General features: G+C 52.4%; 39 protein-coding genes, 2 tRNA genes and 2 CRISPR repeat arrays. Of the genes, 11 read left to right on the top strand and 30 right to left on the bottom strand.

The features are described from left to right. Positions 1 to 632: 632 nt before the first annotated feature. The 4 genes from ACTCIA_RS07175 to ACTCIA_RS07160 all read right to left on the bottom strand — a co-directional run bounded on the left by ACTCIA_RS07175 (position 633) and on the right by ACTCIA_RS07160 (position 5,649). Positions 633 to 2,777, bottom strand: a complete 2,145-nt coding sequence (locus ACTCIA_RS07175) for a hypothetical protein (RefSeq protein ID WP_463001122.1) — start codon at positions 2,775 to 2,777, stop codon at positions 633 to 635. A 16-nt stretch (positions 2,778 to 2,793) separates the two neighbouring features. After that, the gene (locus tag ACTCIA_RS07170) at positions 2,794 to 3,969 is read right to left on the bottom strand and encodes a hypothetical protein (RefSeq protein WP_463001121.1); all 1,176 of its coding nucleotides are present in this window, start codon (positions 3,967 to 3,969) and stop codon (positions 2,794 to 2,796) included. 45 nt (positions 3,970 to 4,014) lie between these two features. Further along, positions 4,015 to 5,136: a sigma-70 RNA polymerase sigma factor region 4 domain-containing protein gene (locus tag ACTCIA_RS07165; RefSeq protein WP_463001120.1), complete on the bottom strand. Its 1,122-nt coding sequence runs from the start codon at positions 5,134 to 5,136 to the stop codon at positions 4,015 to 4,017. A 66-nt stretch (positions 5,137 to 5,202) separates the two neighbouring features. Then, positions 5,203 to 5,649, bottom strand: a complete 447-nt coding sequence (locus ACTCIA_RS07160; protein ID WP_463001119.1) for a hypothetical protein — start codon at positions 5,647 to 5,649, stop codon at positions 5,203 to 5,205. A 227-nt stretch (positions 5,650 to 5,876) separates the two neighbouring features. Between ACTCIA_RS07160 and ACTCIA_RS07155 the strand changes: the two genes are divergently transcribed. Both ACTCIA_RS07155 and ACTCIA_RS07150 read left to right on the top strand, forming a co-directional pair. Then, complete coding sequence (locus ACTCIA_RS07155; protein ID WP_463001118.1) at positions 5,877 to 6,359, top strand: GreA/GreB family elongation factor; 483 nt, start codon at positions 5,877 to 5,879, stop codon at positions 6,357 to 6,359. Between the two features lie 119 nt (positions 6,360 to 6,478). Continuing rightward, positions 6,479 to 6,820, top strand: a complete 342-nt coding sequence (locus ACTCIA_RS07150; protein ID WP_463001117.1) for a YkvA family protein — start codon at positions 6,479 to 6,481, stop codon at positions 6,818 to 6,820. Between the two features lie 268 nt (positions 6,821 to 7,088). Beyond that, a CRISPR array of direct repeats spans positions 7,089 to 9,139; the repeat unit is 36 nt; unit sequence GTCTCAATCCCCTCTAATCGGGGCCTTCCTTCTGAC. Between the two features lie 247 nt (positions 9,140 to 9,386). Here ACTCIA_RS07150 and ACTCIA_RS07145 read toward each other — a convergent pair. After that, positions 9,387 to 9,539: a CRISPR-associated endonuclease Cas2 gene (locus ACTCIA_RS07145; RefSeq protein ID WP_463001123.1), complete on the bottom strand. Its 153-nt coding sequence runs from the start codon at positions 9,537 to 9,539 to the stop codon at positions 9,387 to 9,389. On the opposite strand from ACTCIA_RS07145, the gene ACTCIA_RS07140 reads away from it, so the two are divergent. The 9 genes from ACTCIA_RS07140 (at position 9,498) to cmr6 (ending at position 18,958) form a co-directional block, all read left to right on the top strand. Further along, positions 9,498 to 9,635 (top strand): hypothetical protein, encoded by a 138-nt coding sequence (locus ACTCIA_RS07140; RefSeq protein WP_463001116.1) that lies wholly within the window; start codon positions 9,498 to 9,500, stop codon positions 9,633 to 9,635. The genes ACTCIA_RS07145 and ACTCIA_RS07140 overlap by 42 nt on opposite strands. A 485-nt stretch (positions 9,636 to 10,120) precedes the next feature. Further along, the gene (locus ACTCIA_RS07135; RefSeq protein WP_463001115.1) at positions 10,121 to 10,354 is read left to right on the top strand and encodes a hypothetical protein; all 234 of its coding nucleotides are present in this window, start codon (positions 10,121 to 10,123) and stop codon (positions 10,352 to 10,354) included. Further along, a complete protein-coding gene (locus ACTCIA_RS07130) occupies positions 10,332 to 11,744 on the top strand; it encodes a TM1812 family CRISPR-associated protein (RefSeq protein ID WP_463001114.1) in 1,413 nt (470 codons plus the stop codon). Before ACTCIA_RS07135 ends, ACTCIA_RS07130 begins: the two co-directional genes overlap by 23 nt. A gap of 9 nt (positions 11,745 to 11,753) precedes the next feature. Continuing rightward, positions 11,754 to 12,824, top strand: coding sequence for an RAMP superfamily CRISPR-associated protein (locus ACTCIA_RS07125; RefSeq protein ID WP_463001113.1), 1,071 nt, complete (start codon positions 11,754 to 11,756; stop codon positions 12,822 to 12,824). After that, positions 12,821 to 15,541 (top strand): type III-B CRISPR-associated protein Cas10/Cmr2, encoded by a 2,721-nt coding sequence (cas10, locus tag ACTCIA_RS07120; protein ID WP_463001112.1) that lies wholly within the window; start codon positions 12,821 to 12,823, stop codon positions 15,539 to 15,541. Before ACTCIA_RS07125 ends, cas10 begins: the two co-directional genes overlap by 4 nt. Beyond that, positions 15,538 to 16,491 (top strand): type III-B CRISPR module-associated Cmr3 family protein, encoded by a 954-nt coding sequence (locus tag ACTCIA_RS07115; RefSeq protein WP_463001111.1) that lies wholly within the window; start codon positions 15,538 to 15,540, stop codon positions 16,489 to 16,491. Before cas10 ends, ACTCIA_RS07115 begins: the two co-directional genes overlap by 4 nt. 44 nt (positions 16,492 to 16,535) lie before the next feature. Continuing rightward, positions 16,536 to 17,411, top strand: coding sequence for a type III-B CRISPR module RAMP protein Cmr4 (gene cmr4 / locus ACTCIA_RS07110; protein WP_463001110.1), 876 nt, complete (start codon positions 16,536 to 16,538; stop codon positions 17,409 to 17,411). Then, on the top strand, positions 17,401 to 17,808 hold the full coding sequence (cmr5, locus tag ACTCIA_RS07105; protein WP_463001109.1) for a type III-B CRISPR module-associated protein Cmr5: 408 nt from the start codon (positions 17,401 to 17,403) through the stop codon (positions 17,806 to 17,808). The genes cmr4 and cmr5 overlap by 11 nt, the downstream gene beginning before the upstream one ends. Beyond that, entirely contained in the window at positions 17,792 to 18,958 is a 1,167-nt protein-coding gene (gene cmr6, locus ACTCIA_RS07100; protein WP_463001108.1) for a type III-B CRISPR module RAMP protein Cmr6, read from the top strand. The genes cmr5 and cmr6 overlap by 17 nt, the downstream gene beginning before the upstream one ends. A gap of 28 nt (positions 18,959 to 18,986) precedes the next feature. Here the strand turns inward: cmr6 and ACTCIA_RS07095 are convergent, their stop codons facing one another. From ACTCIA_RS07095 to yedF, 25 genes are all read right to left on the bottom strand, one after another. Then, on the bottom strand, positions 18,987 to 20,909 hold the full coding sequence (locus tag ACTCIA_RS07095) for a GNAT family N-acetyltransferase (protein WP_463001107.1): 1,923 nt from the start codon (positions 20,907 to 20,909) through the stop codon (positions 18,987 to 18,989). Then, positions 20,906 to 22,165 (bottom strand): aminotransferase class I/II-fold pyridoxal phosphate-dependent enzyme, encoded by a 1,260-nt coding sequence (locus tag ACTCIA_RS07090; RefSeq protein WP_463001106.1) that lies wholly within the window; start codon positions 22,163 to 22,165, stop codon positions 20,906 to 20,908. The genes ACTCIA_RS07095 and ACTCIA_RS07090 overlap by 4 nt, the downstream gene beginning before the upstream one ends. 54 nt (positions 22,166 to 22,219) lie before the next feature. Beyond that, on the bottom strand, positions 22,220 to 22,684 hold the full coding sequence (locus ACTCIA_RS07085; RefSeq protein ID WP_463001105.1) for a GreA/GreB family elongation factor: 465 nt from the start codon (positions 22,682 to 22,684) through the stop codon (positions 22,220 to 22,222). 203 nt (positions 22,685 to 22,887) lie between these two features. Further along, positions 22,888 to 24,140: direct repeats of the CRISPR family, unit length 36 nt; unit sequence GTCTCAATCCCCTCTAATCGGGGCCGTTCTTCTGAC. Between the two features lie 248 nt (positions 24,141 to 24,388). Further along, on the bottom strand, positions 24,389 to 24,670 hold the full coding sequence (gene cas2 / locus ACTCIA_RS07080; RefSeq protein ID WP_463001104.1) for a CRISPR-associated endonuclease Cas2: 282 nt from the start codon (positions 24,668 to 24,670) through the stop codon (positions 24,389 to 24,391). Positions 24,671 to 24,676: 6 nt separating this feature from the next. After that, on the bottom strand, positions 24,677 to 25,741 hold the full coding sequence (gene cas1, locus ACTCIA_RS07075; RefSeq protein ID WP_463001103.1) for a CRISPR-associated endonuclease Cas1: 1,065 nt from the start codon (positions 25,739 to 25,741) through the stop codon (positions 24,677 to 24,679). A 5-nt stretch (positions 25,742 to 25,746) separates the two neighbouring features. Continuing rightward, complete coding sequence (locus ACTCIA_RS07070; RefSeq protein WP_463001102.1) at positions 25,747 to 27,411, bottom strand: CRISPR-associated primase-polymerase type A1; 1,665 nt, start codon at positions 27,409 to 27,411, stop codon at positions 25,747 to 25,749. Between the two features lie 43 nt (positions 27,412 to 27,454). Next, positions 27,455 to 28,813, bottom strand: coding sequence for a tetratricopeptide repeat protein (locus tag ACTCIA_RS07065; protein WP_463001101.1), 1,359 nt, complete (start codon positions 28,811 to 28,813; stop codon positions 27,455 to 27,457). A gap of 957 nt (positions 28,814 to 29,770) precedes the next feature. Continuing rightward, entirely contained in the window at positions 29,771 to 30,079 is a 309-nt protein-coding gene (locus ACTCIA_RS07060; RefSeq protein WP_463001100.1) for a type II toxin-antitoxin system RelE/ParE family toxin, read from the bottom strand. Continuing rightward, positions 30,076 to 30,282 (bottom strand): addiction module protein, encoded by a 207-nt coding sequence (locus tag ACTCIA_RS07055; protein WP_463001099.1) that lies wholly within the window; start codon positions 30,280 to 30,282, stop codon positions 30,076 to 30,078. The genes ACTCIA_RS07060 and ACTCIA_RS07055 overlap by 4 nt, the downstream gene beginning before the upstream one ends. 372 nt (positions 30,283 to 30,654) lie before the next feature. Beyond that, positions 30,655 to 30,730 (bottom strand) — tRNA-Ile (locus ACTCIA_RS07050). 91 nt (positions 30,731 to 30,821) lie between these two features. Continuing rightward, positions 30,822 to 32,594, bottom strand: coding sequence for an RNA polymerase sigma factor RpoD (rpoD, locus tag ACTCIA_RS07045; protein WP_463001098.1), 1,773 nt, complete (start codon positions 32,592 to 32,594; stop codon positions 30,822 to 30,824). Positions 32,595 to 32,652: 58 nt separating this feature from the next. Beyond that, positions 32,653 to 34,470, bottom strand: a complete 1,818-nt coding sequence (gene dnaG, locus ACTCIA_RS07040) for a DNA primase (RefSeq protein ID WP_463001097.1) — start codon at positions 34,468 to 34,470, stop codon at positions 32,653 to 32,655. A 157-nt stretch (positions 34,471 to 34,627) separates the two neighbouring features. Next, entirely contained in the window at positions 34,628 to 35,359 is a 732-nt protein-coding gene (gene hisA, locus ACTCIA_RS07035; protein ID WP_463001096.1) for a 1-(5-phosphoribosyl)-5-[(5-phosphoribosylamino)methylideneamino]imidazole-4-carboxamide isomerase, read from the bottom strand. 33 nt (positions 35,360 to 35,392) lie between these two features. Then, entirely contained in the window at positions 35,393 to 35,980 is a 588-nt protein-coding gene (gene hisB / locus ACTCIA_RS07030; RefSeq protein WP_463001095.1) for an imidazoleglycerol-phosphate dehydratase HisB, read from the bottom strand. A gap of 157 nt (positions 35,981 to 36,137) precedes the next feature. Further along, a tRNA-Ala gene (locus ACTCIA_RS07025) sits at positions 36,138 to 36,213 on the bottom strand. A gap of 65 nt (positions 36,214 to 36,278) precedes the next feature. After that, positions 36,279 to 37,031: a TIGR02757 family protein gene (locus ACTCIA_RS07020; protein WP_463001094.1), complete on the bottom strand. Its 753-nt coding sequence runs from the start codon at positions 37,029 to 37,031 to the stop codon at positions 36,279 to 36,281. Positions 37,032 to 37,033: 2 nt separating this feature from the next. Further along, positions 37,034 to 39,559, bottom strand: a complete 2,526-nt coding sequence (locus ACTCIA_RS07015; RefSeq protein WP_463001093.1) for a heavy metal translocating P-type ATPase — start codon at positions 39,557 to 39,559, stop codon at positions 37,034 to 37,036. A gap of 30 nt (positions 39,560 to 39,589) precedes the next feature. Next, complete coding sequence (locus ACTCIA_RS07010; protein ID WP_463001092.1) at positions 39,590 to 39,793, bottom strand: heavy-metal-associated domain-containing protein; 204 nt, start codon at positions 39,791 to 39,793, stop codon at positions 39,590 to 39,592. Positions 39,794 to 39,807: 14 nt separating this feature from the next. Next, on the bottom strand, positions 39,808 to 40,710 hold the full coding sequence (locus ACTCIA_RS07005) for a TIGR01777 family oxidoreductase (protein WP_463001091.1): 903 nt from the start codon (positions 40,708 to 40,710) through the stop codon (positions 39,808 to 39,810). A gap of 28 nt (positions 40,711 to 40,738) precedes the next feature. After that, positions 40,739 to 41,209, bottom strand: a complete 471-nt coding sequence (locus tag ACTCIA_RS07000) for a universal stress protein (RefSeq protein WP_463001090.1) — start codon at positions 41,207 to 41,209, stop codon at positions 40,739 to 40,741. 97 nt (positions 41,210 to 41,306) lie between these two features. Further along, positions 41,307 to 42,161 (bottom strand): 2-oxoacid:ferredoxin oxidoreductase subunit beta, encoded by an 855-nt coding sequence (locus ACTCIA_RS06995; protein ID WP_463001089.1) that lies wholly within the window; start codon positions 42,159 to 42,161, stop codon positions 41,307 to 41,309. Then, positions 42,154 to 43,866, bottom strand: coding sequence for a 2-oxoacid:acceptor oxidoreductase subunit alpha (locus tag ACTCIA_RS06990; RefSeq protein ID WP_463001088.1), 1,713 nt, complete (start codon positions 43,864 to 43,866; stop codon positions 42,154 to 42,156). The genes ACTCIA_RS06995 and ACTCIA_RS06990 overlap by 8 nt, the downstream gene beginning before the upstream one ends. A gap of 30 nt (positions 43,867 to 43,896) precedes the next feature. Beyond that, positions 43,897 to 44,511 (bottom strand): thiol peroxidase, encoded by a 615-nt coding sequence (gene tpx / locus ACTCIA_RS06985; RefSeq protein ID WP_463001087.1) that lies wholly within the window; start codon positions 44,509 to 44,511, stop codon positions 43,897 to 43,899. Positions 44,512 to 44,609: 98 nt separating this feature from the next. Then, positions 44,610 to 46,277, bottom strand: coding sequence for a CoA-disulfide reductase (locus ACTCIA_RS06980; RefSeq protein WP_463001086.1), 1,668 nt, complete (start codon positions 46,275 to 46,277; stop codon positions 44,610 to 44,612). Positions 46,278 to 47,097: 820 nt separating this feature from the next. Continuing rightward, positions 47,098 to 47,718 (bottom strand): sulfurtransferase-like selenium metabolism protein YedF, encoded by a 621-nt coding sequence (yedF, locus tag ACTCIA_RS06975; protein ID WP_463001085.1) that lies wholly within the window; start codon positions 47,716 to 47,718, stop codon positions 47,098 to 47,100. Positions 47,719 to 47,911 lie beyond the last annotated feature (193 nt).

Here is a 47,911-nt window from a genome sequence, read left to right as displayed (position 1 = left end):
CTCTAATCGGGGCCTTCCTTCTGACACATTCTCCTGCCCATGCTCCAATCAGGATTTGCACAGTCTCAATCCCCTCTAATCGGGGCCTTCCTTCTGACAAAAACAAATCCTGCTTTCACAAAAAAGTTCCGCCGGTCTCAATCCCCTCTAATCGGGGCCTTTCTTCTGACCAAATACATTGTCCAAGCCCGATTCGACAAATATAAGTCTCAATCCCCTCTAATCGGGGCCTTTCTTCTGACCACTCCGGGCATCTGGAAAACAAGGAGCGCAAAGAGTCTCAATCCCCTCTAATCGGGGCCTTTCTTCTGACAAAAAATCAAAATAACCCCGGAGGGGGATGCAGTTTCGTCTCAATCCCCTCTAATCGGGGCCTTTCTTCTGACACAGGTGGTGGAAGATGCACTGTTTGTGGAAATATCGTCTCAATCCCCTCTAATCGGGGCCTTTCTTCTGACTCTGGATAGAAAATACATTAAAAATACACGCAGTTGCAAGCCATTTCCGGCTGACCTGCCTTTTTTTTGCGTTTGGGAATTTTTCCGGCGCCTGACTTTTCCTCATCAAAACTGACAACTTTTTAAAATAATTCAATATAATAACACAATCAAGCTCCCGCTATCCTCCCGTCGTTACCGGTAGGCAAACGGAAACACCAATGAAGCCTTCTCATACACGTACTCCAGGGCTTCCGGGAAGCTCAGCGCATCCAGGAAGGCAAAATGATCCCTGGAAAGTTCCATTGCTGCAGACCGGACAACCGTTTCGATATTCTCCCAATTTACGGAAAAGCCACATAGATGAAGGACTGACAATGGAAGCAGGGCCATGACGGAAACGGTAGGCCCGAATTTTTCCCCCATGCAAAAATCCAGGCTTTTACAAAAAAACGCTTCAGCCTGTTTAAAGTCCCCGGCATCCAGGAAAATCCGCCCCATGTTGAAATGCCAGAGCTGCCAGGGATGTTCCGGCCGAACAATTTCCCTGGCCGCATTCACCAGGTCTTTCACCAGCGGCATCCGGGGCACAGCGGTTTTTGTGTCAGCAATGAAACGGGCAAGGCAAGCATGGTCCCACATGATCAAATCAGGGACCATCTCCTGGATGGCATCCCAGGAATCCGCCTCCAGGTATGCCATCAGGCTTGATTCCGCCCTTGTAAAATCTTTTGCGTCCAGAAAGGCATACACCAGGTAATTGTACTGCCGCCTCCATGCGCCCCTGAGATCCGGTGCCCGGCCGCAGCCAAACGCCCTGCGCGCCAAACGCGAGCATTCAAGTGTCTTGTCAAGATATGCAGGTCCGCAAAAGGCGAAGTGCTGGGTCAATGTGCCGTAAAGCTCACCAAGGCGTCCGGAGCAGGCAGCAGGATTGTAATCAAGATCGCTTTGAAACCGGGTTTCAAGATGCTGAAGATGATTTTTAAAACCTTCCGGCAGCACAGGGCGGAATTCATACTGATTGTGGAGCATGCCGACCAGCTCGTTATTGTAGTAGTCCGCCATTTCCTTTAAGGCATCATCTGCGGCCATTGCACGCGGCTTCACCCGATCAGCCGCATCAGCCCAGCGCCTGGCCGAAGATATGTCGCCCCTGTGATTGCACAGGGCAAGATTGCGGGTGCACCAGGTAAACCAGCTTGCCGGTGCCGCTTCGGCCAGACTTCCGCCATCCGCCGGGTCTGTCAGCGCGGCCAGCAGTTGTGCTGTTTTAAAATCATACCGGCTGAGCGCAGACTCCAGATTTTTTAAAAGGGTATTCAACAGCCCGGGCGCGCTTTGGATCTGCTCCTTTAGAAAACAGCACGTTTCAGGCCCGAGGATGTAGGCAAGCCATTGCCCCGGCACGGAAAGGCAGTTGTCGGCAAACACCTGTGCATCCTTTTTCATTTTCATCAACAGGACCAGTTCGGCGGCATTGCCCGGATCAAACAGATTGGCTGCTACTTGCGCATCAGACAAGTTTTCCACAGCCATGGCCTCTGGATGCGGTTTTTCAAAAGTGCTGCAATTTTCGGCAGGATAGAGAAAAAGCGAAAATTTTTTTTCAAAGGCCAGGGTATGCTTTTCCCCTGCATTGGACACACTATAAATCCTGCCGGTGCTGTCCACGCAACCCGTGGCTGCCGCCCATTTCGGAAACTCCCGGCCTTCCAGGACCATCCGGAAACCCAGCGCCAGGGGCAGCCCCAAAGACGCCCCCTGTATCCGGCGTTCCCTGTTTGGCTCAGCCAGGGGAAAACAAAAAAACGGGGCATCACGCGACACCGCCTGGTTTTGTTCCATTGCCGCCTGCGCGGCTTGTTTCACCGCATCCGCCGCCTTTACATCCAGCAGGCAATCGGCCCATTGCGGCCACAACCGATGACTCCCCCCTGCACCCGCAGGTATTCCGGCAATGAAATATTGCAGGGCTTTTTGGCGGCCCAGCACCAGCATCACCGGCACGGCGGTCCATGATCCGTCCAGCAGCGCCTCTTGATCCATGCCCGGAAACATCCGGTTCCAGCCAGAGGCTTCGGACAAAAACGAGCGCACCCACCCGGGGGCATGCCGATGTCCGGCCAGGTATTCCCCCACCCGCCGGAGAAACCACAGATCCCGCATGCCGCCCTGACCGGAAAGACGGCTTTCGATCCGCCGGATGGCGGCTCTGTATTGTTCCTCGGATTCCGCACCAGTCCATGAAGCCGGCCATGGAGTCAGAAGCCGCGGGGTGAATACTTCGGGAAAATCCACCAGAAACTGCAAGTATCCGGTTGTAACAAAATCCTTCATATGGCGGTTTTTTCCATCAGAGGCCATTGACTGTTATCGTGGTGAAAAAGTCCCTGACAGGGCTTTTGCAGTCCGCAAATTCGGCAAGGAACCAACCGTTTTCAATATTCCACTCTGTTTTGGAAGGTCTCCGCAAACGGCCCTGTCCATCCCTGAGCATACAGAAAAGATGCATACCCGCCGCATCTTTGGGCAGGCCGCTGATTTTGCCGCTGATACGAACCATACCCGCGGATTCATCTTTTGCAGCCACCTGGCATTCTGCCGCAAGGACTTTTCGAACACGCCCGCCTTCCAGGTATATAATGTTGGCCGCAAGGGTTTCAGGCGCCCACCCGCCGGGTTCCTGCGGGGAGAAATCAGCGGCCGCAAGGGGCACTGCCTCAGGCGGAAGTTCCATGGTAAGCAGCATTTCTTCCGGAGTTCTGACGTCTTCTGCCCAGCGGATCCCTGGATGACAGGCCTGCAGGTCTGCTGCAAGGCTGTTGGTATTGTCATAGGCAAGCACGGGTGCCTCCTGCTCCAGTTTCTGCACCAGATCGGCGACAGCCGGGGCTGAAAAGGTATAGCCCACCTCAATTTCCATTTCCCGGAAATAGCTGCGGACATCCTGTTGTTCAAAAGGGGGGAGTGCCGGAGCCCATGAGGGGAGTTCATCGGGGTTTTCATCCATTTCCCGGACCGCCTGCACGACATCTTGGCCAACCGAGCCGACCTCCTGACCAAGGTCTGAAAGACGGAGGGTATAGATATTCCAGGGTTCCACAAACAAGCTGCCTTCAATTCCCTGTTTTTCAGCCAGCACCAGATCTCCCGGCCCGGCCAGAACAATATCATGGTAAACCTGTGCCACCAGTATGTCCTCGGAAACCTGCGGAGAAGCATCGATTACCATCACCATGGGCGGGGTGTAATAATACCCGCCGCGCCAGCGGCCGAGGGCTTTTTTCAGGTAATACAGCCGGCCGGCGGCAACATGGCCGGACGGGTGTTCGGAGAAAAACAAATCACCGATTGCCGTCGCAAGATCATTCCACGGCCCCAGACCTTCTTCCTGCAAATCCTGGCAATAGGGGCAGATTTGAATATGCCTTTCCAGTTCGTCTTTGTGTGCGGCATCCCCTGCCACCCCGGGCGGCGGGCACAGCCTGTACATCCTGGCCATGGAAAGCGCCTGCTTTCGATCCTCCATCATCGAAGTCCTTTAATCCGTCATTAATACCGTTTATTGATTTTCTTACGGCGCCAAACAGGCGTTTTTCAATTCTTGGTTGAGTTTTTCCATGAAATGGTAAAACGCCTCTTCATTCAGATCATCAAAACTCACCCACTGTTTGTCGGCAAGAAATGATCGTATTTTGTCCAATGCCCGCTCCGAGCGGTTATCAACGGTGTTTCGGGAAATATCCCCTCTGTTTTCGGCGATCTGGCGAGGGTTGAGATGCAGGACAAGTTTCTGGTGCAGCAGGCTTTGCTCCTCCCGGGTCAGCAAGGCTACGCACATTTTGGCCCAGCAGGCAACAGACTCCGGATCATACCACTGTTGGTCCGGGCTGCTGCTGTTATCCGGAAGCCTCTCTTCAAAAGAAACAGGATCACCATCGGGGTCCGGGTAAAAATGCCGGTTGTGCATGTCCGGGCCAATGGGCAGATTTGGGGGACGATTGGCCATGAGCCAGTCCAGAAAATCCTCGAGACTTACCCAGGAGCCGGGGGATTGCCTTCTTTCCCGGGCCTGGTCCAGAAACCAGCACAAAGCGTGAAAAAGGGCTTTGCGATTGCACAGAGCGTTTTTGCGGGCCCCGGAAAACACCTGCTGGCATTCCAGTGTAAATGGGATCTGCTGCTTGTCCTCGTCGCCTAAGGGGTCAAGCACCCCCCTGCACGGGCCTTTGCCGTATATGGTGGCATATCCTTTTCCAGCGCCCGTTCCTTCACTGGCGCTTGAAAGGGTTTCTGTCTCCCGGATAACGGCCAGGGCCGTCCGACGGAAGTATTTTCTGGGGCTGACGGAAATGCTGCGGGCTTTTTCGCGGCAGTGATTGTGAAAAGCTTTCAGCAGATATCCGCCGGACTTTTTATGTCCTGCAGCCATTACTTCCTGGATTTTCCTGTTTTCCGCCAGAAAAATAAACAGCTCGCTTTTCACGGCATCAACAGCTTCCCTGCCCGGGGACTCTCCGTGATACCCGGCTGCTGCAGATCCGCCCGCAGCCAGCCCTTCCCCGAGCAACCCGGTCAGAAGATTGTCCCTTTGCAGCCAATTCACCGCGATCCGGGCCAGCCGGTCCAGGAATGGGTCATTTTCCGGCTGCCCGAGCCATTCAATAATCCGACGGTTTTTCTCCTGATTTGTCATCCGAGCCTTCCTGTCTGGATATCCGCAGCATTGCTTTTTGGCCGGAAGCAGTCTCTCACGGCAAGTCTATCCGATGCATGAAAGGGGCACCTCTCCCCGAAAACGAAGTGTTTCTGCCAGTGAAACGGGTATGTTGAACCTGAACCGGTCCAGAATATAAGATGTTTTGTCAACTTCAAATCCGGTATGCAGGAGCCGGCACCCCTGGTGGATGAAATGGCAATGCGAAAACCTGTACGGTGTCCTGGAGGTGCAGGGCGCTACAGCAGAAAATCCCTGCTGAAAGGGTTTTAAAACAAACAGCGGCCGGGTTTTTCCTTCCAAGACTTTTGCGGGAAACGCTTTCTGGGTGCATTCGTGCAGGGTCTGGTCCAGTGCTCCGGTGAACCAGAAGTTTTTCCGCCAGAATCGCATGGGAAGATAAACCGTTGAACACAAAATCAAATCCAGGTCCCCGGGAGCTGTCACCGTTTTCCGGCCTTGTTTCCAGAAGGTCTTTCCGTCCATGTCCATGCCGGCCTCATCTTGATTGTCAGGCGGTTTGAATCCGATTTTCCGGTTTGGTTTTTTATCCGAATAGCGCGCGAAAAGCAAAAAATCAACCCGGAAACATCCCCCGGTATCTTCAGGCATAAAGTTTTACGGGCCAGTTTTTGCAAAATGCGCAAACCAGTCCGTTACACCAAAACAGGGAGAAACGCAGCCCGGCCGATTTTAAACCATCAAGACAGGAGGCGCACATGAACCGTTACTATTTTTTGGCCCAGGACTACCGATACTTCGAGCGGCGCCTTGATGAGATCGAACGAATGATCCGCGAGCTCAGCGAAAAAGACGGGGATACATCCCGGTCAACCGATGACCCATACTATGAGAACTTCCTCTACACGGAACACAGCCGGAGTCAGTTCAAATGGTGCAGGCGCCTGCTGGAGCTGCTCCATATCCGGGACAACGCAAAGATCATATCTCCGGAGGAGCCTGACAATCTTGTTCTTCCCGGAAAAAGGGCAACGTATCGCATGGGAAAAAACAAATCCCTCAGAAGTCTTCTTGTGGGCAGCTATCTTAATTTCACCCTGGAACAGGCTGTTGCGTGCAGCCATCCTGTTGCCCGAAAGCTGCTCGGCAAAAAACCGGGAGAAACCTGCACTGTAAAAATCCACGATGAAACGATTCGCCTGTTTATTGTGGGTGTGAAATCCGCATACCCGACAGTCTGAATTTACGAAAATTTTGGGTATGCGGCTGAAAAAAACCAAAACCGTGCCGCAATAATAGTGTGTGAGACAAAAATGAAACCGCTTTTACGGCAACCAGAACACCGAAAGGAGGTGAAATCATGGAAGCAGCAAATTACACCGGATATTACAGCAGAACCGGTTTTTGGAACAAGGTGCTCTACAGCGCCAAAAAAGCCGGTTGGCAGGTCATCGAAAAAGCCCTCTGGCTTTATTACGCCGCTGAGAAACCCGAAACGCCGGCCTGGGCCAAAGCAACGATCTATGCCGCGCTCGGATATCTCATCTGCCCCATGGACGCCATCCCGGACATGACACCCGTTATCGGTTACGTGGATGATCTTGGCGTTCTTACCGGCGCGGTCTTCACCGTGAGCCTCTACATCGACGATGCGGTCAAAGCCCGGGCGGCAAAGAAAATGAAGCAATGGTTTGGCGGCTGATCCGGACGATTGCGGGCAAAAGGGATGGTTTTTCCAAAAACCGTTCCTTTTGTCCGCAAGACTCCGCCATCTTCGCGCCAGCGCAACAATCAAACCGCAGAAATCCGCCCATAACAGAATAACCATTGCCCCCTCATAGGCTGCTGGGGCTCCCCTTCCCTGCAGACGAAGTTGTCATGACGGATTTCTGTTCCTTTCCTGAGTCTTTCTCCTCTTTTTTTCCGATTTGCCTGACCCACCTGAACCATAATGAATCCTTTGAAAACGAGTCGCGATCCCCTCTAATCGGGGCTTTCCTTCTGACAGATGAAGAGGCCGTGAAAAAATCCCTGACAGACGCGTCTCAATCCCCTCTAATCGGGGCCTTCCTTCTGACCAGAATGATTATTTCAAAAATTTCTCTTGCAGGCGGTCTCAATCCCCTCTAATCGGGGCCTTCCTTCTGACGAGTGGTTATCTGGTAAAGACTGTAGCCATCGGTGAGTCTCAATCCCCTCTAATCGGGGCCTTCCTTCTGACTATCGCTGGGGAGATGACAGCGAGAAAACGATCAACGTCTCAATCCCCTCTAATCGGGGCCTTCCTTCTGACGTGGCGACAACACCCCGCCGCCTCCGGAAGATGAGTCTCAATCCCCTCTAATCGGGGCCTTCCTTCTGACTCAATTTGGATGTTTGTACAGGATTTATTGCATAAGTCTCAATCCCCTCTAATCGGGGCCTTCCTTCTGACTAGATGGCTTTTCAAAAAAGAAGTGGGTGGGAATCAGTCTCAATCCCCTCTAATCGGGGCCTTCCTTCTGACTTACGCCACGGACGGGGGAGGGACATACCCGGTTCAGTCTCAATCCCCTCTAATCGGGGCCTTCCTTCTGACCTGGCCGCGGGCGCTGAATACAAAAACGAAATAACGTCTCAATCCCCTCTAATCGGGGCCTTCCTTCTGACTAAATTAAAGGGGGCACAATGAAACGCATTTATTGTGTCTCAATCCCCTCTAATCGGGGCCTTCCTTCTGACAGACTCGGGATGATGAGCAAAGGGTGGAGGAACAGAGTCTCAATCCCCTCTAATCGGGGCCTTCCTTCTGACAAAAAAGGTAAAATACAAAAAGATGATCCGGAAGTTAGGTCTCAATCCCCTCTAATCGGGGCCTTCCTTCTGACTGTTTATTGCTGTGGCCGTCCTTTGAATCTCCCTTTTGTCTCAATCCCCTCTAATCGGGGCCTTCCTTCTGACTTACATTGCTTCATGGTTTCGTAGTAGAGGACACCAGTCTCAATCCCCTCTAATCGGGGCCTTCCTTCTGACGCAAACCCTGACAGATAAAATAAAAGCCCTGGACAAGTCTCAATCCCCTCTAATCGGGGCCTTCCTTCTGACACACAAAAAGCTGTGGTTGTTTGCAAAAAAAAAAGTCTCAATCCCCTCTAATCGGGGCCTTCCTTCTGACTTAACAATTCGAGTCGGCAAAGAGCAGCTTAAACAACTCGTCTCAATCCCCTCTAATCGGGGCCTTCCTTCTGACTCATCGAGGCCGAGTAAAGAATGCTTCGATTCAATTGTCTCAATCCCCTCTAATCGGGGCCTTCCTTCTGACCGATGCTCAAGGTCAGCAAGTTTACGTGGGTGCCACGGTCTCAATCCCCTCTAATCGGGGCCTTCCTTCTGACAGATACTTTTCTGGAAGTCGCAGAAAACGGCACGCTGTCTCAATCCCCTCTAATCGGGGCCTTCCTTCTGACCCAGGTTGTGCCCTGTTTCTCCATAAAGTTGATCTTGTCTCAATCCCCTCTAATCGGGGCCTTCCTTCTGACCAGTTTCACGAGAAGAGAGACGAAATTGAATGGCTGGTCTCAATCCCCTCTAATCGGGGCCTTCCTTCTGACCAAAAAATTAAATGAAAAAATAACAAACAAAGAATATGTCTCAATCCCCTCTAATCGGGGCCTTCCTTCTGACTTAAAACTTTTAAAAGTCATGAAAAAAAACTGATAGAGTCTCAATCCCCTCTAATCGGGGCCTTCCTTCTGACTTTGACCCATTCGCCACAGAAACAGAAACGATGCGTCTCAATCCCCTCTAATCGGGGCCTTCCTTCTGACTGAAGATCGTGCGGAACAGGTGAAAGAAAAATACAAGTCTCAATCCCCTCTAATCGGGGCCTTCCTTCTGACCATTCAAGGAAGAACAGCGGGAAAAATATGGACAATGTCTCAATCCCCTCTAATCGGGGCCTTCCTTCTGACAAAGTAAGAGAAAACCAACAACTGAATCAATACAAGTCTCAATCCCCTCTAATCGGGGCCTTCCTTCTGACTCTGGGTAGAAAATATATCAAAAATACAGGCATTTGCAAGCCATTTCCGGCTGGCCTGCCTTTTTTTTGCGTTTGGGAATTTTTCAGGCACTGCAGCAGAGTCCTTCTTTTTGAATAACACATTAATAATACTAAACAAATTGTTTTACAAAATCCCCGGCTAATGTCCTTTGACCCGACTGTGTGAACGAAAATATCATGATTCTTTTAATTTTCCACAATTTCCGCACCATTTCAAGGAGATCCTTCAAATCACAACGGAAAAGTTTCGCTTTAGCGGCGGATCCCCAATTCCCGAGCATTCCACTCCGGCGATACATTTCCGGCATGCGGGATAAAACCGGACCGAGTCCTCTGAATGGTCAATGATATCATCGATGCGGTGCCGGAGTTTGACCAGTTTCTCATCGGTCAGGCTCGGGCATTCAAATACGGATTTCTGCTTTTCACGGACAAATCAAAATCAGATGTCATAGAAAAACGGTTTATCATTTGATACGGCACCTGGCGGCATATTTTCAAAGGCCTTCCAAGCCTCAGGGATATCTTGGGGCCACCGGACACAAAATTTCATCAAAACGGGGTTTTGGGGTGTTTTCAAAATTGCTTGCAATTCATCTATTGCCTATATATCATAGGCAAAACTTGAACAAGGCAAAAGTCATCCTGTTTTTTCCCTGGAAATCCTGAATTGATGAAATTTCTTTTCAAGCCTCATCCGGAGATTTGTCCTGGACAGAAAAAGAGTCATTGCCGGTAAAAAAGCCGTGCTCAGATACTTTATGGTCTCCCCGGATTTGAACCCGGAGCAGTATTGGCCTCAGTGGGCCGGATCTGTTCTGGACCAGGCAGGCGGCGAAGCAATCGCCTGTGCCGCGGCCGCCTCCGGAAAACATCTGCAAAACAGTCATGATGTAACCCTAAACGGCTCCTATTGTTTCCTTGTTGCCCGGACCACCCCGGCCCATTACCGGCACATCCATGGCCCTGCCCATTGCCCTGGGGCTGGTTAACCTTGTGCAGGGAAAGGATTATAGAGCTGATGCTGAAATCGCTTACGCCATATGGACTCCGGGATACAAGGAAATCACTTTTATTTTAACGATTCTGAACATATCCTGGCGCAGATCTGGTCAAATTCGGAAACATTTTTTCCTTTCAGCTACCGATGAAATTTTGAAAAAATTTTTAATTGCGCCGTCTGCAATTATATAATTGGGCTAAATGTGCTAAAAATTGGTCTTTGTCACACACTGCTTCCTTTGAAGGAGGAGAAAAACAAATGAAATTTATCAGTTTTATCGGAACAGGCCCCGACGGAGGCGGATATTCTGAGCTTTCCTATCAAATGGAAGGAGCTGAAGACAAAGTGTTTACAAAATTTGTTCAGCGGTCTGAAATTCAACTGTTGGGAAGAGAGCGGTTTGAAAAAATTTATATCTTATGCACCCGGGAATCTAAAAAATTTTTCCATGAATTGCACGATGAACTAAAAGATGAGCTGGGCATCCCCGGAGAGATTATAGAAGCGGTGGACATTGGAAAAATCGAACAAATCAAAAGTGCATGGGCCCTTTTTGAAAAGATCAGCAGCCTCATCAATAATGGCGATACACTTGTGTTTGACTTAACTCACGGGTTCAGATCCCTGTCGATAATCCTTTCTGCCGCACTGAATTACATACTAAAGGCGAAAAACCAAATCGTTTTGCGGCATGTATTTTACGGAGAAAAAAATGAAAACTCAGACAGGCGTGGAACCATCATTGACATGAAGGATTTCTATTCTGTCAATCAATGGGCCGATGGGGTGGCCCGGCTTACTGAAAACGCTGATGCATCAAAACTGGCCGATGTCGCCAAACATGAAAGCAGTGGTACTTTTTCAAACCTTAAAGACAGCGACCTTATCAGAGCCCTGGAAGAATTGACTGCCACACTGAGAAACATCGATGTCAACCGGGTGGCCAGAAACACGAAAAACGCCCTGGAAATCATCAGAACCTGCAAAGACAAAAGCACTGGAGCGGAACATGAGCTGCTTTGCCTGGTGGAAGAAAAGTTTGCACCCTTGGCCAAAGAGCTGTCCGGCCAATATGATGCGGATTATTTCATGCTCCAGCTGGATATCATCCGCATGTTAAATGAACACAGACTTTACATGCAGGCCTACACTGTCATTCTTGAAACCATTGGGTCCGTCGGAATGCTTGGCACCCCGTCAGAGCTGATCAAGGATATATGGGATCCAGCAACGGCTGAACTACGGTCACCTTATGCTGATCTATTTGTCAGAATGATGAATTTCAGTGATTTTAAAAGCCGATCAGACAAAGAAAACACTCGAGCAGAGCAGCTTAACACCACCATCTGCACCTGGATCAATAACCAGAGCATGCTGGAGGAATTAAAAACTATTACCAAGGAAACCAAAAAATACCGCAACGGCTTTGATCACGCCTGGACAGGCCACGGAGATAAAACCATGCAAAAAAAGATAAAGGATCAAGAAATTGAGACGCTGGCAAGTGACGCGGTCAATTTTCTTGAAAAATTGATCACCAGCTTGATTCAACAGAAAATCATTCATACCCGGCAGACCTGAGGAGATGTGATGAAAATCAATGTTTCGCGTTTGTCCAAAAGGAAAAAGGCAAAATTTTCAATCGAGGTCTTAACACCGATGTTTCTGGGAGACGCCAGCGGCGACGCAGAAGTCCGCACTCCTCCTTTTCGCAATGCCCTTCGCTACTGGTGGCGGATTACCCAGGGAGATATACCATGGGAACAACTCCTTGAAAGGGAACAAAAGTTATTTGGAGGCGTGACTGGAAAGGCATGCCGCAGCCTGGTGGATGTTATTGCTTCAGGCAAGGTAAAAACAGGCAATGTGAATGAAAAAGACAATATAGGACAAAAATTAAATACTGAAGCCAACAACAGAAACGTGCCTTTAAGCGCCTATCTTGGAATGGGGCCTGTTCATTTCACAGGCGCATACACCAAAACGCGAATACTGCCCGGAGAAATATTTCAACTGTCTGTATCCTTTCCGGAAAGCCATTTGCAGGAAATCTCAGATGCCCTTTCACTTTTTAAAGCATTCGGCGGGCTGGGGGCCCGCTCCAGAAACGGGTGGGGGAGCCTTGCACTGCATCCGGCTGATCCGGAAGAAATCAAGCTGCTTGGCATAACAGAACTTTTTTCAAAATTCGGCAAAGAGATCAACCAGATTTTCTCAACAGATAAAAAATATCCTTTCCGGCTGGGCATATCTGAAGGAAAGCCGTTATTGTGGGAAGCCGGCCGGGGAGCGACCTGGAAAGAAGCCATGGAAACAGCCGGGGAAAAATACATGGATCTGCGGCAGCAGGATGCACTGGCTTTTCCGAAAAATGGCAGCAAAAATATTGAAAAGCGACATATTCTCGGATACCCGGTCACCAATCACCCAATTCAGACCTGGGGCGGGAACAACGGCAGAATGCCGTCCCAGCTGCGAATCCTGGTACGTAAAGAAAGTAATCAATATGTCACTTTTTTCTTTCATCTGCCTCACAAAATCCCCAAAAAATGGGATGAAAAAAGGCTTGGAAACGAATTGGAGCTTTGGAAGCATATCCATAACTATCTTGATTCAAATTGCAAAAGGGTAACCGGAGACCTGGAAAGGACGATAAAATGAACCAGAGAGATGATGCATACTGGGAGCAGAAGATCCGCTTCTTTCTCCATGATCCGGTGGACAAGGCCCTGAAGATATCGGGACATGAGGAAAGGGCAAAAAAAATCGCCGGGGCATTCGGGGTCTCCACTCCTGACAAGACAGAGGTGGCGCTGGCCGATATTATCGCTTCGGGCCTGGACCGGGCCAACCTGCCGGGATACAGTTCTGATGCCTCAAAAAACGGAGCTGTGGATTTTGCCGAAAGCCCCCAAGTCACACATCCGATCTCAGGTGGCAACAGCCTGCAATTCAAAGGAAAAACAGATCCTGCAGCCCCGACGACAGATCAGATCGTCGATCTGATAAATAGCGACACAAACCGCCTGGACAGGATCTGGACCAAGCAGGAGTATTTCAACTACCTGTTTTTTGCTTTAAGAAAAAGGCTAATTGCAAACAATTGCGGCAATCTCGGATGGCTGTGGGAAAGGCTGCCTGCAGACAGCCGGATACCGGATCATTCCATCTGGAACCACTCTGCAATGGTTAGCGCCCTTGGATCCGCATTTGCAGACAGCCAAACAAAAACTGCAGCTCTGATGGTGTTTTCCATAAGCCCGGTTCAGTCGTTTATCAACAAGACCAGAAAACTGCGGGACCACTGGGCCGCTTCCGTCATCCTGTCCTGGCTTTGCTTTGAAGGCATCACTGTTGTAATCAACGAACTCGGCCCTGATCACATTGTTTATCCCTCCCTGCAGGATCAGCCCCTGGTGGAACAATACCTGGAAGATGTCTTTTTCGGTCTGTTCACGCCATGCGGGCAAAACGAAACACTCCAAAAAGACACCACGGTTGCCTCTTTTCCCAACAAGTTTGTGTTTATCGTCCCTGCAGAAAAGGAAGATGAGATTGCCGTCAAAATCCAGAAGCGAATCCAGGAAAAATGGCACGAAATCGCCGAAATTGTCCTTGATTTTATTGGTGCCCAAGGCAAAGCCGCAGAAAAAATCGCTCAACGGCAAATTGATTCCTGGTGGCGGTTTAACTGGAGTTCCGCCAATTTTGTGACACTCAATGATCAAAACGAAATTCAATTGCTTTTTGCTGACAAATTTTCAGATCTTTTTGCAGCCATTGACAAATTTTCCAGAAGCTTCTCATCGGCCAATTATGCATATCCGGTGACTCATCATCTGATCCAGGCGTCACTGGCCGCGTCCAAAACACGACCGACCAAAGCAAGAGCCCCGGAACCGGGTATGAAATGTCCGGTCTGCGGCGAGCTTGAAGTCCTGCACGACCATGACGGGCCTTCGCATTCAGCGGCATACAAAAAAGCAACAGATTCTTTCTGGGAGAGAATCAACGCCCGCTTTCAGGACAGCATTGTGCGGGAAAAAGAAAGACTCTGCACCGTGTGCTGCATCAAGCGGTTTGCACCTATGGCGGTCCAGAAGTCTTCCCATCCGCTCAAAAAAATATTTAAAAGCGACAAATTTCCATCCACTACGGAAATGGCCACATGGGAATACCGCAGCCGGCTGAAGGAATCCGGGCTTATAGATGACCCGGCAATCGAGCAGGAACTTATCGACCAGCTGCACGAAAATCCAGAACAGAGAAACAACACCGTAAAAACGCTTATCAAAAGAGCTGCCGAAAACAACGTGCTGCTTGACGAGCCTGATAATTACTTCGGCATTCTGATGATGGACGGAGACAAGATGGGCGACCTGGTCAACGGAACCAACATCGCGGCATGCTGGCGCGATGTGCTGCATCCGGATCTTGTCCTTCGTTACCAGGAAGGCGGATTGCCTGAAAAAAAGGCGCTGTGGGATGAATATCTCGAAAAGCAGCGCATCCTTTCTCCGGGCCTTCATGCCGCACTTTCAGAATCCCTGGGCGCATTTTCCCTTTATGCAATCCCCAGAATCATTGATTCCTGCAGCGGCCGGCTCATTTATGCCGGCGGAGATGATGTGGCGGCGGTGCTCCCGCTTTCAACGGCCGTTGATGCGGCTGAAAAGATCCGGATTACATATAACACCTGTTTCGGCTCCATCACGCAAGACGGGGTGGCAGTAGAAACCAATGATATGGATGGCACTCAGCCTGTATTCCTGCTGCCCGGAAACGGACAGGGGATTTCCATTTCCGGGGCTCTTCTGATCTGTCACCACAAACAACCTCTGCGCGGAGCCCTGGAAGAGGCCCACCGGCTTCTTGACAATTACGCAAAAAACAAAACAGGAAGAAATGCCTTTGCCATTCGTTTGAAAAAACGCTCCGGCCAGGCAAGAGACTTTGCAGCCAAATGGGGGGAGCAAAACATTTTTACCGAAAAAGGCTCTGTTCTCGAATCATTTAAAAAAGCGCAGGCTGCTTATCTTGAGGGTTTGCTCAGCGGTTCGCTGATTTATCGGATATCTGAGCTTGAAACAATGATCCGTAGTGTTTTGCCTGCTGACAATCAGATTTCCGAAAAACAAAAACAAAGTATCGTTCAAATAATCGCCTATGAAATCGAGCACTCCGGATCCCTGCAAAATATGTATCCGGGTCGGAAAAATCAAAAAAATCGGCTGATCATAGCCGAAAAACTGGCCTCGGATATTGCCGGCATCAGCATCCGCTGGGATGAAAATGCAGGCAAAAAAGGTGAATGGGCGTTTAACGGGGAAGTTCCGGTTATTGCCCGCTACCTGGCCAAAGGAGGAAAACAGCTATGAAATGGTACCAGTTCAGTCCATCGGACACACTTTTTTTCCGGGGAGCCGAGCCATTGGCAGCTGGAATGGATTATGAAGTCAGTCTCGCATTTCCGCCATCCACCTCGGTGATCTCAGGGGCCATCCGAAATGCGATACTGGCCCAAAAAAACATTTCCATAGAGGCATATAAAAACGGCCATGAGATAAGCGCACTGATCGGGGCCTATGGCGAGGAAGCACCTTTTAAAATTATAGGCCCCCTGCTCCGGTATGAAGGAGATGATTTGATCCCGGCGCCTTATACCTGGTTTTTTGAAAGTGATGCAAAAGGCAGCGATATCAACATTATCAAGCCATTGAAGATAGATATGCAAACCCGGGAAAAACTCGGCCTGAAAACCGCAGGCAAACTCGGGTGCTGGCCGGCAAGCAGCAATGCTGTCAAATCAATCGGTGGCAGCTGGATACTTCTTCAGTTTCTTTCCGGAAACAAGACACGATTCGGGGCCGGAAGATCCATTTTCATGCCGGCAAATGGCATGGATAAGCTCTATTCAGTAGAACCAAGGACCGGTATTGCAATGCATTCAAACAGAACCGTGATTGAAAGCCAGTTATACACCTCCCGGCACATCCGGCTCAACCGGCAGGTTTCCATGATCTGGGGGATAGATCAGGACTGCGGGCTTAACAAGCAAGGCGTTTTATCACTGGGCGGCGAGCAGCGATTCGGCGCATACCATGAACTGGACAAGCCGCCGGACTTTCCGGAAGGCGGAGAACAGTTCCTTTGCCTATCCCCAATTCCTGTAAACGATGCAAGCAGTGAGGCACTGATCGGATCCGGGGAAATCATCTACCGCGGCGGCTGGGACATGGCAAAGCAATGTCATAAGGATATGGTCGGGTATTATCCGGCAGGATCGGTTTTCAATAAGAATATCAATCATTGTTGCGTGGCATTTTAAAAGAAAGGAAAAACGACATGTATAAGCAGGAAAACTCGGAAATCATGGCATTGTATGCGGTTTCACCCGTTCACGCGGGCTCGGGAACATCAATGGGGGTGGTAGACCTTCCGATTCAGCGGGAACGTCATACCAACTGGCCGCATATACAGGCCAGCGGTGTAAAAGGTGCCATGCGGCATCATTTTGAAAAATTCAAATCTATCCTTTCAGGACCCAATGCAAAAGAAGCCACAGAGCAAATAACTGAAAAAATCTTCGGGACTGAAGACTACAATGAAGGGTCCCTTCCCGGGGCAATCTCTGTATCTGATGCCAAACTGCTGGCTTTTCCAATGCGATCTTCCAAGGCCCCGTTTGTGTGGATCACCTGCCCGGCCGTCTTAAATCGCCTTGAAAAGGATCTGAACATGACGGGTTCATCTGTCAGTCTTGATATCCCGCATGTTGGTGATGGAGAAGGGCTCGTAATTCACGGTGATATGAAGCCCGGTGAATTGGTTCTGCTGGAAGATTACGAAGTAAAAATCACAGAAGGGGCAATAGGCAGATTGTCGGGCACTGCAGCCAGACTGTTTAACAAAGCCGAAAGGCTGATTCTTGTAAATGATTTGACATTTCACTACGGAGTTTCACACTGCACTGAAATCCGCGCCCAGATTAAAATCGATGAAAAAACCGGCACAACGGTCAACGGGTCTCTGCGCTATGAAGAACTGCTTCCTGCAGATGTACTGATGTATGTTATTATGTTTTACGGGCCAAGCAAAGATGTCGGAAACTCCATCCAGGCTGAAACGCTTGTTTCCTATATGAAAGAAGAAGTCATTGCCGGCTGTCTTCAGATCGGCGGCAATGAAACACTGGGATGCGGACTTTTTCAGGTGGAGTGGCTCAAAGGAGGACAAAATGAACAGTAAAGAGCAATCAAGATCCAAATTTGCGCTCGACAGCATTGAAAACCTCACAAAAAAAACCGGTAAAGTTTCAGAAGATTTTGCAAATTTTATCGTAGGGACACCTACGATGATTCTGCAAAACGGACTCGGCCAGACCATGGCGTTTCTTTTGTCAAAGTGCAAGGGCGCTAAAGAATTCACAGACAAACATTATTTTACATACCAGGCCATTGCCAAATGGTGCAAAAGGCAAAACGAAAAAATATCCGATGAGCCACACAATTTTTTTTCCGGTATTTCCGAACTGCCGCAAAACGAATACCTGATGCTTCAGGAAGAGGCATTAAAGATGCTGCAATGGCTGAAACGTTATGCCAGGGCCTTTCAGGAGGTGACAGACAATGAGTCAGCAGAGTAAAACCATGCGTGATCCTGAAAATAAATTTTCGCCCCTGCCCGCCTATCTGGAAAACCAGCGGGATAAAATTGTTAATTTCGGGATGTTTTACCAGAAATTTGCAAAATATCAGTTATCTTCCGGATCAGAGATAAAGACCCAGCACTCCTGGGATAATCGCAAAAAGGGAAAAGAAAGAAAAAATGATGATCAAATTGCTCATTACAATAGCATCCGGAAAACTGCATCTGGTGCATTGGCCGCCAGACATCTGTTTCAGAATGGAATTCTGTCTTCATACAAAAGCATCGGCGCTGAAGTGATCGAACTGCAAGCCGTTAGCATTTCGCGAGTTCTGGCGGGAATCGGGGAACCCTCCCCGACAGAGGTGGGCATGGTGTTTGACCGTAACACCGGACTTCCGTTTATTCCCGCTTCTTCTTTCAAGGGCGTGGTGCGCCGGGCCTATTGCTTTAATTTTGTGCAAAATTATTCAGGCGAGATAGATAATGAAGAGATTGAGGAAAATAAGATTCCCGGCCTTGTTGAAATTTTCGGCTCACTTGACCCCAAAAGCGCCTGTCAGGGCGGGTTTGCTTTTATGGATATTTATCCGGAGCAAGTGCCGGACCTTGCCATTGATATCATGAACCCGCATTTCGGAAAATATTACCGGAACGAAGCTCCTCCAGAGGAAATCGAAGAACCTCTTCCAATAAAATTTCTGACTGTGGAAAAGAATCAAAAATTTATACTCCGTGGTTTTTTTCCGGAAACTCGGGCCAGGGCGTATTACAGCGAACTGATGGCAGCCATTGAGACAGCGTTTTGTGAACTTGGGCTCGGGGCAAAAACAGCGACAGGCTATGGCCGGTTCACCATCTCATCGAAAGCTGCGGAATCTAAAGCCACTGAACCGGATAAACAAAAGAAAAAAGAAGAACCCGAACCCTTAATCTGGGAAAACGCGGTATTGTCATATGACAAAGGAAAGAGTGAACTGAAAGCTTCACAGGGCAACGCAACGGCATTCAGCAAAGAAAAAAACATCATCCCAGAGGATCTTTTCAAAAAATTAACCGCAGCAAAAAAGAGAAAAAAGCCGGTCATCGCAAGTATAATGGTTCAGCCTGTTGGCAGAAATTTCCGAATACTAAAAATTATAGAATAGACCGCAAAAAGCCGGATCATCAGTTTTTTCATGCATCGTTGTCAAGAATGAAACGGGGCAGGGGGACCATCAGCGGCTCGATTCGGCCGGGGTAAGACCTGAGGACTTCAGCAAATTGAGCTGCCCGGCTGAATCTGCCTTCCACTTTCACCGTGGATAAATGTTTCATTAAGCCTATATTCACGGCAAGCTTTTCCTTCTGCCATACCTGTATCTCCCACTCAAGGAACATAAAAGGTTCAAATCCGAGGCGATCAAGAAAATGTCTTGCAAAGTCTGCTGACTTCTGACGAATCGGCCCGGTACTGTCAAGAAACCGGGTTCTGGTGATCAACCCTTCAGGGCCGGGGACATACTCATGATCCGTAAAGATCAGTTCCACCCTGGTTTCATGATGATAATCCCAGCCGATTTTCAGCACCCGCTCAAAGCGCTCCCAGCAAGATGACCTTTTTTGAGGCCAGTAATACTCTTCGTGGAATCGGGAAGCACCCACCTGGGAAAACTTTTGCTGCTGAAGGAATTTTGTAAACTCATCAGGATCATCCACGGCATAAAACATTTCCTGCCTTGCGGCCACGTAGATCTCTTTTTGAATCAGGGTCGGACTGGAATCCATATAGCGGGAAGCGTATCCGTTGATGATGCGGTCTCCGTCTTTCAGTATCCGGTCCAGATTTTCCGGATCATGAACTTTGAAACTGGATTTGCTCCGCACAAAGCAAGGATGATATCGCAGATCACTACTGAAAGTTCTGTCCCTAACTTCTCGACAGTGTGCGCATCCAAGGGCGCATGTGAGCTTCTGAACTTCGATTGCAAAGCGCGAATCTTCCTTCAGCTGGTACTGCCTTTTCCTGAGGCTGGTCTGCAAAGGGCCATGCGCAATGGGAGCCAACAGCTCACAGATCCCGTCTGCATCGTAGTACATCTCGTAATCCCGGGCGTTTTCCGGCAGCACTAGCAACTCGATAAATTTGATGGTTGAAGCCCCCATATCCCGTGCCATTTCAACCGCCTGGCAAACGCTCTGATGGTTTAGACCCTGCAGAACCACGTAATTGACTTTTACAATAAGACCGGATGCCGAGCATGCTGAAATGTTTTCACGAACTTTTTCAAAAATTCCGCCCCCGGCAGTGCGTGTTACCCTTTTGAAGGCCTCTTGATTTGGCGCGTGAAGTGAAAGGTGTATTTTTTTTCTTCCGGGATATGCCGCCAGCAGATCAATTGTCTGCCGGCCCAGAAGAGAGCCGTTGGTAACCAGGGTGAGCGCCGGCGGAGATGGAAGTTTTGCCAGCTGCCTGATGAGAAAATGCAACCGATCTTTTTCCAGCATGGGCTCGCCCCCGGTAAGGGTAAGATCGGTGTAGCCCAGGGATATTGCCTCCTTTAGCACTTTAAGCACATGTTCATCAGGTACTCGTTTGCGGCGCTCCCTTCCGAGCCCTTCATTATGGCAAAACAGGCAATTGAAATTACACTTTTCAGTCAGGGCATAGCGCAGTTCACGCCGCTGCTTTAACTCCCGACAAAGGATTATTTTAAGATCCTGCCTCCGTTCGCTGTAACTGCTGGATACAAGGCGGTAGCCTCTTTTGAAAAGCATGCTGAGCATGATATTCCAGCGATTGTATGTGCTCACCGATATTTTATGATACCCCATACCGGCCATTTCCTTTTCACCCTCATCAAGCAGAAAGGACCCAGCGCCCTGCAGCCGCTTTTCCGGTATTACCCCGGCCTGCCACAACTCCGCATCACTGCCTTTTCCCCGAAACAAGGCAAATCCTGCCGGGTCCTGGCCCGACTTTTTTATCAGGTAGGCATGGGTCCGCCAGCCCCGGGTTCTTTGCTCAAGGTCTGCAGCAGACAGGTCATCATCAAAAACTTTTTGATAAAGAGGCAGAAGAAGTTCGGGATTTTCCACTTTAAATAGCTGCCAGCTCAACGCAACTCCTCCAGACTTCTCAACACCTTGTCAAAAGCCTCAATATACTGATCCACAAGAGGCCATTGTTCCTTAAACGTAAATGTCGGCACTGACAAAATGCTGCCGGTATATGCTTCAGCGCCCGGAAATATCTGTTTTGAATTATCTGTTTTCTCAAACCGGCCAATGGGAAAGCGGCCGTGGTCAAACAGCGCCAGATGATGAAAGGGCATGGATCCGGGCACTGACACATCTGCACCTTCGGCCCTAAGGGCGTCCACGAAAAGTCTGCGGGAAATTCCCATCTCACTGAAATTGACCCGGGGCTTAAATCCGTAATGGGCTCCCATGGAAGTTACATATTTTTTTACTTCCATGGGCATCACCTCCCCGCAACCGCATGCTGCAAGACCTTTTGAAAAACGCCCAAGCGTTTCGCGCCGGGAGGCGATCCAGTCAAAACAGTAATTTCTAAGCACATGGCCAACCATGACAGCAGCCAAAGGATGCATACGAAATTTTAAGCCAAAACCAGTGCGAAGCAAATCCTGCCAGCCGGCGGTTTTGACACACTGGAATGAGCGCTTCAGTGAATGGCCAAGAAGCGTGGCTTTTTCATAGATATCCTGCGAATCGGTCAGGAGGACACCTCCTTCTCCCCCGCTTATGAGCTTGTTGCCCTGGAGGCTGAATACAGAAACTGCCGATTCCGTTCCAACGTAGCGTCCTTTATATGAAGAAAAATGGGCGTGAGAGCAGTCTTCCACCCAGGCAGCCCCGCAGCGGGAACAAATTGCTTTAACCGCGTCCACATCCACAGGATGGCCCCACATGTGATTGGTCACCACGGCCCGGGTTTTTTCAGAAACCAGCCCGGCAAGAGCCTGGGTATCGATATTTCCGGTGTCTTTCTCCACGTCGCAGAAAATCACCTTAACTCCCAGGTGCAGCAACGGGGAGGCAGTGGCATGAAAGGAGTAAACAGTTGATACGACCTCGTCGCCCGGCCCTAAATCCAGGGCAAAAAAGGCCGAGTAAAGGGCCATGGTGCCCGAGCTCATGACAATGGCATATCTGGGACCTAAAAGACTGGTGAAAAGATTCTCAACCTCTGTATAAATTCCTGACCGGCCGGCAATGGATAAAGGAGAATCACTTTCAATGTAATCAGAAACAGCCTTTGACAGTCCCGGGACATAGGGAGGCCATGCAAAATGTGGTTCGGGGGCTTTGATAACTGGTTTGCCCCCATTTATCGCAAGAGCAGAAGACATGACTTATATCCATAGGTTAAAGAAATATGAAAAATTATTTAAATGCCACGTTTGCTAGCAAATTTCAAGAATTTGGAACCTCCTTTTTGCACCGCAAATCTCTGCGTCGCAAAAATCCCCTTCTTTTTTGCCTATCAATGCCCTGGCAATCGGAGCGTCATATGAAACAGAAGAGGCATCGGAAAAGTTAAGATAACTGCCGATCTTAATGGTAGTTTCCATGTCGGTCTGATCATCGGAATAAGTCACTCTGCAGCCGAGCCGGACCCGGAGCGGGTTTTCATCAGGCTCAAAAAGGCGTGCCTGCTGCCGGATCTGCAGAAGCTCGTTTAACCTCTTGCTCCACATAAACTGCTGGCGCTCGCCGTCCTCATAGGCAAAATTGTCGTGAAAAGTTTCAGCCCCTTCATTACAGCTTTCTCCCATTTCTTTTCCTATGGCCCTTATCCGGCCGCGGATTTGCTTAATCTGCTTCTGAAGGGCTGCAAAATCTTCCGGCAGAAAATAGTAGCTGGTCATATCATTTCCCTCCTGCTGTTATTATGCACCGCATATTTAGTAATGATAAACGGCGGCAGGAGAAAAAATTTCAAATCCAGCCTAAAAAAGTCGGAAAACAGAAGGGATAGTTGTGAGTTTATAGAAAAGCAGGCCTAAGTCAATTTTATCGGGGCCTTCCATTTGACCTATCTCGAAGAAGAAGGATTCGTTTGCTATTCTCCGTCTCAATCCCCTCTAATCGGGGCCTTTCTTCTGACTCAAGCGACGAAGGCACGAGCTATTGCGGGGAGTGTGTCTCAATCCCCTCTAATCGGGGCCTTTCTTCTGACAGAAATGGACGAATTAGAAATAGAGTTTGCGAATAAGTCTCAATCCCCTCTAATCGGGGCCTTTCTTCTGACGACGAAGAGCCGGAACCTGTCGAAGTGGACACCTTGTCTCAATCCCCTCTAATCGGGGCCGTTCTTCTGACACAAAAACAAATTAAAAAGCCGGAAACCCCGGAAAAGTCTCAATCCCCTCTAATCGGGGCCGTTCTTCTGACCCGGCCCCAGGATTTGATGGCAGAGATTGACAGAGTCTCAATCCCCTCTAATCGGGGCCGTTCTTCTGACTCACTCTGAAGGAATGGCTCCTAAAGCTACCACAATGTCTCAATCCCCTCTAATCGGGGCCGTTCTTCTGACGAAGTAAGAGTAAACGCAATTAAAGCTCAAGGGCAGGTCTCAATCCCCTCTAATCGGGGCCGTTCTTCTGACAGAAGAAAGAATCCTGGCCCGCGGTTTTATTGATCAGTCTCAATCCCCTCTAATCGGGGCCGTTCTTCTGACCTGCGCAAAATCTAATTCAAAGGGCATGGGAGATTAGTCTCAATCCCCTCTAATCGGGGCCGTTCTTCTGACTGAGGCGTGGTTGACCGAATACGGTGTTGAGGTTAAGTCTCAATCCCCTCTAATCGGGGCCGTTCTTCTGACACAGGAAAAACGAAAAGGGCCGGGTTTGAATCGCAGGTCTCAATCCCCTCTAATCGGGGCCGTTCTTCTGACAGGCGCCGCTTCGCATCCAGGACTGGGGCCAGATCTGTCTCAATCCCCTCTAATCGGGGCCGTTCTTCTGACTTCGTGTTGTGAGCGGCGACGAGAAACGTGCTGCTGTCTCAATCCCCTCTAATCGGGGCCGTTCTTCTGACAGACACCATAGATGAGAGCCCGCTTCTCGTAGAGGAGTCTCAATCCCCTCTAATCGGGGCCGTTCTTCTGACTGTTGATTGTGGACCCATACTTGATTAATATGAACGTCTCAATCCCCTCTAATCGGGGCCGTTCTTCTGACAGATCACTTATCAGAATATCGAGTAATCCTCGCCAAGTCTCAATCCCCTCTAATCGGGGCCGTTCTTCTGACAGAGCCAGCGCCAGAATCATACCAAGAAAAGAAAGTCTCAATCCCCTCTAATCGGGGCCGTTCTTCTGACTCTGGGTAAAAAATATATTAAAAATACAGACGTTTGCAAGCCATTTCCGGCTGACCTGCCCTTTTTTTGCGTTTGGGAATTTTTCAGGCACTGCAGCAGAGACCTTCTTTTTGAATAACACATTAATAATACTAAACAAATTGTTTTACAAAATCCCCCGCTAATGTCCTTTGACCCGACTGTGTGAATGAAAAATATCATGATTCTTTTAATTTTCCACAATTTCGGCATCATTTCAAGGAGATCGTTCAAATCACAACGGAAAAATTCTGTTTTACCGGCGGATCCCCGATACCCGAGTATTCCATCCCGGCGATACATTTCCGGCATGCGGGATAAAACCGGACCGAGTCCTCTGAATGGTCAATGATGTCATCGATGCGGTGCCGGAGTTTGACCAGTTTCTCATCGGTCAGGCTCGGGCATTCAAACACGGATTTCTGCACCCGTACGCCAAAGCCCTTAAGCGCCTTGACAACCCTGTAACGCTTCCGGTCATCCACGATGTCAAAACAAACCAGGTAAAACATGAGACGCTATTTCTCCGGGCAAAAGTGTGTGTAGCCGCTTTCCGGATTGGAAAGAAACTCGGCAAACCGGCGCACCTGGTAATAAATCACCCGCCTGTTGGAGGTCTTTTGGCCCAGGGGGTCATAAGTCACCTGCCGGGCCATCATGTTCTCATAAGCGGCAATGAACGTACGGGACATTCCCGGCTTCATTTCCACTGGCCGGTTCTGCCGGAGTTCTTCTTCATCCACGGCGTTTTCCGGATTGGCCCTGACCTGCCGGACCACGAAATCATCAGCCCTGACCATCTTCCGGTTGATAAGGCCTAATACAAACCGATCCCCCAGGCGGCACCGGTGCTCCTCCACCAGGTCACAGGCAAGTGATGGACGGCCATAGGCAATTTCATGAAGACTTCCCATGTAAGGGTCCAGGCCGCAGACTTTTATGGCGGAAAGCACTTCGTTGGTCAGCATGGTATAGACAAACGACAGCAGGGCATTGACCGGGTCCCGGGGTGGCCTGCGGTTTCTGCCGTTGAAGGAAAACGCTTTGTTGCGGATCATGTCGCCAAAAACATGGTAGTAAGCGCGCGTAGCCGCCCCCTCGATGCCCCGGAGTTCATCGGCTGAAAACTCCGCCGGTTTTCGGCTTTCGAGTTTCCGCAGAAACACGCTCATGCCCGCGGCAGCCGACAAAATCCGGTCACTGTTGTGATCTTTTCCCCGCTTTTTTAACATGTCGATCATCTCCGATATTTTGCCAAAGACGATACGCTTGCTGACCTCATTGGAAAACACCGGGTCGGAAAGGCGCAGGTACTGGTCGCGCCGCATTGCCACGTGCTTGTGCTCATCGATCATCAGCCGCGCCCGGAACCGGCCTGTGGGTGTGATAAAAACCGTTTCCACCCGATTTTTGATCAGGTAATCGAGCACTGAACCGGAAAGCGATACATAACCCGCAAGAATCAGTTTTTTCAAATTGCCTGCGGGAATCCGATCGATGACATCACCCTTGCGCATGATCTGCAGGGCATTGCCATCTTTTCTGATGTAGCTTCCGGGGTGCAGGGCATACAAAGTTTCCATGGCAATTAGTCCGTTTGCTGGTTTAAAAACCGCTCCACCTGATCCATGGCCGCACGCATATTGTCCAGCGCATCAGAAAGGCTCCGGATTTTTTCCCCCGGTTTGGGCCGTTGATTATGATCGTAGGAATCCACATGCAGCAGCGGGTGCGCATAGCCGTCGGTCTTGTCAAAGCGGCAGTAATCTCCTGTGTAATCCAGCAGGGAATGGATTCGTTTGCACCCAAGGGGGGTGCCGCGCAGCCTGCTTATCTGGTAGTCGACCTGGTGCGGATTGTAGTCCGGGTCAAAGCCGAGCAGATAGTGCAGCAGCGTCTTGTGACGGTTCAAAAAACCGATGGTCTGGTAGACGATTTTTTCTTCCCGCGCCGTGAGACTCTGCCGGTCCCGGCACGCTGCGACGATTCGCCCCATTGGCGGGCAGCGGGTTTCAAGCTGATGAAGCTCCGGGTATTGCTCCGCCCACTTCCGGTAACCCGGATGCACCCGCACCTTTTCGGCCTCGGATTTTTCCCGGGCACGGTCCAGGTCAACAATCCCGGCCTGTTTAACCTTTTTGAGATACAGGAGCTGGGCCTCCACGCTCCTGTCCGTGCAGGCCGGAAAAAAGGAACGCTTTCCGGTTGACCGGTGAACCCCCAGGGGAAGCTTGACCAGGTTGCCAAACCCCTTGCCCGTAAGCCGATCCTGCTTTGGAAACGCCTCCAGGGAAAAAAAACTCAGGTCCTGACCGATATCTCCGATAACCGAGCCGGCCAATTGCCGGGCCTGAGCCGCAGGAATGGGCGTTTCAAAGAAAATCCAGAAATGAAAGCCCTTTGCGCCGGAAAACTCGACCAGGGGTTCAGTTGCCGCTTTTTCCCGGGATGCATCCGCAATGCGGCGGAAAAGGTAGGCACGCTCCTGTTTCACCTGGCGCGCCTGGTCCCTGGACAGGCCGCCTTTCCGAAACCCGGTTTTCAAATCTGCGTCGATCACGGCCAAAGAGGCACGTCCGCCGGAATCCAGCAGGTATATGCCGTATGTGCGCCTGCCTTCGAGGTGATCGGCAACGTCTGCCGGTTCCATGGGGCGCCGGACCGGAACATAGCCCTGCCGGTCATTGCTCCTGTCCGCCCACTGCCGGGCAAAGGCATCCTCCCGGCCGGAAAACAGCATCATAAAGCGCTCAATTCCTTCCTGGCGCTGGCGCATTTGGACAAATGGCCCGGCAGCCGCGCTTTCAATGTCCGATTCCTTTGCATCACCGGTCCGGCCGGGCTCTTCCGGGGTCACATTTCGCCAGTATTCATATCGCGATGACGGCAGGTGCTGTCTGGCTCTGGCCAACACGCGGGCGGAATCCTCGGTGCGATTGAGGATAAATAGAAGTTCCAGGTGCAGTTCCCAGGCCTCCGCATCGTTCGGGTTTGCTGCGTGCAGTTGCTCAAAGACCCGGATCGTAACATCGAAAAGGCCCGCCATTTGGGCCAGCTCAGCCCATCGGATCATCTGCTCCCGGTTCATGTGCCGCCAAAGACTTTGGTCCTGCAGTTTCCGGCTGCAGGCTTTTTCATCCCGGCCTTCGATTAGGGCCTTCTCAAGGCGGTCGAGTACCAGGGAACAGTCCGCCCGGGCCTGACAGCCTGCAGGGGATCCGGGGGATGGAGCCGATGGGGGGTCTGCCGGCATTTTGCGCGGATTTTCCGTTAAAACCATTTTTTCCACCATTGGATTATGAATTGTCCCCACGGATCGTTTTGCCAAGCTGTGAAAGCTTCGGGTAGTATGGCGCATGGGCCTCAAGGGTTTTTAAAAGTTCCCCGGCCCGGGCCTGGCGGCCGGCCCGGCGAGCAGACAATGCCCCCCAGAAAAGTGCCTCCAGACATGGATTTTTCCATTTTTCACGGAAAAAACGGTCCGCTGCATCACAGTGGCCCAGGGCTGCTTCAAAATTGCTCCGGAGATATTCTATCCGGGCGAGTTTTACCAGGGCTTTATGTTTTGAACGATTGTCCCGCTCCTGGCTTTTGACAAGCACCTCACAGGCTTTGTCCAAATTACCAAGAGCAGCGTGCACGTCCGCCTCGGTCCACCGGTAATACGGCCGACGACGGCGTTCCGGTTCCTGGTTCACGGCATCCATGGCCCGCCGGGGAGAACCCATGCCCAGATATGTCCGGGCCAGCAGCTCATAAACATAATCGATGCCCTGCTTGCCGGAACGTCCGCTTTGTGCGGCAAACATTAGCGCATCACGGGCCTGGGAGAAGTTGCCGCCGGAGAACTGGATTTTTCCCAGGGCAAAATATTTATGGACCAGGGAAACGTGGTTGCTGGTTTCATCGGCAGCAAGGCACTCGCGGATAGCTTCCAGGGCACCACCCGGATCATCAGCCTCCATGCGACAGCCAGCCAGCTGATAGAGGGCCTTGATGTAATTTTTGCGTTCCTGATGCCTGGTTTCCCGCTCCTCGTTGGAAAGGGCATGCCAGTTTTCCACGGCCTTTTGAAACAGGGGGGCCGCCGGATCGGTTTTTCCTTGAATCTGCCGAAAGAGCATGCCCTGCCGGTAATAGTTCGTCACGCCGTCCGGCCGGAGCGCCTGGGCCTTTTGAAAATTTTCGTGCGCCAGATCAATCCGGGCCGCCTTTTGTTCCGGGCTCATGACAATCTCCCGGTTTTTCAGGGCATACAAAGACTCATAAGCGCTGTATGCAAGGGCGCTTCGTGTCAGAAACCGCTCCGGATCGGCCTTTATGCAGATTTCCAACTCCCGGATGGCATCATCGTAGCGCTTGAGACGTCCCAGCACAAAGGCCATTTTTTCCCGTACTTCCCTGTCCAGGCCATAGCCGGCCAGCTCGGGCAGCTTTTCATCCACCGGGTAGTACAGGGACACAGCGTCCGGCCAGCGGTTTTCCCGGATCAGTTCCTCGATATCCGCCAATACCCGCCGGACACGCTTGGCTGCCACATCGCGGTTTACGGTGACGAGATCTTCGCTTTTGAGAAACTCGTCTTCAAACAACCCCTTTTTGTTGGCGTGCTGCTCACCTGTTTCGATGATTTTCGCGGTGTTTTCCGGTTTCATGGCTTACTCCTTTTCCCTGTTTTGGAGCGAACAAGCGCTTTGCGTCATTTTAGCCCGCCTCTATCTTTTATTGACGGCACGAGGATTTGTTTTTCCAAAGCAACGCAACATAATCGACAATGAAACCACTTCATTCATTAGTGGGACGCCTATTAAATATGTAACCTGGTTCTGACATCCCCCGGTATTCACAAAAACGATGCCTTATAGGCACAAGGATAGTCGTGGTAAAGTAAACTCTCAGTCGCAAAAATTCTTTGATTTTGTGTAAGTATGGTAATTCGTCCAGCTTGAAATAGAACTGAATCGCCCACTTGGGGTGAAATCCGAATCACAAAAGCGTTTTTGGTAACCGAAATGTCTGAATAAAGGAATAGGATGTGAGTGGCACATAGGGTAAGTGAATTTGATTCGACCTGGGAAATGGATAGGCCCGAAAAATAAGGTGAAAGCCCATATTTAAACAGACGGATTGGCTGACAACTGAGAAGCACAAGGGAACGCAGCGGATCCCGGAGGGAAAAACAGATTCATTGACCGTCCTGTCCGAAGCCCTGGAGCAATTCCGTACGGCCATCCGGCAAAGCCCGGCCAACAAACCCTTCAAAGAAATTTAAGGGCGTGATTTCCCCAATGCCCGGCCACACCCAAATGGTTCCGCTTTGGCTTTAAACATACTTTCCACACCCCTTTTTGCCGGTCAGTGAATAATTTTTCTCAGATCTGCCAGGCCGGGATTTTCCTGGTTGTCATACCAGAACACGATCCGGTATTTTTCCTTGTCAGATATGCCCTGGAGAAAATTCTGTTGTCTCTTTTTTATCCATTTTCCAGCCGGACAACTGGGTCGTTTGACTGGATCATCGACTGGGTCGTTGTGGCCTATTTTTCGGCTGTTTTTCCGGCACAGGAGTAGTTCTCTTCCGGCTTCCATCCATGATCGGGGGTGCCCGTATTCTATCGTCTTTTTTTTAAGCGCCTTGAAATCCATGCGGGATCTCTTCGCATGGGCAAAACAGCGGCAACGTAGGCGATATCCCCGACGATGTCATAGTAAATGGCATAAGGGAAACGCTTGGCAAACATTTGATACAGCCCGTGCTTCTTGCGATGGATCCCGGCATATATTATAAGTGATTCTATATCCGCGATCAGGCAATCCCAGAAATAGTTGCCAACGCCTGATTCCTGACGGTCATAAAAAGCCCAGCCTTCTTCCAGATCCGCAACCGCTTCCTTCAGTATATAGACATCTTTTACTTTCATCGCCTGCGGCTTGCCTTGAGCTCGGAAAGAGAAACAAACCTGGCGCTGCCGTCTGCAATGGTCTTTTTTCTTTCTTCGAGCACTTCTTCATGCCATTTGGGCGTCCCGATTTCCTGATTTTCATACAGCAGTGAATCCCAGAGCGCTTCCATGGCCTGGAGGCGCTCGGCCCTGCTCATTTTTTTTACATCGTTAATGTTCATTTATACCTCCTTTTGGCTTGTTTCTAGAGTTTCCCGTTTATTAAGAGCGCCACACCAGCGATCGGATCTGACAAATCCTGTAAATACAGTTTGTTATGATTGAGAATGCCCCTTGTGGTGTGATTTTCTCAACCCCAAAAACCCATAAAACAAAAAAAAGCCTACATCCCTATCTTACCTGACATTCTGACAAAACTCAAAAATGAATTTCCCCTGTCCCAAAGCGGATCAAAGGATCAATTTCCATTATGCCCTCAAAAATACCCTCAGCGCTCAATGGATTTTGCTGGACGACAAGACACAAAAAAGCCCCGGAAACATCTTTGTTTCCAGGGCTTTTCGTATTGTAAAAAATTTCTTTGGAATGTTGTTTGGTGGGCCCACCAGGATTCGAACCTGGGACCGACCGGTTATGAGCCGGTGGCTCTTCCAGCTGAGCTATGGGCCCGTTTTTCTTTATTTGCTCCCAAAAAAGCTTTGTTTACCTACCGGCTCACCTGTTTTTTGTCAAGGCCTTATTGAGCACCGGCGGTTTTGCCCTAGGACTCGATAAAATACTTGAGCTTGCGGCTCCGGGTGGGATGCCGCAGTTTGCGCAGGGCTTTGGCCTCGATCTGCCGGATGCGCTCCCGGGTCACGTCAAAGTCGTTGCCCACCTCTTCCAGGGTATGGTCTGATTTTTCACCAATGCCAAACCGCATGCGCAGAACCTTTTCCTCCCGCGGGGTCAGGGTGGCCAGCACCTTTCGGGTCTGCTCGGACAAATTGAGGTTAATGGCCGCCTCTGAAGGCGACATGAAGGTCTTGTCCTCGATAAAATCACCCAGATGACTGTCGTCTTCCTCGCCAATGGGCGTTTCCAGGGAAATGGGCTCCCTTGCGATGCGCAGCACCTTGCGCACCTTGTCAATGGGCACTTCCATTTTCTCGGCGATTTCCTCGGGCGAGGGCTCCCGGCCCATTTCCTGGACCAGGTATCGGGAAGTGCGAATCAGCTTGTTGATGGTCTCGATCATGTGCACCGGAATCCGGATGGTGCGGGCCTGGTCGGCAATGGCCCGGGTAATGGCCTGGCGGATCCACCATGTGGCATAGGTGGAAAACTTGTAGCCCCGCCGGTATTCAAACTTGTCCACCGCCTTCATCAGCCCGATGTTGCCCTCCTGGATCAGGTCCAGAAACTGCAGACCGCGGTTGGTGTATTTTTTGGCAATGCTGACCACCAACCGCAGATTGGCCTGGACCAGCTCGCCTTTGGCGTCCTTTGCCCGCTGGTGGCCATCTTCGATCCGGGCCATGATCCGTTTCAGGCTCCGGGCCGAGGCCTTGATCTCGCGTTCGCGCATTTCGGTCTGGGTGTGAAGCTTTTTCAAGTCCTCAAACAGCTGGGCCACTTCCCCGCTGGCATAGACCGAGCAGGTGCACCCCCACTTGACAAACCCCTTTTCCTTTTCCAGGCGCTGACGCACCTCGGAAATAGGGGCGTCAAAGGCGGCGGCACACTCGCAGAACACCTTGTGAGTGGTGTCAAACCATTCCACCTGCTCGTAAATCTTGCGCTCGACTTCCTCGATCACATCACTTTCAAGGCGCCAGTCCTTAAACAAATCAAAAATCTTGCGGTTTCGGCGGCGGATGGAGCGCATGACCCGGCGCTGCTCGTCGGCATCCATGGATTCATGAAAAATCCGGTCCCGCAGCTGCTGATTTTCCGCATCAATGCTTTTGATCTGATCAATGGTTTCGAGAAATTTCTCGATCTGAAGCGATTCATCCACGATGGTATCGCCCTCGTCGATATCGCGCAGCACGTGCTTGGGCCGCAACGTGCCCGCAGCAATCTGATCGCCGAGGTTGATGATGCTGTCAACGCCCAGGGTGGTTTCGAGCATGGCCTTTAGCACTTCCTGCTCGCCGGCCTCAATCTTTTTGGCGATTTCGATTTCACCTTCCCGGGACAGCAGGGTCACCATGCCCATTTCCCGAAGATACATCTTCACCGGATCGTTGACCGACCGGAATTTGGCTGTTTCATCCACTTCCTCGGTGTCGGCAACGGTTTCTTCGCCTTCTTTTTTGGTCTCCGATGACAGACGCTGCTTTTTTTTCTCCACCACCTCGATATCCAGGTCATCAAACCACATCAGTGTTTCATCGATCTGCTCCGGGGACATCATTTCCTCGGGAAGCACCTCGCTGATCTGTTCATAGGTCAGATAACCCTGCTCCTTTCCCTTGGAAATCAGCTGATTGACTTTTTCCTTCTGGACTTCTTTGGATTCGCCCCCTTTTTTTGCGGACCGTTTTGCCATAAATCCCAAGCCTCCTGGTATTTTAATCATTATAACAAGACCCTGCGGCAGACGTTGGTTAATGCCGGCCGGCGGCCTGTTTCTGTTTTTCACTCAACAGCTTGAGCAGCAGCTGCTGATCATTGTTTTGCTCAGCGGCCCGGATGCGGTCAAGCAGATCATTTTTCCGCCGCTGCTTGCAATTGGTAATCTGGGACAAAAGCAGCCGGCAGCTCTGCTCCGCCCAGCAGGCCTCTTCCATCATCATGGAAGTCACCATCTGCCGCTGTTGTTCATCACCGAGATGTCCGAGCAGATCCGAGGCCTCTTTTCCGTCCCGGCCCATCACCCGGCAGACCTGCCGGCCCAGCTCCTGCATCCGGGAATCCTCAAACTGCTCCAGAATCCGGTTTTGCTCCACTTCGGCAATCATCTCCGGATGCTGGATCATCATGGCCACCACCTTCATTTCCAGACGGTCGGTCGGCTGCCTGCGGGCTTCAGTTACCGCGTCTGCGGGACTGCCGGAATTCGAAGCCGGAGCGGACTGTTGCCCTGAACCGCCTCGGGCGCGATTGCGCAAAGACGGCTGCTGCTGGCGCACTTTTTCGAGCACCGCGGCCTCATCCACACCGATGGTTTCAGCCAGGTGCTGGATATAAACCGACCGGGCCACTGCATCCTGAATTTCGGCAAGCACCGGGGCAATTGCCGCGATGATTTTCACCTTTCCCTCTAAATCCAGCCCGTGGGCAGAGACCGCGTTTTCGATCAAAAATCCAAACAGGGTCGGAGCGTTTTGCGCCAGCCGGTCAAAGGCTTCCGCCCCCTGATCAAACAAAAAGGAATCCGGGTCATGACCCGGAGGCAGCAAAATTACGGCCGCTTCCATGCCTTCCTCAAGAAAGGCGCCGATGGTGCGCTTGGCGGCATTTACCCCGGCGGCATCCGAATCAAACACCAGATAGGCTTTCTTGTCCCCGGACCCGGCAGCCCGGCTGAGCCTGCGAATATGGTCCCGGGTCAAAGACGTGCCCAGGGTGGCAACGGAATTGGTCAGGCCGTGCTGATGCATGGCCAGCAGATCAAAATAGCCTTCAACGATGTAAACCCGGCCCCGGCTTCTGCAGGCGGACCTGGCCGCGTGCAGGCCGTAAAGGGTGCTGCGCTTATGATATACCGGGCTTTCCGGGGAGTTTAAATACTTGGGCAGGGCCTCATCCATAACCCGCCCCCCAAACGCCACCACCTGGCCGGTCACGTCCCAAATGGGAAAAATCACCCGGTTTCTGAACCGGTCATAATACCCGTTCTGCTGTTTTCTGGGCACGATCAGTCCGGCTTTTTCCGCAAGTGAAAGGGAAAAGCGGTTTTTGCGCAAAAAACCGATAAGGTTGTCCCAGCCCGGGGGTGCAAAGCCGATTCCAAACTGCCTGAGAATCTCCGGATCCATCCCCCGCTTTTCAAGGTAGCTTCTGGCATCCCTGCCCCGGGGGTTTTTCAGGAGCATCTCCTGGTAAAATTCCATGACCCTGCGGTTTAATCCCAGCAGCTGCTCTCTTTGGGATGCCTCCTGCCGCTGTTTATCCGACATGTCCGGGGCGGGCAGGCTTACGCCGTATTGACGGGCCACGGATTCCACGGCTTCGGGGAAGCTGATGCCGTCGTATTTCATCAGAAAAGTAAACACATCTCCCCCGGCCCCGCAGCCGAAGCAGTGAAAAATCTGCTTTTCCGGGCTGACGGTAAACGACGGGGTCTTTTCCGCGTGAAACGGGCACAGGCCGGCATAATCCTTTCCGGCCTTTTTCAGAAACACCCGTGCGGATATCACATCCACGATTTCCCCGGCGTTGCGGATTTCGGCAAGCTTTTCATCTGATATATACAACGCCAACCGAGGCTACCTCCGATACAGGCTGTATGCCAAAGACATATTCGGGCAGGATTGGGCATGTGCCCAAATTTTAATGAAAATAAGGATTTGACACGGGATTGTCAAATTGATTTTCAACCCGGGCACCGGGCGAAGCCCGCGCTGCCGGACATGTTTGTTACAGGGCATCGAGAAACGCCACAGCCTCGTGCAAATCCAGCCGGCCGTCATATAAGGCGCGGCCCGTGATAATGCCCGAGACTCCGTCCTTTGCCAGTTTGGAAAGGTTTCGGATGTCATCCATGCAGGAAACCCCGCCCGAAGCCACCACGGGTATGCCCACAGCCCTGGCAAACTCCCGGATCGCCTCAATATTGGGACCGGTCTGCATGCCATCGCGTTCAATATCGGTAAAATTGATGGCCGCCACGCCGGAATCCTCAAACTGCCGTCCCAGTTCAATGGCTGAAACCTCGGTGGTCTGTGTCCAGCCCTCAATGGCCACCTTGCCGTTTCTGGCATCAATGCCCACCACGATCCGGCCCGGGAAATCCCGGCAGGCCTGTCTGACCAGATCCGGGTCATAAATGGCCGCACTGCCGATTACCACCCGGTCCACGCCCTGGTCCAGATACATGCCAATGGTCTCCAGATCCCGGATGCCGCCGCCCACCTGGATGGGCACGGACCCTGCCGCTGATACGATCTGCTCGATAGCCGCAAGATTTTTGGGGCTTTTTTCAATGGCCCCGTCAAGATCCACAACGTGAATGAGCCGGGCGCCCTGGTCAATCCAGCGTACCGCCATGGCCGGGGGATCGTCTGAAAACACGGTTTCCCGGTCCATACGCCCCTGCAGCAGACGCACGCACCGCCCGCCCTTAATATCAATTGCCGGTATAACAATCATTTTATATAGCTCCTCAAATCCCAAACAGCGGGACTATAACGTTCCCTTGGTGGACTGGACGCCGGCGATTCGCGGATCATAGCCGGTGGCCTGATCCATGGCCCGGCCCACGGATTTGAAAACCGATTCAGTGATATGGTGGTTGTTTTCCCCGTAGGGCACGCGGATATGGAGATTCATGCCCACGGCATTGACCAGTGCCCGGAAAAATTCCTTTGCCAGCTGGGGAGAGAAATCCGAGTCCGGATAAAGACCTGCGGGCAGGTCATAAACCAGATAGGGCCGGCCCGAGAGATCCACCACTGCCTGGCAAAGGGCATCATCCATGGGTGTTGCGGCAAATCCGTAGCGCACAATGCCCTTTTTCTCCCCAAGGGCCCGGCAAATCACATCGCCGAGCACAATGCCGGCATCCTCCACGGTGTGATGAAAATCCACATCAATGTCGCCCCTGGCGCGGACATGGAGATCAAACAGGCCGTGGACGGCAAACAGGGTCAGCATATGGTCAAAAAAAGCAATGCCGGTATCAATGTCGTGTTTGCCGCTTCCGTCAATGTCAATTTTGGCAGAAATCCGGGTTTCTTTGGTGCTGCGCTCAGCTTCCGCGGTTCGGGCCATGATTTGCTTGTCCTTTGTGCAATCCGTTTTCCGGTATCACCACTGGCTGCCTGCCGCAGCACCGGGTTTGCAGGGCCGGGAACAGAAAAGTGGCAGAATGTATTGCAGATAAAAAAGGGTTCATGCAGACGGGCATTCAGAAATGGTTTTAAAAATATGGTGGAGATGAGGGGGATCGAACCCCTGACCTCGGCGTTGCGAACGCCGCGCTCTCCCGGCTGAGCTACATCCCCACGAAATTAATAATCAAGTATCATTACCAGAAGCTTTAGCTGAGGTCAAACAAAAAATAATGCCGTTACCACGGCCCCCGGATGCCGGGCCGGGTAAGGACAAAGTCGTAGCGCACCGGGTCGTGGGGCACCATTTGCGCAAAGCCGGCAGTGATGTCTATGGCGGTTTTGAGATTGGCCTGCCTTCGGTGGGTCAGGCCCAGCTGGCAGCATGCCCGGTACATGTGAACATCTAACGGAATAACAAGCTTTGCCGGGCTCATCTGCACCCAGCCCCCGGGATCCACTGCATCACAGCGCACCATCCATCGCAGAAACAAAAACAGGCGTTTGCACGCACTGCCCTTTTCCGGAACCGCCACCAGATGACCCGGGTTTTCCGGCCAGTGCCGGGCCATTTCAGACACAAACGCACCCAGGGCGGGCGCATAGGTGGCATCTTCCGGGCCAACACCCCGGGCAAAGGCTTGCTCAAGACTTCCGTGCCGGTCCGCAACCCCTTTTAAACCCGCAAGCATGGCCGCCACGTGCCGGCCGGTGGCAAACCGGTGCACAAACCCGTCAAAATCCGCATACAGATCATCAATGCCGGCATTTTCCAGGTAGCCCCGTGGCGAAGGGCCCATTTTTCCCAGCACCGCGCGCACGCTTTTGACGATCTGGCCCACCTGTCCGTAGGCCAGGGCTGCGGCAGCAAAGGCGGCAATCTCCCGGTCTTTTGTTTCCGGGTAGTCATATACGCACTCCAGGGGATCCGGACGCACGTATTTTCGGCGGTTGTACTTTTGGTACAACGCTTCAAGATCAGCGGCATTCATGACTATCGGATCTTGGCGCGGTAGAGCAGCAGACTGTTTGTCACCACTGAAATGCTGCTAAGGGACATGGCCAGGGCCGCCAGCATGGGATGGAGCTGGCGCAGCATCATGGGCAGGCCTTCAAACGGGTTTAACACCCCTGCAGCCACAGGAATCAGCACCACGTTGTAACAAAACGCCCAGAACAGATTCTGGCGTACCGTGGCCATGGTTTTTTGGCTGATGTGCAGCGCCCGGATCACACCGTGAAGGCTGCCCGAGGAAAGCACCACATCGCCGGTTTCAATGGCCACATCCGTTCCCCCGCCAATGGCAAAACCCACGTCCGCCTGGGCCAGGGCCGGGGCGTCGTTGATCCCGTCTCCCACCATGCCCACGCGCGAACCTTCACCCTGCACCGACCGGACCTTGTCGGCTTTCTCATCGGGCCGGACCTCTGCCAGGACCTGGTCAATGCCCAGTTCCCGGGCAATGGCCCGGGCCGTGGCAGTGTTGTCTCCGGTGAGCATCACCACTGTCAGGCCGTAGTCATGCAGTGCTGCCACCACTTCCTTTGCCTCTGGTTTGAGGGTGTCGGCCACGGCAATAATACCTGTGGCCCTTCCGTCTTCTGCCATCATGACCACGGTACGGCCCTGCTGCTGCCATTTTTCGGCAGTATCGACAAATTCAGACACATCCACGTTATTGTCTGCAAACCAGTCAATCTTGCCCACTTCCACGGTGCGGCCGCTGACCTGCGCCCTGACCCCGTCGCCGCCAAAGGATTTGAACTCAGAAGCCGGATCAAAAGAAATACCTTGATTTTCCGCCGCCCTGACAATGGCCCGGCCAATGGGATGCTCTGAGCCTTTTTCCACTGCCGCAGCCAGTGCCAGAAGCTCGTTCTCTGATCCGGTGCCGCCCGTGGCCTCAACCACCTCGGGCCGGCCGGCGGTCAGGGTTCCGGTTTTATCCAGCAAAATGGTATCAAGCTCCTGGGCCGCCTCAAGGGCCTGGCCGCTTTTAAACAGCACCCCGGTTTCCGCCCCCTTGCCCGTGCCGGCCATGACCGCGGTGGGTGTGGCAAGGCCCAGGGCGCACGGGCATGCGATCACCAGCACGGATACCAGCCGGATCATGGACGGAACAAAATCAGCGGTCACCACCATCCATATGGCAAACGTGGCAAATGCCGCCAGAATCACTGCCGGCACAAACACCGCCGCCACCCGGTCTGCCAGGGCCTGGATCGGGGGACGGCTGCCCTGGGCCTGCTGAACCATGTGCACAATCTGGGCCAGGGCGGTTTCCTTTCCCACCCGGGTGGCCTCAAAATCAAAGGTGCCATCAATGTTGATGGTGCCGCCGGTGACCGTATCTCCTGGCTTTTTGGACACCGGAACAGACTCTCCGGTGAGCATGGATTCATCCACCGAGGACTGGCCCGTTGAGATTTGGCCGTCCACGGCAATGCGCTGTCCGGGCCGCACCCGCAAAACCCAGCCCTTTTCCACGCTGCCGGCGGCCACTTCCTTTTCCTCTCCGTTTTCCACAACCACGGCCGTATCCGGCCGCAGGTTGAGCAGCTTTCTGACCGCACCGCCGGTTTTCCGCTTGGTGCGGGTCTCCAAAAGCTTGCCGAACTTGATCAGGGTGATGATCACCGCGGCTGTCTCAAAATAGAGATGATCGCCCAAAAAGGGCAATATCAGCACGGCCAGGGAGTAGAAATAAGCCACAGACGAGCCCATGGCCACCAGCACGTCCATGTTGGCCCCGCGGTTGGCCAGGCTCCGCACACCGCTGGTATAATAATCCCAGCCGGTGTAGAACTGTACCGGTGTTGCCAGCACCAAAAAAAGCCAGTTCACGGCTGGGCTGTGGGCCCATGGTCCCAACAGAGCAAAATCCCGGCCCATGGAAATCACAAAAAGCGGCAGGGTAAATGCCAGGCCCACGGCAAACTTGATGGTCTGATCGCGCACCTCGGCATTTCTGGCCGCGGATTCGGCATCTTCTGCAGAATCCGCCCCGCCTTCGGGGATGACCGCGTCATAGCCGGCTTTGCGGATTGCCGCCACAATGCCCTCCAAATCCACCACAGAAGGAATATACTCCACACTGGCTGTTTCCGCGGCAAAATTCACGGATGCGGAAACCACGCCCTGGGTTTTCTTGTTTAACGCCCGTTCGATATTGGCCGCGCAATTGGTACAGGTCATGCCCGTGACCGGCAGTTCGGCCCGGCTTGTGGCAACACCGTAGCCGGCCTTTTTGACCTGCCCGGCGATGTCGTCGACCCCCAGTTTCCTGGGATCATATGAGACAGAGAGCTGTTCTGCACCGAAATTGACATCTGCGGATTCAATGCCGGATAACTTTTTTACGCTGCGCTCGATATTGGCGGCGCAATTGGCACAGGTCATGCCTGTGACCGGCAGCTGCCGGGTAACGGCGCCCTGACTGCGGCCGGTTGTTTCCGGGCTGTCGGTATTGGATTTTGCCTGATCTGCTTGATTCTCCGGATTAGACGGGGTTTGTGTCACGAAACCATCCTGAGGAATTGTTGGCAGCCCTTATTGGGCCGGGTAATTGATTTCCTTTAATTTTTCCAGAATCTGATCCATGCTGGCCGGTGCATCATACTCCACCGTGATCTGCTTTTGGTCTGCATCACCGTTAACCGATGCCACCCCCTGGATCTCCGAGAGTTCGTTTTTGATTGTCATCACACAATGATTGCAGGAAATATTGGGAATCTGAAGCGTTTTGGTTTCCATTTCATCCTCCTGGTTCAAGTGCGAAGCGCGGCTGCCAGCGCCCTTTCCAGCTCCGGGTATTGAAATTCAAACCCGGCATCCAAAAGCCGTGCCGGCATCACTCGCTGGCTGTTTAACATCAATTCTCCGAGCTCGCCCATGGCCGTCTTTAGCACAAATCCGGGCACCCGCAGCACGGCCGGCCGGCGCAAAACCCGCCCCAGGGTTTTGGCAAACTCCCGGTTGCGCACGGGATTGGGGGCGGCAAAGTTCACCGGCCCGGACATATCCGGATTTTCAATCACAAAGGCTGTGGCGCCAACCAGATCATCCATGTGAATCCAGGGCATCCAATGGGTGCCGTCTGACATGGGACCGCCGGCAAAAAACTTAAAAGACGGGAGCATGGCCGCAAGCGCACCCCCGTCTTTTGCCATGACCAGGGCGTATCTGGGCAAAACCACGCGAACGCCTTTTTGCTCTGCGGCCAGGGCGGCATTTTCCCAGTCAATGCTGAGACGGGCCAGGAAATCATCGCCGGCAGGCGCGGTCTCATCCACCGGGTGCTCGCCCTTGTCTCCGTAATATCCCACCGCAGAGGTGCTGCACAACACCCCGGGCCGGCCCTCTGCCATGGCATCCACAAGATTGTTGGTGGTCTGGATGCGGCTGTCATAGACGAGCTGTTTGTATTTTTTGGTCCACCTGGAAAAAATGTTTTTGCCCGCCAGGTTGACCACTGCGTCGGCTTTTTTTACCGCCTCCTGCCATGGTCCCGGTTCTGTGGTATCGGCCCGGATATAATGGATTTTATCGTCTTTGAGCCATTCAGGCGGCGCGTTGCGATCCACGGCCGTAATGGTCCAGCCCCGCCGGAGAAAGTCCCGGATCATGTGCCGGGCCACAAAACCGGCAGCCCCTGTGATCAAAACATTCATGGCCCCCTCCTGTAAAACCTTCTATAAATCAGGGCACGGCCAAAACAGCGGCGTTTTTAACCCCCTGGAGCACCTTCTGGGCCACGCTGCCAAACAGAAAATCCTGCAGGGACGAAACCCCTCTTCTGCCGATGATCACCACATCGTATCCGGAGTCGGCCTCGGAAATAATGTCTCTGGCCACTCCGCTGGAGCGCCTGTTGATTTTGGTATGAACCTGCTCGTGATCAAATCCCGCCTCGATCAGACACCTGCGTGCTGCCTGGATTGCGGTTTCCACAAGTTCGCGCTTTTTGTCCTCAAGGGAGCAGAAGGCCTGCTGCTCGGCCTTGAAATACGGGGTCAGCTCCGGGCTGTTCATGGCGCAAAGGGTGCTGCTGTCTTCAACAACGCTGAAAAGCGTGATTTTCGCATCCCGGAGAAAGTGATCTGCGGCAAACTGCACAGCACGCATGGCGTTTTCGGAATCATCAAAAGAAATCAGTAGGTTTTTTGCCATTTCAAGGCCTCCTTAACTATGGCGGGGGTTTACGTTGAAGCTTTACGGTTTCCGGGTCAGGCAAAGGCCGGCGGTTGCGGCCGCTGCATACACCAATTCACGCCTGGTCCAGCAAGGCCTGCACCCGTGCCGGATCATAGCTGCGGGCAGCCAGGGGGTTTTCGGCCAGCCCGGGCACCCGGTCGGCAAAACAGGGGCGGTTTTTTTTGTAAAACAGCCCTGTGGCAATTTTGTCGCCGCCGGTGAATGCAAGCTCCATGGCCGCATTCCAATCATCTGTCGGATGCCCCTGAGCATTGATATCATAGATGCGCTTTTTATACCAGTCATAGGTATTGACCGTGTTAAACGACACGCAAACCTGCATAATATCAATGACACTCACGCCCTTGTAGTCCATGGCCTGGCTGATAAGCCCGGCAAGCTGCTCCTTGTGGCCGCAGTAGGCCCGGGCCACAAAGCCCGCCCCCTGGGACAGGGCCAGGGCCGCCGGGTTCAATGGATCGCTTCTGACACCCATTGGCTGTATTTTGGTGACAAAGCCCCGCTCGGAAGTGGGCGACGCCTGTCCCTTGGTCAGGCCGTAGACCCGGTTGTCATGGATCAAAAGCGTCATGTCCGGATTTCGCCGGATGGCGGCCAGGAAATGATTGCCCCCTTCGCCGTAGCAGTCCCCGTCTCCCATGCTCACCAGGATGGGAAGTTCGCCATTGGCCACAGAGACGCCTGTGGCAAGGGGAAGAGCCCGGCCGTGGAGGCCGTGGAAAAAATTGCAGCGCAAAAAATGCGGGGTTTTTCCGGCCTGGCCGATGCCGGAGATCATCAAAACATCTTCCGGAGCCAGCGCCTGATCGGCCAACGCCTGCTTTAAAGCTTCCAGAATCGGAAAATTGCCGCAGCCCGGGCACCACTTGTTTTCATAATCGCAGTGAAAATCGCTCACATCAACCATCAATGGCCTCCTCGGCAGCCTTCACCCGCCTGGCGATCTCAAAGGGGAAAAAAGGCCGGCCGTCGTATTTCAGCACCGCCTGATAAAATTTCAGCCCGGTTTTCTCCCGGATAAGTCCGCCGAGCTGTGCGGAAACATTTTGCTCCACCATGTAGAAGCGATCACAGCGGCCAAGGATTTGTTCTGCGGCTTGCTGGGGAAAGGGCCAGATATCAGTGAAATAGACCCCGCCGGCATCCATGCCCTCAGATCTGAGCATTTCAACACTTTCGTTGATGGCTCCGGCAGCAGATCCCCAGCCCACCAAAAGCACCCGGCTGTCGGGATGCTCTGTTTGCGGCGGGCGAATTTCCCCTTCCATGGCGGCAAGTTTTCGGAAGCGCTTGTCCACCTGGCCGATGCGATCCGGGATGGTTTCGCTGATATGACCGTCCTGCTGGTGCTCGTTTCCGCTGACCATGACCAGAGCCTGGCCCGCGCAGGGCAGCGCCCGGGGAGAGATCCCGGAATCGGTGATTTCATAGCGCCTGTATGCTTTGGGGTCATCCATGTCCGCATCCGTGACAATATGCCGCTCAACGGATTCAGGCGCGGTCAGGTTTTTTTGGGCAATGTTGACGGAATCGTTGAAATACTGATCCGTCAGAACAATGGCAGGCACCTGGTACTTGTCAGCCAGGGCAAAGGCCCGGCCCATGGTTTCAAACCCGTCATTGAGGTTTGTCGGGGCAAAAACAAACCTGGGAAACTCGTCCTGGGCCGCATGGAGCACAAAGCGCAGATCCGCCTGGGCCGTGCGCGTGGGCAGGCCCGTGGCCGGCCCGGGGCGCTGGGAATTGACAATCACAATCGGGGTTTCCGTAATGCCGGCAAGGCCAAGGCCTTCTGTCATTAGGGCAAATCCGCCGCCTGAAGTGGCGGTCATGGCCCGCACCCCGGCAAACGAGGCGCCAATGACCATATTGACTGCGGCGATCTCGTCTTCTGCCTGCTCCACCACCAGCGGGGCCCGGTCTTCAAAACCGGTGAGGCTGGCCATTATATCAGTGGCCGGGGACATGGGATAAAATGCCGCAAACCGGCAGTCCGCAGCCAGGGCCCCCAGGGCAAGAATTTTCGCACCGGACAGCAATTTTCCGATCGGTTTTTTCTCCGGCCAGACAAAAGCCGGTGCAAAATCAATTCCCCCCACAGCCTGGACCCCGCTTTGCGCAGCCTTGAGGTTGTTTTCCAGAACCCCGGATTTTTTGGCCTGAAACTGTGTTTTCAAAACATTTTCCAGAAGACTGTCCGGCGCGCCCAGCAGGGACAGACAGGCACCGGCTGCCACGGTATTGGCCATGATGGTCCCGCCGGCCTTGCGGGCCATATCGGTCACTGCTATGGACACAACATTGCCGCCGGGAGCCTGCTCCTGGCTGTCGAAAATGGCCAGGCCCTCTTCTGCCAGCTCAGACAAATGCATGTCCAGGGTCCCGGGACTCAGGGCCACAAGCAAATGCACCCGGTGGTCCGGGGCGGCCACGGGCCTGTCGCTGATGCGCAGCTGCAGAAAACTGTGACCGGCCCGAATCCTTGATTCAAAGTCATTTACAGCCAGAACGTACAGTCCGCACCCGTGGCAGACACGGGCCAGCAGATCTCCGACCGTCTGGATCCCCTGCCCGGCCTCGCCGCCGACTTTCACTGTTACATCTATACCCATTGTCTCCTCCGGACCCGGCCGGTCCTTGTCCTAAACTTTCCCGGCCCGGCCGTCGTCACAGGCATCGTCTGTATCATCAAACCGGGCATGCTCGCCAACCGGCATCTTGGTGCAGACATCTTCAAACGAAGTGTTCTTATCCATGGTGCGCACAGCGTCCAGCACCGTTTCATAATCGGGTTCCTGACCGATTTCCGGCACCTGCTGGGTGTAGAGCACCCGTCCGTTTTCGTCGATGACCACCACTGCCCGTGACAGCAGGCCGGCAAAAGCACTGTCTCTGATGCGCACCCCGTAGCGGTCCCCGAAATCCAGACTGCGAAGCTCGGACAGTGAAATAACCGCATCCAGCCCCTCTTTGTCCACGAACCGCTGGTGGGCAAAGGGCAGGTCCCGGGAGATGCAAAGCACGACCGTGTTGTCCAGGCCGTGGGCCGCTTCATTGAACCGGCGCACGGATTCGGCGCACACCATTGTCTCAATGCTCGGAAAAATATTTAAAATCACCTTTTTGCCCGACAGATCCGCCAGGGACAAATCCGTGAGATCGGTTTTGGTGAGCACAAAATCCGGTGCCTGCTGCCCGAGCTCGGGCAGTTCGCCATTGGTCTGAACCGGGTTTCCTTTAAATGTGATATTGGCCATGGCCGCCTCCTTATTTGGTTCAAAGTTTGTTTTCAAAAAAAAACACCTGATCGTTTTTTCCAATATAAGCATGGCAGGCGGCCAATGCATCCAAAAGCCTACATCAAAAGGATCTTTTCAGTGGCTGCCAGGTAGGTGCGAAATCCGCCGGCCAGGTTGGCTGCGGAAAAACCATGCTGAATCAGAATTTTGTAAGCCAGATAGGAGCGCATGCCCACTGCGCAGTAAGCCACATAGGTTTTATTTTTGTCCAGTTCGCCCATCCGGTCGCGCAGTTCATCCACGGGAATGTGCACGGCCCCGTCAATGGTGCCCGAAGTCCGGACCTCGATTTTGCTGCGCACATCGAGCAGAACCGTTTTTTCCGGATCAAGGCCGGCCACCGCATTCCAGTTGATTGTTTCCAGATCCTTTTTCATCAGGTTGGCAGCAACGTATCCGGCCATGTTGACCGGGTCCTTGGCCGAACCGTATGGCGGGGCATAGCACAGATCCAGTTCTTCCAGGTCAAAGACCGTCAACCCGGCATAAATGGCTGTGGCCAGCACATCAATGCGCTTGTCCACCCCGACCTTGCCCACGGCCTGGGCGCCCAGAAGCCGGCCGGTACCAGGGCTGAAAAGCAGTTTCACCGCCATGGTCTCGGCCCCCGGGTAATAGCCCGCATGGGAACCCGAATGGGTGTAGGCGGCTGTATAGGCAATATTTTCCGCTTTCAGTGTTTTTTCGTTTAAGCCGACTGACGCGGCCGTGTGCTCAAAAACCTGAACTGCATTGGTGCCAAGGGCACCCCGGAAGACTGAACGTCTGCCCATGACATTGTCTGCTGCAATGCGTCCCTGCTTGTTGGCAGGGCCGGCCAGGGCAATGAGCACGGGTTTGCCGGTGATCCGGTGAGGGATCTCCACGGCATCGCCAACAGCGTAAATATGGGGATCCGAGGTGCGCAAAGTGTCATCTACGGAAATGCCGCCGCTGTTGCCGATATCCAGGCCGACCTTGCGGGCCAGGCCGGTTTCCGGACGCACGCCAATGGACAAAATGACCATGCCGCAGTCAATTTCATGGCCGCTTTCGGTCTGCACGGTGATGGCAGCGCCGTTTTGCTTCAGGGCTGCCACCCCGTCGCCAAACCGGCAGTCCACCTTTTTTTCAATCATGTGCGCCTGCACCAGGGCTGCCATTTCATAGTCAAGCGGCGGCATCACCTGGTTCATTTTCTCCACCATGGTGATCTGCACACCCCGGGCCGCCAGATTTTCAATCATTTCCAGGCCGATAAACCCGCCGCCCACCACCACGGCGCGCTCCGGCTTGTTTTCATCCACGTATGCCTTGATCCGATCGGTGTCTGGAATGTTTCTGAGGGTAAAGACATTGGCCATGTCCGCGCCTTCAAAAGGGGGACGAACGGGTTCGGCACCCGGGGAGAGAATCAACTTGCCGTAAGATTCACGGTACTGCTCGCCGGTTTCACGGTTTAAGACAACCACCTGCCGGTTTTGCCGGTCAATGTCGAGAACCTCGGAGTTGGACCGCACATCCACATTATAGCGTTCGGAAAAAGACCCGGCATCTGTGACCAGCAGATCGTCACGCTTTTTGATCACCTCGCCGATGTAATACGGCAGGCCGCAGTTGGCAAAAGAAATGTAGGGGCCGCGCTCAAAAACGATGATCTCGGCGTTTTCATTTAACCGCCGGGCCCGGGCCGCGGCAGTGGCCCCGCCTGCAACACCGCCCACAATAACCAGTTTGTCTGTCATAAACCGCCTCCTTTGAAAAAAGCGCACTGCTTTTCCTGAATTTTGATACGCCTGTAAAAAGTCTTTTTTACAGGCAGTGTTAAGTTTTAAGTGATTAAGTGTTAAGTAAAGTCAATAATTTGTCTCTTTAGTTGTTGACGGTGATATCCGTTTTAGGACTTTTTACGGCACCATCAATTCCGATTTGCGTAAAAAGATTTTTACCGCGTCTGCTGTTTCTCAGGAAGGAAGCCCTGCGGCCGGGGTTTCAGTTTTTTCGCTCCTGACCGTTTTACGGATTCATCAAATGCCTTCGCTAAAATTTCAAAAACTCGGCCTTTCGGCCTCAAACAGTTTGAAATTTTTACGCTCCGGCATTTGCTGAATTTTTCCGTAAAACGCTCAATGTCGCTTCAAAAACTGAAACCCCGCCCTTGGACTTCCTTGATAACGTTTGCCTCTGGCCGCAGCCCGGGAAAAAGCTATGCAGTAACTTTTCCTGAAGTTACTTCCAAGACTTGGATGCGTTGCTCCGGACCGCCTTGGTGTGAAACTTTGCACACAGTCGGCCATGATGTCGGACCGGGGGCGGTTTGCGAGTCGCATTGAGCGCGCAAGCGGTCAGCAGGGAGCAAACCGCCACCGGGCCGACATCATGCGAAAATTATTGAGCCAGTCACTCTCAGCAACTTTTTTGAAATTGCTTAGAAGTGTTTCTCCCTGGCCAAACCCCGGGACCGGGCATTAACAGCACTTTTTTGAACTTCCTTGGTCGTTTCTGCCAAAATAAAAAATTTAATCACGATCAGCGGCAAATCAATGGGGGTTTAATCTGTCGGATTTATATGTTGATGACCTGGTCGGCCAGCTGCATGGCCGTGACAATGTCTAACATGTTGGTGGTCTGGCCCGTCTGCTTGTGCTCCAGCAGACCGTAGTGGTCCAGGCAGGTGCCGCACACCAGCACGGCAAGCCCGTCTTTTTCCAGCTGCTGCAGGGCGGAAAGCACCTCGGAGCCGGTCACTGCAAGCCGGACCCCGTTGTTGACCAGCACCAGGCGCCACAGCTCCGGGCCCATTTCATTTAATGTATTGACAAAATTGGTCATGAGCTTTTTGCCCAAAACCTCGTCGCCGTAGCCCATCCGGTCTGTGGTGATCATGACCATGATCTTTTTTTCAGTCTTTTGCCCGGCCTCTTGCGCGGAGCCGGGCAATTCCGCAACATCGGCAAACGCCTGAGCGTCCTGACCGCTTCGGGTGCCCGTCACCCGGAAACCGTCTTCTGTGTTTTCCACGGTTGCTTCATAGGCTTTTGAGGCAAAAAAACGGCTGACATTCTGGCAGGCCGCCTCGTTGTCCACATGCACGGTCAGCGTCTCAGGGGCCTCTGCCGCGATGACCTGCCGGGTCATGAGCACGGGTGCCGGGCATGCCTGTTTTCTGCAATCGAGTTCCTTCATTCAGACCTCCGTTTCAGCGCACAGGACAAATTGCGTTTTATTAATGCCTGTGCTAATTTTGATCCGCCTGTAAAAAGTCTTTTTTACAGGCAGTTTTGATGGCACCGTAAAAAGTCTGATTTCAGATGGTGCCGTAAAAAGTTCAAGATCAAGGCTTGCGCAATTTCGAAGAATGCAGCGTACTTATCCGTAC

The sequence above is a fragment of the Desulfosalsimonas sp. genome, assembly GCF_055149105.1.
This window is presented reverse-complemented; position numbering and strand designations above follow the sequence as displayed.

Coding starts and splice junctions, on each gene's coding strand:
- ACTCIA_RS07175 (WP_463001122.1), bottom strand. CDS start 2,777: ATGAAGGATTTTGTTACAACCGGATACTTGCAGTTTCTGGTGGATTTT.
- ACTCIA_RS06995 (WP_463001089.1), bottom strand. CDS start 42,161: ATGGTTGATGTGAGCGATTTTCACTGCGATTATGAAAACAAGTGGTGC.
- ACTCIA_RS07150 (WP_463001117.1), top strand. CDS start 6,479: ATGGAAGCAGCAAATTACACCGGATATTACAGCAGAACCGGTTTTTGG.
- ACTCIA_RS07000 (WP_463001090.1), bottom strand. CDS start 41,209: ATGGCAAAAAACCTACTGATTTCTTTTGATGATTCCGAAAACGCCATG.
- hisA (WP_463001096.1), bottom strand. CDS start 35,359: ATGATTGTTATACCGGCAATTGATATTAAGGGCGGGCGGTGCGTGCGT.
- cmr5 (WP_463001109.1), top strand. CDS start 17,401: ATGAACAGTAAAGAGCAATCAAGATCCAAATTTGCGCTCGACAGCATT.
- ACTCIA_RS07060 (WP_463001100.1), bottom strand. CDS start 30,079: ATGAAAGTAAAAGATGTCTATATACTGAAGGAAGCGGTTGCGGATCTG.
- cas2 (WP_463001104.1), bottom strand. CDS start 24,670: ATGTTTTACCTGGTTTGTTTTGACATCGTGGATGACCGGAAGCGTTAC.
- cmr6 (WP_463001108.1), top strand. CDS start 17,792: ATGAGTCAGCAGAGTAAAACCATGCGTGATCCTGAAAATAAATTTTCG.
- ACTCIA_RS07085 (WP_463001105.1), bottom strand. CDS start 22,684: ATGACCAGCTACTATTTTCTGCCGGAAGATTTTGCAGCCCTTCAGAAG.
- ACTCIA_RS07140 (WP_463001116.1), top strand. CDS start 9,498: ATGGTCAATGATATCATCGATGCGGTGCCGGAGTTTGACCAGTTTCTC.
- ACTCIA_RS07125 (WP_463001113.1), top strand. CDS start 11,754: ATGAAAATCAATGTTTCGCGTTTGTCCAAAAGGAAAAAGGCAAAATTT.
- ACTCIA_RS07090 (WP_463001106.1), bottom strand. CDS start 22,165: ATGTCTTCTGCTCTTGCGATAAATGGGGGCAAACCAGTTATCAAAGCC.
- ACTCIA_RS07005 (WP_463001091.1), bottom strand. CDS start 40,710: ATGAATGTTTTGATCACAGGGGCTGCCGGTTTTGTGGCCCGGCACATG.
- ACTCIA_RS07055 (WP_463001099.1), bottom strand. CDS start 30,282: ATGAACATTAACGATGTAAAAAAAATGAGCAGGGCCGAGCGCCTCCAG.
- cmr4 (WP_463001110.1), top strand. CDS start 16,536: ATGGCATTGTATGCGGTTTCACCCGTTCACGCGGGCTCGGGAACATCA.
- ACTCIA_RS07115 (WP_463001111.1), top strand. CDS start 15,538: ATGAAATGGTACCAGTTCAGTCCATCGGACACACTTTTTTTCCGGGGA.
- ACTCIA_RS07070 (WP_463001102.1), bottom strand. CDS start 27,411: ATGCCGGCAGACCCCCCATCGGCTCCATCCCCCGGATCCCCTGCAGGC.
- ACTCIA_RS07165 (WP_463001120.1), bottom strand. CDS start 5,136: ATGACAAATCAGGAGAAAAACCGTCGGATTATTGAATGGCTCGGGCAG.
- ACTCIA_RS06980 (WP_463001086.1), bottom strand. CDS start 46,277: ATGACAGACAAACTGGTTATTGTGGGCGGTGTTGCAGGCGGGGCCACT.
- yedF (WP_463001085.1), bottom strand. CDS start 47,718: ATGAAGGAACTCGATTGCAGAAAACAGGCATGCCCGGCACCCGTGCTC.
- ACTCIA_RS07135 (WP_463001115.1), top strand. CDS start 10,121: ATGGCCCTGCCCATTGCCCTGGGGCTGGTTAACCTTGTGCAGGGAAAG.
- cas10 (WP_463001112.1), top strand. CDS start 12,821: ATGAACCAGAGAGATGATGCATACTGGGAGCAGAAGATCCGCTTCTTT.
- tpx (WP_463001087.1), bottom strand. CDS start 44,511: ATGGCCAATATCACATTTAAAGGAAACCCGGTTCAGACCAATGGCGAA.
- cas1 (WP_463001103.1), bottom strand. CDS start 25,741: ATGGAAACTTTGTATGCCCTGCACCCCGGAAGCTACATCAGAAAAGAT.
- ACTCIA_RS07020 (WP_463001094.1), bottom strand. CDS start 37,031: ATGAATGCCGCTGATCTTGAAGCGTTGTACCAAAAGTACAACCGCCGA.
- ACTCIA_RS06990 (WP_463001088.1), bottom strand. CDS start 43,866: ATGGGTATAGATGTAACAGTGAAAGTCGGCGGCGAGGCCGGGCAGGGG.
- ACTCIA_RS07010 (WP_463001092.1), bottom strand. CDS start 39,793: ATGGAAACCAAAACGCTTCAGATTCCCAATATTTCCTGCAATCATTGT.
- rpoD (WP_463001098.1), bottom strand. CDS start 32,594: ATGGCAAAACGGTCCGCAAAAAAAGGGGGCGAATCCAAAGAAGTCCAG.
- ACTCIA_RS07160 (WP_463001119.1), bottom strand. CDS start 5,649: ATGGACATGGACGGAAAGACCTTCTGGAAACAAGGCCGGAAAACGGTG.
- ACTCIA_RS07155 (WP_463001118.1), top strand. CDS start 5,877: ATGAACCGTTACTATTTTTTGGCCCAGGACTACCGATACTTCGAGCGG.
- ACTCIA_RS07065 (WP_463001101.1), bottom strand. CDS start 28,813: ATGAAACCGGAAAACACCGCGAAAATCATCGAAACAGGTGAGCAGCAC.
- hisB (WP_463001095.1), bottom strand. CDS start 35,980: ATGGCCCGAACCGCGGAAGCTGAGCGCAGCACCAAAGAAACCCGGATT.
- ACTCIA_RS07170 (WP_463001121.1), bottom strand. CDS start 3,969: ATGGAGGATCGAAAGCAGGCGCTTTCCATGGCCAGGATGTACAGGCTG.